The organism is Myroides sp. C6-3, from assembly GCF_050522425.1.
In the GTDB taxonomy this organism is placed as follows: domain Bacteria; phylum Bacteroidota; class Bacteroidia; order Flavobacteriales; family Flavobacteriaceae; genus Flavobacterium.
Genome location: NZ_JBMVQP010000008.1, coordinates 1 through 57,671, shown reverse-complemented (window position 1 = coordinate 57,671; position 57,671 = coordinate 1). Strand labels below are relative to the sequence as shown.

Below are 57,671 nucleotides of genomic sequence, written 5' to 3'. Positions count from 1 at the left end.
GAGTAGTATTCTGACCATAGAAAGATATTGATATAAAAAACAATAATAAGTAATAGTGTTTTCTTTTGAAATAAGAAATTTTCATCTTTATATTATAATTTAAAATTGCCAATTATTACTATTAACTTTGTTAAGATGATTTAAATAAACGGGATTTGATTCTATATAAATATCTCCCAAACTCATCTGCAATTGATACGCTTTCACCTCAGACATATGCACCACATGATTCAGCCCACTAACAATCAACCCTTGTCGCATGCCATACCAAAAGTCACCACCGGCAATGGTAGAAGAAATACCTCCGGATAATCCACCACCTGCAATCATGGCTGCTTGGGATGAAGTGCTAAGTTACTCCAAATAGATGGTTAGACTTGTATCCAGAAGAGTTATTCAACAAAATTACGAGAAGAAAAAGAACTAATCTCCAAATCCTACTGCTGTTTTAAAATAGCTTAAACGAGAAAAGCAGTAGGGAATGCTCTCTACTGCTTTTGTTATAAATATCATTTTTCAAATGAATTCTATCAGCTACTCCCTTCAAAAGTCTATTGTTTTGAAACCACTAATCTAACGTTCTAACAAACCACTGCTAAATACTTCACTTTGAATAATTTTAAGATTAAATTTTCTTTTCTTTATTTGATAATTAAATATCTCATAAGGATATGAATGATAATAATAGACAATATAATCAGCATAAAAATTCTCTTCTACTTTTATATCTTTAATGTTACATAAATCATTTACTAACAGAATTAATTCACTGTTTTCTCCAGCTTCATCTGTGAATTTTTCTAAAAAATAAATCGTTTTTCTTTTAAAGACACTTGCCTGATTCAACATAACATCTTCGCTATAAAACAAATTTTCTTTATTCTGTTTACTTATACTGTCCAAACCATCCAAATAGTTATAGTAATCAACTATCAAGTGATCAATAACCTTGTGTTTCTCATTTAAAGATAAACTAGGATTAGTCTTTTTTTTAGTTATTACAGTATTTAATGTAGCAATATTATTATCCAATTCTTCTCCTAACACAAGATATGCGTATGCTATATTTAAATCATACTTATCCTTACAAGATATAAAGAGTAAGGACAGAACAATAATTATTTTACTAAAGTATTTCATGTTTTTTTATTTTATTCTTCTTTTTTCATTACAACATAAACTGGATAGCTTCTTGAAGAATTAGCTTCTCTGTATTTATAAAAAATCGTATCATTGCTTTGTCGAGTCATTGTCATCTTAGCTTTGTCATTCGCGAAAACTGGAGGTATAGCGTTTAGATACTGAAACAACTTTAACCAACCTTTGACAATTGCTCCACCACCTCCCATATTAGACATATCCTTAGCCTCAATTATCTTATGTACTCCTTTTATATCATTTCCGCTTGAAGCAAGTCCACCTCCTGATCCTAGTATAATATATCCTCCTAGTTTATTAATTTGGTTATATAATTTCTTACCTTCTCTTTTAAAATGATTGTAACCTGACTTTTCTTTATTTTTTTTCCCAATCAGAAGCTAATTTATCCAACGAAAAATCTTTATTTTCCCTTTCATTATTTTTCTCTTTCGGTTTATCTTGTTCTAAACCATCCAACCCCATATGCATCGCATGATTCAGTCCACTAACAATCAATCCTTGTCGCATGCCATGCCAAAAATCACCACCGGCAATGGTAGAAGAAATACCTCCGGATAATCCTCCGCCAGCAATCATGGTTGCTTGGGTTGAAACGCTAAGTTACTCCAAATAGATGGTTTAGACTTGTATCCAGAAGAGTTATTAAACAAAATTACGAGAAGAAAAAGAACTAATCTCCAAATCCTACTGCTGTTTTAAAATAGCTTAAACGAGAAAAGCAGTAGAAACCTATTTCTATTGCTTTTTTAGTATTTTAATTCACTCAATCTATCCTCGTCAATATGCAAAAGCACTTGATTCGATTCTATTTTCTTCAAATAGGGAATATATCCTTTTTTCTTGAGTTGTTTTAAAACCTTTTTATCTATAAACTTATTCATCCATTCACGATTCAATTGATAGCTCAAATTCAAATTATAGGCATTATCACTAACATTATACTGATAAAAATTATCCGCATCTTCAATCCATCGCAATTTGAATGGGATTTTAATTTCTCTTTCTTCTCCTTTCTTGAGTAGAATAAAATCCTCTTCCTTTTTATTTACTAACCACGTCTTCCATGCATCAAGCTTACCAAAACCTCCTCCACATATTGAAGTTCCTTCACCTATAAAAGGAATTTGTTCATTTGTATTTAAATCTCTTACTATAATTTTGGGAACAAATACAGTTACTCGTTCAAAATCTTCCATCAACATTTCATAAGACAATAGGGATACATCCCAAGGGAGAAAAATTGATTGGTCAGTTTGATTGCTAATTCTTACATCAAGCACATCTCCATCTTCAACTTTTGAATTTAATACCTCTACTCTAACTCCATTTTGTCCATATGCAAACTGAAAAAATAAAGAAAAAAAAACTAATTGAATTGCTTTTTTCACTACACCGCTTATTAATAGTTCCATTTGTTTTCTTTTGCTATGTTTATATTTTTAGTGTGTTCTTGTACATTATAAAGAAATCCTCCCTTATTAAAATCATATGCAAAGATTTCACTAATTGTTTTTGCTCCATCGAGCCCATACTTATTTGCCCATATTTGATACATTCCAGAAAAATAATGAGTCATATGTACTAATTCATGTCCCATAGTACTTGCAAGTGAATAGTAAGATAAGAAAACATTTTTAGATAATGAGATTACATTTTTTGAAGTAATAGTATACTTACCATTCATTTCTTTATAACTATAATGCGATTTTCCATTAACTGGCCTTCCTTTATCATCTATCAATTGATCTTGTATTGAATAATTAGGATTTCTTGCTTCTATAGATAGGTTTGAAAAACTTTTTCAGCGAATTCTTTAGTCCATTCATCTGAAGGTAATTTTTCAAAATCAGTAAATGGATCTAAGCCTGCTTCTTTTAATGCTTTTTCCACTTTATCTACTTCTAAAACCATATGCATCACATGATTCAGCCCACTAACAATCAATCCTTGTCGCATGCCATGCCAAAAGTCACCACCAGCAATGGTAGAAGAAATACCTCCGGATAATCCGCCACCTGCAATCATGGTTGCTTGGGATGAAGTGCTAAGTTACTCCAAATAGATGGTTAGACTTGTATCCAGAAGAGTTATTCAACAAAATTACGAGAAGAAAAAGAACTAATCTCCAAATCCTACTACTGTTTTAAAATAGCTTAAACGAGAAAAGCAGTAGGGAATGCTCTCTACTGCTTTTTATATCATATTAATTTTTAATCGTAACTCATACTAATGATATTCCTCATATGATTAGGCACTTTTGTATATACGGCTTTTGTTTTATTTGTTACTTCTAATTCAACCATTTCATCTCTAATACGAACAACCAATTTCATTTGAGGTAACTCTTTTTTTAATTTTTCAATTCTTTCCTTGGTATTATACGCATCGAAATTTTGTAAAAACAAAAAGAGCTCACTCTTTTCATCCATCAATTCAGTAGTGCATTCCACGGTAAAAACTTGTCCATCATACATATCGTGTATCGACAAAAATTGCTGAGAAGTTTTATACTTTTCATTTCTATAGGCCAACTGTATATCAATATCCAATTGCTCCTCTAAATTTATCTTTTGATTTCCTCTTACAATTGAGTCTAAAGGTTTCAGAGTAAAAACAACCGTATTAAAAATAGTATTTCCCTTTTCAAGGTATCTAAAATCAACCTCGTCTATATATTCCAATTTATTTGAATCTATAAAATCTAGAGCAATAGGATATACCTTAAAGTCTTCCTTACAACTGATCAAAGTAAATAATACTAGGATCAATATAATAGATTTATCAAAATGTATTAATACTTTCATATCCCTGTATGTTTAATTTATATTCTTTAGTAGTATTTTGCCATGATGGTAATGACCGTTGATATTGAATTGCTCTTAATTCGGTTTAGCCACCAGAAAATCCCTGTATATTTCTAAATCCGCTATTATGTAATGACTTATACTGAAGATTATCTAGATAATGCTTATATTCATGTCCTATAGAATTAATCATATTAAATTTGTTGTTCAATAAAGGACTAAATTTACCCGCAACTAAATAAAATCTTCCTATAGATTCTAATTGTCTTCCTAAGAAACCAGTGCTTTTCAATCTTACACTCATAAGTGCTTTCCCTAATTTGGCATGAGCCGCAGATTCATAACTTGAAAAATCCCCCCCCTTTTAATTCAAAATTTCCTCCCTCATAATATGATGATAAGGCATAATCTTTTGAGTAATACTGGACAATACTTTCTGCAGCAGCCATATTATTGGTAAAATCATATTCTGAAAGATTAAAGATAGAACCGTTTGATTCAATGTAAATACCATCACTACTTTCGTCTATCAAAGTTGCTCTATTATTTTCAATTTTCCACAAATCATCAACCATATGCATCACATGATTCAGCCCACTAACAATCAACCCTTGTCGCATGCCTTGCCAAAAGTCCCCACCAGCAATGGTAGAAGAAATACCTCCAAAAAACCACCCCCTGCAATCATGGCTGCTTGGGATGAAGTGCTAAGTTACTCCAAATAGATGGTTTAGACTTGATTCCAAATGCGTTATTAAACGCAAGTAAGAGAAAAAACTATTTTTTTGAATCCTTCCTCTATTTATTATGTACTAAAGTAGTTCTGTTGCACAGTACACATTTCGATTGTACCTTTGTGCAAATTTTTTTAAAGATGCGTATAGATATTATTTCCGTAATTCCCGAATTAATCGAAAGTCCTTTCCAAGCTTCAATCTTAAAACGAGCGATTAGCAAAGGGTTAGTTGAAGTGCATTTTCACAATTTACGCGATTACAGTACCAACAAGCACAAGAATGTCGATGACTACCAATTTGGAGGTGGTGCGGGTATGGTGATGAGTATCGAACCTATCGATCGATGCATCAGCGCATTGAAGGAAGAACGCGAATACGATGAGATCATCTATATGTCACCCGATGGGGAAACGCTGAATCAAACGATGGCGAACGCTATGTCGCTCTTAAAAAACATCATTATTTTGTGTGGCCATTATAAAGGAGTGGATCAACGTGTACGGGATCACTTTATTACCAAAGAAATTTCTATTGGCGATTACGTATTGTCAGGGGGAGAATTAGGAGCTGCGATCTTATGTGATGCGCTTATTCGCTTAATTCCTGGTGTATTAAACGATGAAACCTCTGCCTTAACGGATAGTTTCCAAGATAATTTGCTTGCGCCGCCTATTTACACGAGACCTTCTGAATACAAAGGATGGAAAGTTCCCGATGTTTTGTTGAGTGGTAACTTTGCCGCTATTGACAAATGGAGAGAAGATATGGCGTTTGAGCACACCAAGAACAGAAGACCCGATCTTTTAGAAGAGAAAAAATAAAAAAAGTCAACACAGTAATCTTTTCAGATTATGTGTTGACTTTTACTATAAACAACAATTTATTCTTTTTAATACACGCCAATGTAATATTGATCTACACCAGAAGTAATAATTGCTCCTTGTGTTCCTTTTGAGGATGTAGATGCTATATCATAAATATAAATATTACCTTTTCCTGAAACCGGCGCTAAAGCAATATAAAATTTACCATCACGTACAGCAGCAGTTTGGTATTGTGTCAACCATAAATTTTCAGGTACCTCCAAATCCACAGCTGTATTAGCGTTTAAATCGATACGGGCTAATCCCCATGCATGAGTAGTCGTTGGTTTTCCATCTTTATCAACCCCCATTTCAATTTCTGCCTCGTCCATTTTCTCATACGGCATATAACCAATTCCATTTCCTACGTAAAACCATCCATTACTCGATACCTTTTTACCTCCTAGCGCTTGACCTAAATCAAAAGTATTGGCTTTGTTATACTGTCCATTTACAATTCTTGCAATATACGTTTTGTCCTTGCCATTGACTAATTGCAACACCTCATTGCGTTCATTAGCATAAGCCGCAGGTGTACGATAACCGTTAGTTGAACCTACCACGTGATCTGTAGCAATCACTTCTGCTTTACTTAAGTCATTTCTATCCACCACTAATGTAAAGGTTTGGTCTACTGGTTTTGTTTTTCCAGTAGATGGATCAAATAAAGCGATTCTAGTTCCGTAATACAACTTGTTATCTACTAAAACTGGCGCATCAATTCTATTAATAAAATACCCCATTCTGGTCAACTCGGCATCCAACTGTACGTTAATTTCCTTTTTAGATCCAGGTAGAAAAGACCATTGTTCTAAATCAATTAACGCAATACTAGCCGTAATTCTATGACCTAAATATTCTCCTGATCCATCAGCTCCAGCAAATTGAGGTTTTGCTTCCGCATGGTGAATAGAACCCAATTTCTCATTGATTTTTGTAAATCTTCCTCTTGATGTTCCGATTACAGGTGATGAATCAATATTGCCAATTTCCTTATAATCCTGTCCTCCAAGGTGCTCATACTTACGCAAATCACCGACTGTATAATTCAAATTATACACATACTTTCCATCTTTAGAAACGAAGATACGCGAGGTTCTAGAAGAAGGCATTTGGAATCCTGAATTACTAAAACTCACCTCACCTTCATTTAAATCAGCTACTCCTTGTAAATAGGTGGCAGATTGCGAACCAGAACCACTAGCATAAGCCAATTGAAATTGTTTTTTTGAATCATTATCACCTCCTGAAGGATTCGGACTTACAGAATCATCAGAAGAACAACCTACAGCAAACAAGGTGAATGATGCTACTAAAAAAGAGGTTTTAAAAAATTGAATTTTCATTTTACTTTATAAATTAAAAAATTGAATATGTTACTTTACCATAAAACGCACGACCTGGCTTTTGTAATCCAAAATTGTCGTAAATGCGCTGATTAAAAATATTTTTCGCATCTAAACTAATGCTCATCTTACCACCTGGTACTTGATAGGATAATCCAATATCATGTGGGGATTGAGTAGGGATTTCATCTAGATTTTTCCCTCCCACATTAGACCAGTTACGCAAAAATTTCTCAACGTAATACACATTGTAATTCACGCCTAACTTATCTCCTTTAGCTAGCACATGTTGAAAAGCATAACTTACATTAACATTATACTTAAAAGAGGGTTCATTTCGTATTTGAGTCTTATAATAATTATACACTGCACCGTCTTTATTGTATTTTTTGTTAAACAACACATCAAACTTGGAGACGGACAGACTTAGATTAAGTCTTTCTTGATAGGAATAGTTTACTTCTACGTCAACACCTCTACTCAATACATCATCTAGGTTTTCATATTGTGTAAACACCCCTCTCGAATCCAATGCTTCTCGAATCATTCCTTTCACATCGCGGTGGAAAAAAGTAGCGTTTAAACTGATTCCATGGTCACGGAAGTAAAAGACTCCAGAATTAAATCCAAGATTAAAATTCGTACTTTCCTCAGGGTTCAATCCAAAAGAAGGTAAAAGATTGTCCGAATTACTCCCAAATAATTCCGTCTCCGCTGGAAGTCGAATTGCTTTTTCTGCAGATCCTAAAAGATAAAATTGTTCAAATAAACGATAAGACATACTCACCCCATATCCATTAAAACTCGTGTTCTTTGTTATTCGATTTACTTTATACAAATCTCCAACCAAAGGTTTTTGTTCGTCTTTATACGGTTCATTAGAAGTTGCCTTTTGATGATACATTTTATAGAACAAGGTAGTACGCAGTTTTTGATTAAAGGCTCGATTCTCATAGCTAAAAGACACAATATCTTTTTCTAGATCACGTGTATTAACCAATTTTTGAAGTGATATGGGTTGTAACTCATCACTAATATCACGTTTGAAATTATTGTAAAAATAATTGACACTTACGGTATTGTTTTCTATGAATTCATAAGCGACGTTTGCGCGTAAAGCCAGTATTTTATCTCTATTTTTTTCCAGCGTTTTTTGAGAAGCTACCTCTGCCCCTGTATTATATTGAGCTATATTACCTTCAGCATCTCTAATTGGCTTTCCACTCCAGTCATACATTGTTCCGACTGTATCGATTACTTGTCGAGTCAAATCACTGTACGAAGCATCTATTTTTACTTCTAACCCATTAATACCCAAATCTTTTTTGGCATACGTAAGAGTGGAGATATAGGAATCTCTTTTAGCATGACGATTTCCATATACTTTCTCCATTGTACTTCCATGTTGAATTTCTTTTGTATATCCTGAGATTACTCCGCCAATTAGAAATTTATCAGCCCATTTAACCTCCGTAAAACCAAAGTCTACCTTACCTCCATATGATTTATAAGCATCATGAAAGCGCTTTGCACCATTCTTCGGATTCGTGACTTTAGCATTTTCGTCTACAATTCGAACATGTTTACCATAAACACGATAATCGTTATCACTATAATTAAAAAACCCATTGGCATTCATGGTGAAACCATTATCCTTACGAAAACTTCCATTAACATTATATTGATGCGTATTAAAAGAACCGTACGATCCACTTAGATTTAAAGAATTTTTTACTTTTTGTTTTAGGACTACGTTAATAGCACCACCTAGCGCATCTTGAGATAAATAAATAGGTACAACTCCTTTATAGACCTCAATTCTATCAATCAATGCGGGAGGAATACTATTCAATGAAAAGGAGCTTCCGTAATTTTCTGCGGGAATCCCATCAATAAATACTTTAACTGAGCGTCCTGAAAGTCCATTGATATTGTAATTCACCCGAGATCCTAACCCTCCATCTTGCCGAATTTTTACTCCAGCCGTTCGATCTAATATTTCATTAGTCTGTATAGATTGAATAGCTAAATGTGCTGGATCAATTACATTAACGGCGTATCCACTGGTTTCTATCCTTCTTTTTTCATTTTGAACTGTAATTACCATCTCGTCTAAATTAGTTCCTGCCGAAGATTCAGCAGTTAAAATAAAATAGTCTTGACGGGATCTATAGTGAATGTCAACCCCCATGCTTTTAATTTCCATTGAACTTACTTCCAATTGATACTTACCAAAAGCAATTTCAGAGAATTTAAATTCCCCATATTCATTCGTTAGAACTTGTCTATTGAGTTCTTTTAACAACACAATTGCATACGAAATGGGCTGTTTTTTTTCATTTATAATTACACCCGTCAATGTATTCTCGTTTGCCAACACATTACCTAGTCCAAAATGAAGGAAAAAAAACAAACAGTAGAAAATAATGGATTTTGATTTTTTTTTATTTTCATCTCTATGCACTAGCAGAAAAGAAAAATTTTTGAGTTTCATACTTTTTTTTTGTGGAAAGCTTAGCTAAAGTTCAAGACTAAGCCTCTGTTTATAAATTTTACTCAAAGGTAACTGTCCCCTTTTGGAGAATACCTTTCAAATGGGGATTATCATATTCAAAAAAAGGATTATTTTTACTTTGTCTAAATAACAATTACTATGCGCTTAACCACAACGATTAAGAATGTGAACTTTATATTAACCGATGTTGAATTCTCCAATGCCGATAAAAAACAGACAAGAGAAGAGGAAAAAACTTTAGTATTTTCAGATGATCGTTATGGCACGATTCAAAATATATGTTCTATTGTAGCTACATTCTTTGTAAACTACTATATAAGCTGCACGAAAGAAATGCTCGATCTTGAATTTACAACTAACCAAGATGGTGTACAGCTTTTATTCATTCTAGATGATACTTTCACCTACAATCATCACTTGTTGCGCTTGGTTCCAAAAGGCACTAGAAACTATCAGCTACCTCCATCCAGTTTTCCTATTCGTTATTTATCCATTTATATCCCCATACAGCATTACAATAAGATTTTGAAAGGATTGGCTATAGAATACAACTCTCCACCCTTAAAATCTATTGATACACTGGATAATCTTTTAACAACCAGTCAATATATTCGACCTGAGATGTTGGATATTATACACATCATTACCCAATGTAAAAGAAAGGGATGCTTTCGAAAGTTTTACTTGCAAAACAAAATTGAAGAATTACTTTTTTTACAACTTGAGCAATCAACAGATGATATCCGAGTAGAAAATAGGGTACCAGATGAAGACAAAGCGAAGATGCACCAGGCAAAAAAAATAATAACACAAAACTTGTGTAAACCTTATACTCTAAGGGAATTAGCCAAACAAATAGGCACCAACGAGTTTAAGTTAAAAAAATACTTCAAGCAACTATATGGTTTTACCGTTTATGCATATATAACTCAATTAAAAATGACACAGGCAAAACAACTCCTCTTAGAGGGTGAACTCTCCATTACTTCAATCGCCGAAAAACTAGGCTATAAAACACAGAATCATTTTAGTACAGCATTTAAAAAACACTTTGGTTATTCCCCGAGCGAGGTAAAAAACAAAAATAACTCAACAATTATGAGTACGATAATCACTTTATTATCAGTACTTTCATCTTATATAAATACGATAAAAGACGATACAATATTAGGTTCAGATGTTGGTTTATTTCTATAGTAACAAACATTACTCCAATTATTTAGCCTAAAAAATTAGGTTTATTTTATTGAAAATACATATATTTGCACTCGCTTTAAACTAACCTCTGGCGAGGTCCGTGTATGTTGGTTTAAATTAATTAATTATTTTTTTCAGAAATGGCAGATTTAATGAAATTCGTTCAAGACGAATTAGTTGCAAAAAAAGACTTCCCAGCATTTAAAGCTGGAGACACTATTACAGTGTACTACGAAATTAAAGAGGGTGACAAAAAAAGAACTCAGTTCTTTAAAGGAGTAGTGATCCAAAGAAGAGGTACAGGTGCTACTGAGACTTTTACTATCCGTAAAATGTCTGGTAACGTTGGTGTAGAGCGTATCTTCCCAATCAACATGCCTGCTTTAGAAAAAATTGAATTAAATCAAAGAGGTAAAGTTCGTAGAGCTCGTATTTTCTACTTCAGAGAACTTACTGGTAAAAAAGCAAAAATCAAAGAAAGAAGAGGATAATCTTAATTCTGAGACGAATAAAAAAAGGAAAGCAAATTGCTTTCCTTTTTTTTATTGCTGTCATCCACACCTTATCTTATACAAAACAAAAAAAGGATCCTTTCGGATCCTTTTCTTATATTGTTTTTCTATTGTCATACGAACGGGTGTCAATTAACTTGTTGTATGGATCAATCCCTACTTCTGTTGGTTTTTCATCTACAATAATAGTAAACTCATTTTCAATAGCAGTAACCTTTACTTTTTGTAAATACAATACTTTTTCTTTGCTCTTTGCCTCTTTCGCTTTAGCAAAAACACCTACCTCAACGTAATCCGCCAAAGGAAGTGATTCTATTTTTAGCTTTTTATCCCCTGTAAAGACCAATGGTGTTTCTCCGTGGTCCGCATAGCTCTTCTCGCCTTTATCTCCTGCTCTATACTTGCTTACATACGCTTTTATCTTCACCTCATACGTTCCATCTGGCAATTCTTTTATGGTTGCTTGATCTACATAATTATCATAGAGCGTAATGGTTTCAAACATATCTTTCACCATATACTGTAGTGAATCTGGTGTTGCACGTTTGATATCTTGTACAAGTTCTGTTGATATCGTATAAGGAGCTTCTTGAAAAGCTACTTTCTTAACGTAATCCTTCAACACGCCATTTAAAACAGTATCCCCCAAGTAATCACTCATCGTATAGAATACTAGAGATCCTTTGTTGTAGTGGATGTACTGTTGATTTTCATTGTACATCAATGGTTTCTCTTTCTTGCTCTCTCTTGATCGTCCGCTTAAATAACCATCTAAGGCTTCTTTCAAGAAACGCTGCATCTGCCCTTTGCCATATTCTTTTTCCAATACTTTCAATGAACTGTACTCGGATAAACTTTCGGATAACATCGTCGCTCCTTGTACGTTTGCACCGATCACTTGATGCGCCCACCACTGATGGGCTACTTCATGTGCTGTTACGGAAAAAGGATAATCTACAGCATGCTCATCGGTATCATCTACTTTAGCGACAAATCCAATCGTTTCTGAAAACGGAATGGTGTTGGCAAAAGACTGAGCAAAGGTTCCCATCGTTAAGGGAAACTCAATGATACGCACTTGTTTGTGTTGGTACGGACTAAAAGCATTGGAATAATAATCCAACGATTTTTTAACTCCGCTCACCATGCGATCAATGTTGTATTCATGTCCTTTGTGGTAGTAAATCTCAATATTGATATCGTTCCACTTATCGCGTTTTACTTCATAGCGCGCTGAATTAAACGCATAGAAGTTCAACATCTTCTGATCCATTTTATAGTGGAAATAACGGCGATTGCCTTCTGTCCATTCTTTTTGTAGATACCCCGGTGCGATGGCCATTTGATCTGCTGTTGTACTTACTGTGGTTTCAAAGTGAATCCAATCTGCATCACTGCTGATATACGTATTCTGTAAAGCACGTTGATCTGTTTGTGCTGCCATGCGCTCTTTCGGAGCTAGATCGTATTTTTTTCGAATCTCATCGTCGTTGATTTCTCCGCGATCGGTATAGCCTAATCCTGGAAAGAAACTGTTGTTTAAGAACGTTCCATTGTTTAACACTGGTGATTCTGAACGAATCCACGTATTGCGCTTGTTTTCTACGACAAACTCCAACGTTCTTGTTTCACCAGCTTGCATCGGTGTATCAAAACGATAGAAGCTAACCCCTTGGATGGAATCTGTAGCTAAAAATGTTCCTCCTTCAAGGACAATTGTATTCTTTAAACTCGGGTAATACGAAACATATAAGCTATCTAAGGCTTGATGGGTTTTATTTTCAAGTACATACGTTCCCCTTGCTTGGAAGTTATTCTGTTCTGGGTATAAATCGACATCTACCTTTACATCAACAATGCGGGGTTGTGCCATTCCTTCGTATTTTTTGTATGTCTTTTCATAAGCTACTTGTAAAAGTTCCGAGTCTTTTGACGAGTGAAATACGTTCAATACTGTATTCTCGTAATACAAATAACCTCCTACACTTACAAAAGCAGCAAAACAAAGAATAGTTGGCACAACAACAATCGCTTTAGCTCGTTTCTTCGCATGGTAAAAGCGCTCTTTGAATCCACTAAACACACCTCTTCTCCAAAATAACAAGGTCAATCCGCTAATTCCAGCAACAAACAACAACCAGTATAAAGAGAAGATGATAAATTTACCGAATTGTGCATTCGATCCAAAACTGTTCATATCAGAATACGATGGAGCAGGAATCGAATTGAAGAAGAAAATCGGTTGTTCGATTCCAATTTTACCAATTGCGGGCCATCCGATTTGAAGGACAAGCAAAGCAAAAAAACCGATGATATAATTCTTAAAAAAGGTTTGTACGGCAAGTGCCATCAACGCCCAAATAATAAACTCAATCCAACCATATCCCAATAAACTTTGCAGGTACAATCCCAATTCAAAGTCATAGTAACCGTTGTACACTTGAATCGCAATACTCGTCGCAATAATAACAAGGAACAACACCAGTTGTAAACTTAATAAAGCAAAAAACTTAGAGGTAAACAGTACCCAATTTGGCACCGGTGTAGAATCTACGAGTAAATTCATTCGCGTATTTTCTCCGCGATGCACCAAAAGTCCCGCTGCTAAGAAGGTAATCATCAGGATAAAGAAAGAGAACGTAGCACCAGGAATCATCAGCATTTGTCTGGTCAATGGATAAGTCGATGTTCCGTACATTTGCATAGCGAAACTGGCTACTAAAATCATAAACAGTACACCTACTCCTACTAAAATCCAAAACACACGATTGCGCGCTAAGAATTTAAAGTCGACTTTTGCAAAGGCAAATACATTGCTCCAATTGGTTTTGATTGAGTAATTATACTGAACTTTAGGCAATTCAATTTTAAAGATTCCCCCAAAGTTATTTTTCACCAAGCGTTCACCATCTCTTTTTCTCTTCCAAGAGAACGTAGCAGGTTGTTGTGAAAACTTAAACACACAACCCAAGATCACTAAAAACAAGGCTGAAATCCCCAACCACAACAAGCGATTGATGATGTAAAACTTTTCTAGAGGGAGATTGTTGACATTTGTTTCTTCAATACTCCAATACTGCATATAGTAATGTAAGGCTTGTCCACCAGAAGGATCTAATAACGCAGCAATTTCTCTATAGTCCACATTAGCTGCCACACTATTGATCATGCCCTGTAAGATCATAATAATGATAATGGTAATAAATCCAGCATAAATACTACGGGTAAGTGTTACCACAGTAAAGATGATCGCTCCCATAAACAACATATTGGGAATCAAATTAAAGAGGTACACTTGGATATAATTCCACCATAAATTAGGACCTAGTAATTCAGGATTGGCCCAAGGCACTAAAGTGGCCAAATACGCACCAATTCCCATCATAATGCTGATTAACAAGGTAATCAAAAAGGAGCTCGTAAATTTACCTAGTAGGTATTGCCATTTTGAAAAGGGATAGGAATATAAAATATGGTGTACATTATACTGATAATCTCTGTAAATTGCCATTCCTATAATAGAAGGAAACAGAAAATACAACAGGGTATTGAACGCATCTAATAGCGTATTGATTACCGCAGCAGAATTCATTTGCAACAGCGAAGCAGACGTATTCTTAACGGAGTCAAATACTCCAATAGTAGACATCATCGAAAGCAAACTGATCGCGAAAAAAATGGCTAAGTACAAGTAAAACACCCAGCTCTTAAACCAGCGTTTAAGTTCAAAAGAAAAAATGGTTTTAAACATGATTTAGTTGTTTTTTAGTGCTACAAAATAAACATCCTCCAAGGTTGGCTTCGACAACTCAAAACCTTCACCCGCTAGGGAGTCTTCTGCATATACGCGAAGTTTCAATCGATTTTCTTGGTTGTATTTTCCAGAAAGTATATTCAATTGGCTGTATTGATCAACCTCTTCTCTATTGATTTCTTTCATCCAAACACGTCCTGTTAGTTTTTGTTCTGCTTCTTTTGGCGTACTGCGTTCTAACAAATGACCTCCGTTTAAAATAGCCATTTCATGGCATAATTCATTGACATCATCCACGATATGCGTAGAGAAAATCACAATATTATTAGTTCCTATTTCGCGTAGTACATTCAAGAATCGATGGCGTTCAGCAGGATCTAATCCCGCTGTTGGTTCATCGACAATAATTAACTTCGGGTCGTTTAACAACAATTGCGCAATACCAAAGCGCTGTTTCATCCCTCCAGAATATCCACTCACACTTTTTTGTCTTACCTCATATAAATTAGTTACTTCCAAAACGCGATTTACAATTTCGCGTCGTTCCGTAGCTTTAGAAATCCCCTTTAAACGAGCGAAATAATCCAATAAATCTACAGCAGACATATTGGGATATACCCCAAAGTCTTGCGGCAAATACCCCAAAACTTTTCTAAACTCATTTTGTTGCTCTAAAATATTGATATCCCCAAAATGGATACGACCAGTATCTGGCTTCTGCAATGTAGCTATTGTTCGCATTAAAGTAGATTTCCCTGCTCCATTTGGTCCTAATAAACCAAACATCCCCGGTCCAATTTCTATCGATAAATCATCCAATGCCTTTACCCCATTTTTATAGGTCTTACTTAAATTTTCAATAACTAGTTTCATACTTCTACTTTTTTGGTTTACTCTATAAGTATCCCCTTTCTCCTTTTTGTTACATAAAGAGCTATAATTATCAACTACAGTATTAAAACATTCAACTTTTCGCTTACACTTCTTCACTTTTATTCATAATCTGCTTTCAGATTTCGCACTTACATCATTTAAAACTTTACTTTTGCTTCGAATTAACGCGTATTATGTCACAGTCTTATTTTTCGTTTAAAATACCGAAGGAAGTCAACCTGAAAAATGAAATCCTCGCGGGGTTAACCGTTGCGATGACCATGATTCCCGAGTCTTTATCATTTGCTATTCTGGCTGGATTAACTCCCTTAACAGGCTTATATGCTGCTTTTTTAATGGGAATTATCACCGCTATTTTCGGAGGTAGACCCGGTATGGTTTCTGGAGGAGCTGGAGCAACGGTTGTTGTTCTCATCGCTTTGGCAGCATTACATGGTGTCGAATACTTATTTGCAGCGGTTGTACTAGCGGGAATTATTCAGTTTATTGTAGGGGTTTGTAAGCTGGGACGTTTCGTTCGACTCATTCCTCAGCCTGTGATGTACGGTTTTCTAAACGGCTTAGCGGTCATTATCTTCATGGCACAAGTTGCGCAATTCAAAACCTCAACGGCAGCTTCAGCTCCTTGGTTAACAGGCAAACCACTGTATCTCATGCTAGGTTTAACTGCTGTTACGGTTGGCATTGTGTGGCTTTTCCCTAAATGGACCAAAAAAGTACCCGCCTCCTTGGTAGCCATTATTGCAATTACGCTAGTTGTATTTACACTTCAAATAGACACCAAAAAAGTACTTGATATCGCTGAAGTAAGTGGAACTTTTCCTCGCTTCCACCTTCCTGTTGTTCCCTTCACTTGGGAAACACTCCAAATTATTTTCCCCTTTTCTCTCGTTATGGCAGGTGTAGGATTAATTGAATCTCTACTCACATTAAATATCGTAGATGAAATTACCGATACCAAAGGCAATAGCAACAGAGAAGCTATGGCACAAGGAGGTGCTAATATTGTCAATGGTTTCTTTGGTGGCATGGGAGGATGTGCCATGATTGCACAAACATTAGTCAATCTAAACGCAGGAGCTAGAACGAGAATTGCAGCAAGCATTGGCGCGTTGACTGTTCTTTTGATTATTCTTGTCGGTGGTCCCATTATCGAACAAATTCCCATGGCTGCTCTTGTGGGTGTTATGATGGTGGTGGCTATCACTACCTTTGAATGGGTATCTTTCCGGTTGATTACCAAAATGCCCAAAGCAGATATTTTTACCTTATTCCTCGTTACGGCAATTATTATTTTTAGCCACAACTTAGCCCTAGCGGTTTTAGTGGGGGTGATTGTATCCGCTCTAATTTTTGCTTGGGACAACGCCAAGCGCATACGAGCAAGAAAATCCTGGGATGAGCAAGGAAATAAAATATATAATATTTATGGTCCTCTCTTCTTTGGAAGTACTACTTCCTTTGCAGAAAAATTTTTCCCTTTAGAAGATCCTGACAAAATAATTATCGATTTTAAAGAATCACACCTTGCAGATATGTCTGCACTTGAAATACTTCGAAAGGTAATCACAAAGTACCAAGAACAGAATAAAAAAGTGGCATTGCGCAATCTTCGAGCCGATAGCCTTCGCTTAATTCACAACAGCACTTTTTTTCAAGACATTGAAATTGAGCAAACTACAGAAGAAGCTATGGCTTAAAATTCCCTTTCCCGTCTTTTATTTTGAATAAACGTGAGTTTTAATAAATGTAAAAAGAATAATTCCCCATAAAGAGAACAAACAAAAGAATAACATACCTATTTAACGATAAATTGTAATGAAAACTCAATTTGTTTCTATTTTTTACCTACATTTGTTGATCTCTTATCATAAAAGATAGCATTAATAATAAGTACTATTCATTCATTGAAAAATAAAAAAGGAGTCCAAACACAGTTTAGACGAATACTTCTTCTTTCTGATAACCCCTTAATCTGAAAGCGAAAAAGGCTGTTTATTTAGACAGCCTTTTTTATTTTTCTTTATTTAATGTAGTTAATTTCATTTTTAGGTTCACTTTCATCGAGAAAACCTTGCTGACGCATCCAATCATCACTATATATTTTACTCATATAACGCGATCCATGATCTGGAAACAACATCACGACTACGCTATTTTCATCAAACACACCCTGTGCGGCATATAATCGAGTTGCCTGCAAGACCGCTCCAGAGGTATAGCCTAAGAATAGGCCTTCCGTACGGGCTAATTCTCTTGCAACTAAAGCTGCATCTTTATCTGTTACTTTGACGAATTGATCAATCACTGTGAAATCAGTTGCGGAAGGAATTAAGTTTTTCCCTAAACCTTCTATTTTATAAGGAGCGATTTCGTTTGGGTCTAATTCGCCTGTTTCGTGGTATTTTTTCAATACAGATCCGTAAGCGTCCACCCCTAAGATTTGGATATTCGGATTTTTCTCTTTGAGATAACGAGCCGTACCGGAGATTGTTCCACCTGTACCTGAACAACAAACGAAATGTGTAATTTGTCCTTTTGTCTGTTCCCAAATTTCGGGTCCTGTTGACAAATAATGCGCTTCTGTATTCAGTTCATTAAAATACTGATTGATGTAGATTGACCCAGGTGTTTCTTTTTGTACGCGTTTTGCCACTTCGTAATAAGATCTCGGATCATCAGCAGCCACATTAGCCGGACAAACATATACTTTTGCCCCCATTGCTCTCAACATATCAATTTTATCTGGCGATGATTTATCACTAACCGAAAGGATACACTTGTACCCTTTGATTGCGCTAATCATAGCAATACTAAATCCCGTATTTCCTGAGGTTGTTTCAACAATTGTTCCTCCTGGTTTTAGGATTCCCTTTTTCTCTGCTGTTTCAATAATGTGTAAAGCAATTCTATCTTTAGCAGAATGCCCTGCATTAAAGGCTTCAACCTTTCCGTAAAAATGCCCTGCCAAAGAAGCAGTAACTTTATCTAATTTCACTAAGGGTGTCTGACCTACTAAAGAAATTACATTGTCAAACGCTTGGATTTCTTCTTTCATTTTTCAATTTATTTTTACTGTGTTTAGAACAGCAAGCCTACTAAACAAAGGTATTAATTAATCTGTTTATTACTGAGAAATGCCTTGTAAATCTAACATAAAAGCAAACTCTTTCGCTACTTCTTTCAACGATTCAAAACGACCAGAAGCACCTCCGTGTCCGGTATCCATATTGATATCAAAATACAACTGTTTGTTGTTGGTTTTCATTTCTCTTAATTTGGCTACCCATTTTGCAGGTTCCCAATACTGTACTTGCGAATCGTGTAATCCTGTTGAGATATACATATTGGGATACGCTTGTGCGCGGACGTTGTCATAGGGGGAATACGACAACATATAGTCGTAATATTCTTTTTCATTTGGATTCCCCCATTCGTCATATTCTCCTGTTGTAAGTGGGATACTGTCATCTAGCATTGTTGTTACTACATCGACAAAAGGCACTTGTGCAATCACACCTTGGTATAGGTCTGGACGCTCATTGGCAATCACTCCCATCAACATCCCTCCTGCGGACCCACCTTCTGCAAAAAGATGTTCTTTAGAGGTATATGCTTGTTCAATGACGTGTTCTGAACAAGCGATAAAATCATTGAATGTATTTTTCTTTACTAATAGCTTTCCATCTTCATACCAATCACGTCCCATATCTTCACCTCCACGAACATGTGCAATGGCATAGACAAAACCGCGATCTAACAAACTCAAACGCGTTGTTGAAAAGTAAGGTTCCATCGTTATACCGTAAGATCCGTAAGCGTACAACAAAAATGGATTTTTACCATTGCGCTCCATCCCTTTTCTATAAATCATAGAAATAGGCACTTTCACACCGTCTTTTGCGGTAGCCCAAATACGCTCCTCTACATAGTTATTCTTGTCAAAATCACCCAATACTTCTTGTTCTTTTAAGATCTCTTTTTCTTGGGTACGCATATTGAAGTCAATTACAGAAGAAGGTGTAGTCAACGATTGATAGACAAATCTAAACTTCTCTGTTTCGAAATCGGCGTTAATCTGCGCTTGTGCATTATAGGTTTCACTTTCAAAGGGCAAATAATACGCTGCTTCTCCTGCTTTCCAAGGTTGAATTTTGATCTGAGGTAATCCATTTGATCGCTCAGAAATTACTAAGTAATCTTTAAAAATATCCACTCCTTCTAACAATACATCCTCTCGATGCGGAATCAGTTCTTCCCAATCTTTACTTGCGGTTTGAGTTTCTGAACAAGACATCAATTTAAAATTGTCTGCCTCATCCTTATTGGTCAAAATGTAAAAGCGATCTCCATAATGTGAAATGCCATATTCTACTCCTCTTGTTCTCTTTTGAAAGATTCGAAACTCCCCTGTTGGATTGTTTGCTTCTAGGATGCGATATTCACTAGTCAAGGTACTCTCGCTTCCAATAACTAAGTATTTTCTCGATTTTTCTTTATAAATAAACGTATCAAACGTATCATCTTCTTCGTGGTAAATCAATACATCATCCGCTACAGAAGTTCCAATAACGTGTTTATAGATTTTATCCGAACGCAAGGTAACAGTATCTTTACGCGAATAGAATAACGTTTTATTGTCACTTGCCCAAGTTGAAGCCCCCGTCGTGTTGCGAATCGCTAAATCTAAAATTTCTCCTGTTTGAAGGTTTTTTACGTAAAGTGTATATTCTCTGCGCGAAACGGTATCTACCCCATACGCCACCCATTGATTGTCTTCCGAAACTGTAATCCCCCTCAAGTGAAAATAAGCATAAGAAGCAGCCATCTCGTTGCAATCGAACATAATTTCTTCTGTAGCTTCTAAACTGTCTTTTTTACGGGAGTGAATAGGATAATCCTTTCCTTGCTCAAACCGTGTGATATAATAATATCCATTGTAAAAATAAGGAACAGAAGCGTCGTCTTCTTTGATTCTGCTTTTCATTTCTACAAATAAGTGATCCTGTAATTCACGTGTATGTTGCGTAGAGGCTTGGTAATATGTTTTTTCTGCTTCTAAATAGGCTAGCACCTCTTTATCTTCTCTGTCATTTAACCAAAAATAATGATCTAGGCGGGTGTGGTTGTGCGCGGTTAATTCATGCGCTATCTTTTTTGCTCTTGGAGCTTGAATAGATTCGTTCATCTTTTTAATTTAAAATACAAAAATACAAGTTTTTAATGGGCTTACCCAAGTTTTAGGAAGTCGTTCACATAGAATTCCCTGCCTTACTTTACAAGTTTCGCCTGCAGGTTTTCTTTGGCTGATTGGAACCATTCTTCTCTCAACAGCCCAAAAAAAGCACTATCTCTTCGCGTGCCATCTGTTCTAATTTTATTCTTTCTCAACACCCCTTCCAACGTACATCCCAAACTTTTAATCGCAGCTAAACTCCTTTTATTTTCATTGTCTGCTTCAAATTCTACTCGTTCAAATTGAGCCTTTTCAAATAAGAATTCAAACAGCAAATACTTGCAGTTTTTATTTATCCCACTGCCTTGCGCTTGTTTTCCATACCAAGTATAACCTATAGAACACACCTTATTTCTTAGATCCATCCGATAAAAACGAGTGGAGCCAACTATTTTTCGTTCCAACTTATCCCATACAACAAAAGCATATCCCTGCTTTTCTTTTCTCATCGTTAAAGCGGTCTTGACATATAACATCATATTGGCATTATCCGTTGGTTTATCAGAGGAGAAATGCCAAATATCCGATTCGTTTAACGCATAGTACAACAGATCAGGAAGGTGCTTTTCACTCAAGGGAATCAGTTGTACGCGATTATTGGCTAAGGTATATTCTTGTAAAAAATCAAATAATGGAGCCGTAGGTATTGGGTTCATCTGTATATGGGTTTAGTCGATTACCCAAATATATTCATACTTTCTGAGCCGTGAATATGTATTTAACAGCTTACTAACAAAAAAAGAGCACGGTAGTCCAGTGCTCTTCTTTGTTTACTAGACGTTTTGAACTTCTTTTTTAAATCGTTCCACCGTCTGTTCAAACGTTTCGTGTAAATCTTCGGGTATAATTCCCTTTGCTGAATCGAAGTTTTCGTGAAGTTTAGGCAACGCAAAAGTCTCCACTATATTCCCTCCAAAGGAAGGAAATATCGTTTTAGCAATATTCAACGAGTTTTGTGCTCCATATCCTCCTGGAGAAGTTGATAACAACAACATCGGTTTCTCTTGGAATAGTTTTAATTCTAAACGCGAACACCAATCGAATAAGTTTTTAAAACCAACCGTCCAATTTCGGTTGTGTTCTGCCATGGAACAAACAAGAACATCTGCTTCTTTCAATTTAGCTAAAAATGCTTTTGCTTCCATTGGACAATTTTCTCTTTCACAATCAACGGAAAAAACGGGAACTGTAAAATCATTTAAATCCAATAATTCTACCTCAGCCTCAGGAAAAAAGCTCAAGGCATAAGAAGCTAAGGTTTTATTAATCGAGGTGGTAGATGTACTTGCACCAAATCCTATTACTTTCATACTCTTTTAAAATTACAATTTATCATACGAAGGAAAACTAGAATCAACGATTCTTTTCCATTCGGGGTGTTTCTTAATAAAGGCAAAAACCAAAGGACAATAAGGTAGTACCGTTTTGTGATGTGCCTCGATAAACGCTAACGTTTTTTCAATTAATGCAGTTGCTGCACCACGTCCTGCTAATGCTTCGGGGCTTTCCGTGTGAATCAAATGAATGCGCGTTCCCACTTCTTTGTAATCTATAAAAGCTAGGTGTCCGTCAACGTTTAATTCAAACCTTTTCGTTTCAGCATTCTGCTGTACAATTAGGGGCAAAAACTCTTCTTTCATATTTTTTGTATTAACGAATCTTAAGGTATCAAAAATACGGATTATAAATGCGTTACTTCTTAATGTAAATTAATTTCTACCGAAATAGATCCTAAATTAGTTCAGGTCTTCCTCTATTTTACACCTAAAACTTGAAAAGATTATACTATTTTTGTAGCATAAAATTTTTAATGTATATATTATGTTTGGCGATTTAATGGGAATGATGGGTAAATTACAAGAGACCCAAGCTAAAATTGAAGAAACAAAAAAGCGATTAGATACGATTCTAATTGATGAAAAAAGTAATGATGGATTACTAAACGTGACTTTAACGGCAAACAGAACCATTCGTTCACTATCCATTGCTGATGAATTAATAGAAGACAAAGAGCAATTGGAAGATTATCTCGTTATGGTCCTAAATAGAGCTATTGAGAAAGCAACTGCTATTAACGAAGCAGAATTAGCAGCAGCAGCTAAAGATGGTATGCCTAATATTCCTGGTTTAGACTTATTTAAATAGTATATGATAAAAAAATATATGGGTGTAGCTTTCCTTGTTGGAGCTTCACTATTTGCTTCTTGTAGCAAAGATTCGAAAGGAACTGAAAACCTAACGATTTCAGGGAAAGTAGAGGGCTTAAAACAGGGAAAAGTATATCTTTTTCATGTCCAAGACACTGCTTTTGTTGTGCTTGATTCTTTGGTTGTGGATGGTCAATCTTCAGATTTCACCTTCAAACACCACCTTGAATCGCCAGAAATGTTGTTTCTTTCTTTAGACCGAGGTCACAGTAATTCAATTGACAACCAGTTGTCTTTCTTTGCAGAGCCTGGTACAATGACCATCGAAACAACGTTAAAGAACTTTTATAGAGACGCTAAAGTAAAGGGATCTCAAAGCAATGATTTGTACAAAGAGTACCTCAAATCAAGAACGATGATCACCGATCGCCAAAACGATTTGTATGTAGCTTTATTTGAAGCTCAAAAAACAAATAACACCGCTCAACTAGATAGCTTACAAGAGGTAAACAAAAAACTAACAGGCCGTTTGTTTTTAAATGCCATTAATTTTGCGCTGAATAACAAACACTCTGATGTAGCTCCTTATATTGCTTTGACAGAGCTTTACGATCGCAATATCAAGTATCTAGATACGATTTACAATTCATTAACGCCTGAAGTATCCAATCACAAATACGGCAAAAGCTTAAATGAATTTATCCAAGAAAGAAAAAAAGAAGAAGCGAAAGCTACCGAATAATTGTAAATTGTCCTTTTAATCAAAAGGACAATTTTTTTATGTCATTACACCAATCTTTACAAGCACTCCTCCACTTATCTGACGTAGAAGCACAAAAAATAGCTCCTTACTTTGTTGTGCAATCACATGATAAAAACACCTGCTTACTAGAAACAGGAAAAAAAGCAGGCCAACTATTTTTTCTCTCTGAAGGTTTTATTCGGATACACGCTGACTTTGATGGAAAAGAGATTACCCAGTGGATCAGCTTTCCGGGATATTTTCTTACTGATCTTGCCTCTTGGTTTTTTGATCAACCTGCAAAGTGGTCGTTAACTACCTTATCTCCCGTTACTGTATGGAGCATCTCGAAGTCAAATTACGATTTAGTACAACGTGAAATTACTCATTGGCATACCAAAGAAAAACGTTTCATCGGACACTGTTTTGACTTAATGGAAAATCGAATTTTTCAATTGCTCTCGCAAAGTAGTGAAGAACGATACTTAGCTTTCTGTAAACAATTCGATTTTTTGTTCAACTGTGTTCCCCATCAATACATCGCATCTCTTTTGGGAATGACACCTGAAACTCTAAGTCGATTAAGGCGTAAAAATGCCAAATAGTTTTTCTTGATTTAAATCAAGAGAGTTCTTATTCAAAGCCTTGATATTTGTGTAAAAATAAATCAGATGAAACTCGTTACACAAATAGAAATTAAAGCTAGTGCTGAAACCATTTGGAATGCTTTACTCGATTTTGATCACTACTACAAATGGAATCCTTTTATTTCCAAAATTGAAGGAGAGGCTAAACCCGGTCAGCGATTAAAAGTCAAAATTCAAGACATGAAATTTTCTCCTATTGTGCAGGTTTGCACACCACATCAAAAATTCACTTGGCAAGGAAAATTGGGAATAAAAGGGCTTTTTGATGGCTATCACTATTTTGAAATTCTCCCTATTACCGAAAACAAATGCTTATTTATTCACGGCGAAAACTTTAGTGGTTTTCTTCTTCCTCTTCTGAAAAAGAAATTAAAAAAAGAAACCTTACCAGGCTTTATTCTGATGAATTGCTCTTTAAAAGACTATGTAGAATAGTTTACAGTGGACGGCTTACAGTAAACCGTTCACTGTAAACCGTAAACAATCCACTACATCCAAGGTTTATTTTCGCTTTCGATGGTAAACAACCATTGATCTCTTACTTCTTTTAGCTGTGCATAATTGGATGTACTAAACTGAACAATTCCTCCCGCTGTATATAACAGCATGCTTCCCACATTCGCTGATTTTTGCCAAGCCAATTGCGAAAGTACGATTTTTTGAATTTTGTGCGGCTCGAGAATCGTGTGGCTAATATCCCATACTCCGGATTTTACAACAATAAAATTAGGGGTTATGATTAATCTGCCGATGCGATAATAACGCCAAAGCAATAGAGTTACCACAACAAAATAAGTTGCTCCACTACTAAATCTCCAGGTTTCTTCTATGGTATCTTGCGTAAACCCGATAAATAAACTTACTGGTATGAGGACCAAAAAGAAAAAGCGAAATCCAAAGAAACGGTAGTTGTGTTTTAATTCACGGCCTTCCTGTTCCAGCGGTTTTTTAAATATCATATCAAAAAACTCTTGGGTTCCTTCCGTAGAACAACCTGGAATTTCTAACGCTGTTTTTTTATTAAAAGATTCATTACCAAAAACTTGATGAATTTTAAAACTAGATATCCCCCATAATTTCTGAAAGTAATTGCGCACAATTTTAATTAATTGCACTCGAGTAGGTTTAATGATCGTGCTTTTGGTATGCAATAATCCGTAAGACATAAACAAACTATCATGCTGAACCACAACCTTATAGTTATAGAATTTAAGTACAGTACGGATAATATTGAACACAAAAATAGCCGCTAGAAAAAAGAGTACGATCACTACCCCCACGTAAAGGGTTACTTTTTCTTCTAAAAAGGTATCGATTGCCTCATCATCAATAGAATCGTTAAACAAGCGTGATCCTTCGTACACAATTGAATTAGCAAACAACAATACAATTCCCATCGTGTAGAGATAGTTTGTTGTCGCTCCAACTTTTAGTAGTGTTCCCACTCCAATATGACGCGTATCTTGTTGGTTGTTTATTTCTTCGCTTCTTGCCTCTGTTTTTACTACAGCATCCTCCACTTCGATCAAGTGTTCTCGGTAGGCTAACAATGTTTCTTTTAACGCTTGCGCTACTTCGTGAGAAACAGACTTAATGACTCCTTCTTTTGTTGTACTTCCTGCGGAATCAACCTCAATCGAATAAATTCCCAGCAACTTATTGATAAACGACTGGTTAATATTTACTTGTTGAATTTTACCTAACTGAATAGTTGTTTTCGTTTTATTAAAAATCCCTTTTTGAACGACAAATGCTTCCGTTTGCTTCTCAATATGAAACGTAAAATTGCGATAGCTGAGATATGCTCCAAGTAATACGAGGATTAGAAATAAGCCGATACTCAAAAAAATCCATTGTACGCCTGTTTGCCATTCTCCTTTATTTATTCGAACCATTATTAAAATTAGAACAGGGAAAAAAGCGCGAACGAACTTTTGCAATCCATACACAAAGTTCACTATAATGCCAATGGGGGCTTGTCTATTGGGAATATAGAAATTCATTATTCTACTGTGTTAGGATTACTTTCAAGATTGTTTAGTTGCGTTTCACTTGTTGAAGGTGAAATTTGTTCTACCACAAAGGCCTTAATTCGATCTGCTTCTTTTACTGTCAAGCCTGGAATCTTCAAATCGCCAAAATTTCCTCCTGCGGTAAAAAACTCAATTCGACATAGTCCAAAAAGACGCAATAAAAATCCTTCATAAATTTCTACATGTTGCACGCGATTAAACGGAATAGCGATTTGCTTTTGATTGATTAATCCCGTTTTATAATTAATGTCATGTGCTCTAACAGCATACCCTTTTTTAGCCACTCCCGCAATGCGCAAAACAGCCATTGCTATAGCCAAAACAATACTGAGCCCTAGTACGGCATTCTTGTATTCAAAAAGCAAAGCTTCTTGTTCTATGGGCAAATAAAATCCACAGGCTCCAATGCCAACAAGCACCACAACCATACTAAGTGTAGCCAGTAAAACAACACTTTTATACTTAGCCTGCAAAGGTTGATATACAACTTCATCGAGTTGTGGTAGTGTTTTGGTATTTATTTGTTGATTAAAAAAGGATGTTTCCATAAAAGAGATCGTTTAAAAAACAAATATATTCTTTTCCTTTGATCTTATTCAATCCCTCCAAACAAAAATAGCCACCATAAGTATGGTGGCTATTCTTCAAAACATTGATATAGATATAGAATTAAAACTGTCTTACAACGCCTAAGTAATAAGGGGTTTGAGCATTATGAGAACCCGTTAAAATAAAAGAATAATAGCTTCCTTTCTCTAGCGTAATTTGCTCTCGTTTTGTAATACTTTTACCTTCCTTATCTTCGATGGTTAGGGTATAGGTATTGCTTGACTGAATTATAAACCTTTCATTTTCTTTTGCTGATACTTCGGTTTCAGAATTTCGATTCTCAAAAATCAGCTGCTCATTTAATCGAACTTGGACTGGTAAATCCTCTCCTGTCAAATTAAAAAATCGGATTCCTGTTTGTCCTTCTGCCAACTGTAAGGGTTGATCTTCCGTAATAAAGTGAATCACATTGGCTTTCGATCCCCCACCGATAAAAGACGTATAATATTGATTGTCCTTCACCTGTAGTTTGATACGGGCATCAAGTGATTCCTGCTGATTGGTCAACACTTCTAGCGTTCTATCACCTGTATATAAACGAACAAAATCATAGCGTTTATACCCTAATCCTTGATAAGGCGGTTGAATGAGTCGTCCGTCCGCAGCATACCAAACCGCATTAGCCCCAGAAAAACCATTGACCATGGTTAATCCCCCGACGCGATCATTCACATCACTGCTATTGTCATCTAAACTACACCCTTGTATAAAAAGAACACTTAGCAGTAAACCAAATAGTACGATTATTCTTCTCATCTGTCTTTTGTTTTGTAAATAAGCATCAAAATTCATACCATAAGAAGGTTTTTACCGCTGTTTTTTTTGTACTTGAGCACAACTTGTGATGTTCTTTTTTAGCTATCCTTCCTCGGAAAAAAAATCTATTCAAAAAAATTGCATTTAATTTTGAAATATTCTATGTTTGTCTCTACATGAAAACAAGCACATTGCATCGCATTAAACAAAAATCGTACAAAGCACTAGCTTTGTTAGGTGCGTTGTGGCTTATTTTCTCTACCTGTTCTATGCAAACGAGTTTAGCGCATTTACTTCAAAATGACAGCGTTGCCTTAGAACAATCTTCAAAAACCAATAAGGCGAAAAAACAAACAACAGTTACAGAACGCAGTTGCCATCAAAATCTTATACAAGATGACAGCACGGTCCTACAACAAGCTGATTGGGATCTTTCCAACCCTTTTGTAGCCCTTCTTGTCTCTACATTTTTACTTTTCGTTTTTGGTTTTCGCTTATCAACTGATTCAACGGGACATCCTTTGTATCAGAATACGTCCCAACTACAGGGTAAACTACCCTTATTTATCGAGTTTCAGAATCTGAGAATTTGATTTTCAACGATTGAATCACTTCAACTATTGCAGGCAGTGGTAGTACACCGCTAAACAATAGCTATTATTTATCGTGAAAATAATTCAACAACTTGAGGTCTATTTATCCTAGATCTCCTCAAATTTTCTTTCTCATGAAAACGATTTTTCGTTCGGCTACTTTATTGTGGTTGATCTGTGGAAGCTTATCCTTATATGCACAAGAACACTCCTCCCCATCGCTGGATGGTTTATGGAAAAAAGTAGAACAAAACTACCCTGGCTTACAAGCACAGGAAGCTTTAATTTCATCCAAATTAAGTCAGAGACAAGCGATAAAAAGCCAAGCTTTACCTCAATTAAAATTTCAAGCCCAAAATTCTTACGGTACTTTTGAAGGAAGTAATGGGGCATTTTTTCCACAATCTGGCTTTTTTAACGTCAGTGGAACCCCAGCTGCCTTAGACGGAAGCGATCAAACGTTCAACACCTTTGGTTCAGCCGTAATTGAATGGGAGATTTTTGCCTTTGGAAAACAAGCACAAGAAAACAAAGCAGCGACAGCACAATACAAGCAATCCATTGCCCAAAAAGACGCCTATCTCATTCAACTGAAACGAGAACTTGCGCTCCGTTATATCCAAAATTTATATGCAACTGCTAATTTTGATTGGATGCAAAAAAATGCGGCTCGTTTACAAAATATAGAACGCCTTACCAAGGGGCTAACCCTCTCGGGTTTAAAACCTGAAGCGGATAATTTACTTGCTCACTCTTCATACTTACAAGCAGCAGGACAGCAAAATTACTGGACGGGTGTTAAACAAGCAACACACATTACATTAGCAGAATTAGTTGGCGAATCCTTAGAGGCGACAACCACTGCTCAAATAGAGCATTTTCTAACCCATGCTTTAAGTCAATCGCTAACTTTCGAATCGACAACTGACTTTACCCATCCTGTCTTGCAACAGTATAAACAAGAAGCCTCTTACTTTGAACACAGCAGTAAATCCATGACAAGAGCTTCTTTACCAAGTGTTAAACTACTTGGAGGCTATGCCCTTAGAGGAAGTGGTATTCAAGCGCAAACTGTGTCAAACCAATGGAAAGAGGGTTTTTCCAATTCGGTTGACAACTATTTGGTTGGCCTGGGCATTACTTGGAATTTTTCTTCTTTATTTACAAATCAGCACAAAAAACAAGCCTTAAGTAAACAAGCAGAAAGTGCAGATAAAAAGTATGCAACCTACGAACAAGCCCTTCAATCGAATATAGAAGCAAGTGAGATTCAACTCCAAGAACAAACAGCCCAACTCAAGCAAACCCATCAGGCTGTTGAAGAGGCAACTCAGGCTTATACTATGTATATGGCCCGTTATCAAAGTGGTCTAATTACGTTGACCGAACTATTACAGATACAGCAATTATTAGAACAAGCCGAAAAAACACATATTGAAGCTGCACAACACTATTGGTTACAGCTCGTATCAACCGCCACATTAAAGGCCAATTTCGACTTTTTATTTACTAACTTATAATATAGACTACCTATGAATCTTATCAGATTTGCCTTAAGAAAGCCTATTGTCATTTTAATCCTTGTGATGGCACTGGGTTTCTTATCGATTAACTCTATTAAGAAAATCAATGTCGATATCTTCCCTGAAATAGAGCTTCCATCAATCTATATAGCCATGCCATATGGCGGTTTATCTCCTGCTTATATGGATGGATTTATGGCCAATGAATTTCAGAAAGTACTCCTCTTTGTTGGAGGTGTACAAAACATTGATTTTAAAAGTGTTCAAGGACTGACCTTGATGAAACTTTCTTTTTATCCCGGTACCGATATGGCACAAGCGGCGGGAGAGGTATCCACTCAAGTATCTCGTGCGATGGGCTTTTTACCTACCGGAGCTGTTCCCCCGATGGTGGTTCGCTTTGATGGAAGTTCACTTCCTGTGGGTCAATTGGTTTTTGAAAGTCCCCAGCGTTCAATTACTGAACTACAAACCATGGTTCAAACGAGAATTAGACCTATGTTCGTGGAAATTCCAGGTGTAACAGCACCCGCTCCTTTTGGAGGGAATGTGCGTTCTATTATTGTCAATATTGATCCACATGCCATGCAGGCGCATGGGCTAAGTCCAGAGGAAATTACGCTAGCTATTACCAAAAACAGCCACCCTTCTCCCGCTGGAAATATTCGTATTGGAGAACAAAACCTCATGGCTCCTATCAATTCAATCGCAACGAATCCAGAAGTTTTCCTTCATACTCCTGTACGCACTACAGCGGACCGAACTATTTACGTGAAAGACGTTGCTCAAGTAATTGATGCCGCTGATCAAACTACAGGATACGCCCTAATTAATGGAACGCGTTCCGTGTACTTACCCATCATTAAAAAAGCGGACGCTTCTACCATTGATGTCGTGAAAAATTTAAAAGCCTCTCTTCCTCTCTTAGAAAATACCCTACCTGAGGATGTTTCTATTCGCTATGAATTTGATCAATCCAAATATATTGAGCGTTCCTTGACGAATTTGATTCACGAAGGAATCTTAGGTGCGCTATTCACTGGATTAATGATTTTCCTTTTCTTGGGAGATACACGTGGAGCTATTATTGTAATTCTAACCATTCCTGTTGCTATTTTATCTGCCGTTGCCGCTTTATATTTCATGGGACAGACCATCAATATTATGACGTTGAGTGGGCTTGCTCTTTCCATTGGTATTCTCGTCGACGAAGCCACAGTAACCATAGAAAACATCCATCAACATTTTGAAATGGGCAAATCCAAAGCGCAAGCTATTTTAGATGCCTTATTGGAAATCTCTATTCCCAAGTTGTTAATTTTACTGTGTATTCTCGCTGTATTAACACCTGCTTTTATTATGACGGGGATACCTCGAGACATGTTTATGCCGCTGTCGTTAGCGGTGGCTTTTGCGATGATTTTTTCTTTTTTAGCTTCTCAAACGTTTGTTCCGATCTTAGCCAATTGGTTAATGAAAAACAAACACTTGGCTATCTATGATAAAAAAACCAAGAGACAACGCAAGTTTTTCGAGAAATTCCGTTTGCGTTACTCCCAAGTAGTGCGCAACTGGCACAAGCGATCACGTGCTCTTTTCGTTGGTTATATTTTCATTGCTGTAGGTTGTATTGCTGTATTGCTTCAGTTTATTGGAACCGATATTATGCCGACTTCAAATAGCGGTGATTTTCAAATTCGAATTGAAGCCCCTAAAGGAAGTCGCATTGAAAAAACAGAAGAAGTAGTCAAAGATATCATCAGCGACATCGCGTCAATAGTACCCGAAAACGCTATTTCTATCACCTCTTCCTTTGTGGGAATGCACCCTTCTGGGACACCGATTAACCCTATATTTTTATTTACCAATGCTTCACACGAAGCTGTTTTACAAGTGGCCATTGATCAAAATATTTACACGGGATCCATTATGGATCTCAAAGAGCAAATTAGAGCTAAGGTCAGTGCAAATAGACCTGAAGTCTTGATCAATTTTGAGCCGATGGAATTGGTTGAAAAAATCATGGGACAAGGAGCGATGACCCCTATTGAAGTCAAAGTAGGAGCACGACAAATCAAAATGGCGGAAAATCACGCGAAAAAAATTGAACAAGAATTAAAAGAAATCCCGTATTTACGCGATATACGCATTGCAGAACCCCTTGATTATCCCACCCTTCAAATTGAGGTTAACAGAGATCTTTTAGGGCAATTTGGTCTAACTATGAGCGATGTGACTCGAAGTTTAGCAACTGCTACCTCATCCACGCGTTATACGGACAAAAACTTATGGGTTGACCCTAATTCTGGATTAGTGTTCCAGGTACAAGTACAAATTCCTGAAGGAACCATCGACAGTGCTGAAAAATTAAAAGCGTTACCCTTGAAAAAAGGCCACTTACGTCCTATATTAGAAGATGTAGCAACAGTAAACAGAGTTAACGAGGCGGCACAAGTCAACCGAAAAGGACCCAATCGCTATGTAACGGTTATTGCTAACATCCACGATAAAGATCTAGGATCAGCGTCCAAAGCGGTTAAGAAAGCCATTGCTAATGTAGGAGAACCACCAAGAGGAACCATTGTTTGGACTGAAGGAACACTCAATCTATTAGATGAAACTCTTGGCAACTTATTGATTGGATTAGGTGTAGCTGTCATTACGATTTACTTAATGCTCTCTGCGTACTATCAATCTTTCCGACTGCCTTTGGTTATATTATCGGTTTTACCTGCTGTAATAGCGGGAAGTTTAGTGCTGTTATCTCTCAGTGGAAGTACCTTAAACTTACAGTCTTATATGGGAATTATCATGTCCATTGGGGTATCGGTTTCCAATGCAGTATTGTTGATCAATCAGGCAGAATACTATCGAAAGGAGATGAGACTGCGTACCGTGAATGCCGCTCGTTTAGCAGCCTCTTCTCGATTGCGTCCTGTATTAATGACAGCAGCTGCTATGGTGGCAGGGATGTTACCTATGTCATTAGGACTAGGAGATGGTGGTGAACAAGTAGCTCCGCTGGGGCAAGCTGTTATTGGAGGATTAATTGCCTCAACGATAACGATCTTATTGTTACTTCCACACTTCTTTACCTCAACGATGAGCAAGGCAACCTTAGTTGATCCTTCTTTAGATCCTGATGATCCAAAAAGTAAATTTCACTCCATTGAAACCCTTTAATTTTGATTTTTAATACCTTCATTATGAAACGATATTTTATTTTATCTATCGCTCTATTCGGAACTGCTCTTTTTGCAACGGCATGTAAAGAGCAAGTTACTGCAGAACCAACGGATTCAAAACCTCTTGCGTCCATCGATTTAAGCACTACAGCTTTGCAAGCGTTAAATCCAATCTATACCCTAACTGTACCCGGAGAAATAAAACCATACGAACAGGTAGCTTTGTATGCCAAAGTGAGTGGTTTTATAAAACACTTATATGTGGAACGCGGGGACTATGTCAAAAAAGGACAATTACTCGCTCTTTTAGAAGCGCCAGAAATGAATCAACGCGCGTTATCTGATCGATCCATTCAAGACAAAGCTCACAGCGACTACCTCTTAGCTAAGCAAATATACGATCGCTTAGTAGAAGCCGCTAAAACAACAGGTGCAGTAGCTCAAGTAGAATTAGATCGCGCACAAAGTAGCATGCAAAGTGCTAAATCAGCTTTTGAATCCGCTAAAGCGAGTACAGCACAATCACATCAATTACAGGATTATTTGCGTATTGTAGCTCCTTTTGACGGAATTATCACCCGACGCAATTTGTCCGCAGGTTCACTTGTGGGAGGAGCAGCAAATACCCCAATTTTTGAAATGGCACAAAACGACAAATTGCGTTTGACTTTGTCTATTCCAGAAAAACACGCAGGTGCAATCCCAGAAGCGACTACAGCAACTTTTAGCCTTAGTGCTTATCCAGGTGAATCTTTTACGGCTCAACTCTCTAGAACATCCGGCGTTTTAAATCAACAAGACCGCTCCTTAACGCTAGAATTTGACATCGCTAACAAAGACAAAAAATTGCAAGGAGGAGACTATGCCCAAGTACAGCTAAACCTTCAACGCAAACAACCCACGCTTTGGGTAGCGACAAAAAGTATCCTCAATACGCAATCAGGCAATTTTGTCATTACCAAAAAAGCAGATAATAGCCTCCTGCGTGTACCGGTAGAACTCGGTGTTCAACAGGATACACTCACTGAAATATTTGGAGCACTTCAGCCAACTGATTTAGTGATCAACAAGCCTTCTGAAGAAATGAAAAACACAAAAAAATAATTTTAAAACTATGCAATTCTATCAAAACATCAGACAACGTCTTGTTGGGATAGCTTTAGCTATCACTTTGGGTATAGGTACTTCAACTGCTGTATCTGCCCAACAAAAACAAGCAGCAACCGTCAATACTCAAACAACAGATGCCGTATTTTTCGATGCTAATGGAACTAAAGTTTCTTTGAGTTCTCTACAGGGAAAGGTCGTATTTGTCAACTTTTGGGCTACTTGGTGCCCACCTTGTATCAAAGAAATGCCATCTATTCAGACATTAAAAAACAAAATGAAGGGCAAAGATGTTGTCTTTCTCCTCGTCGATATCGATGGTAAATATGATAAAGCGAAAGCCTTTATGGATAAACGAAATTTAGATCTACCGATCTATACCCCTGCTCAAACCATATCAAGTACCTATTTAGGTTCTTCTATACCAACAACTGTAATTTTTGATAAAAAAGGCAATATGATTCAACGTATCGTAGGTGGCGTTGACTTCGCTTCTGAGGAAGTAGAAAAATTCATGAACCAAGTTCTGAACCTGTAAATTAATTGTTTTCAAATAGTTATAATAAAGCTCACTTTTTAAGAAGTGGGCTTTTTTTATGGAGTAATAATTCCTTTTTTTACAACAGACAAAAATAATTTCAATACAAAATACTCGATTTTATTGAAATAACAATAATAAAACCAACACTAAACTTAAAGCAAAAGAAAATAAACCTTCTTATTCCTTAAAATAGTAAAAAACAAATAATTCTTTCTTTTCACATTCAAATATTAAGTTTAAGTTAATTTTTTGTTTATTTTAGCAAATACCAAACAACACAAAAACTACTACACATGACTATTCTATATTTATTCCCTGTCCTATTAGGTATAATAGGCTTACTAAATTTGCTTTTTCATACAAAACAAATACATCTTATTGGATATAGAAGTCACAATGCAATCAAAGACGATAAGCATTGGCGCGTTGCACAGCGAACGAGTAGCTCATCGTTGTTAGCTGCAAGTTCATTCTTAATCTGTTTGAATTATACCTTGACTCAGCTTGAGTACGCTATACAAACACAACAAGCAATCATGATCACAGCGAATATCTTCTGTGTACTTTATACAATTGTGCATACGGAATCTGTATTAGAGAAATTAAATCAGAAAATCAATCAAAACTATATTCAAAAATAATTTCAATTATTATTATTTCTTCCTCTTTCTTGTGCTAACGATTACAACAGCCAAAAAAACATTTACTTTGCTTTAAATCACTACTACTATATTAGGCAAGAAAGAGGTTTTTTATAAATAATATTATTTTACTTATGTAAAAAAGGTATGGATTACTTGTAATTCATACCTTTTTTTGTAAAAAGGACGGTTGTTGTTCGTTGAGAGACGTTATTTCAGATCAGCTGCAAAAGTTAGGGAGAGTAACAATATTTTATTACAGTTAAGTCTTCGGTTCGTATGTCACCTCGACGTAGGAGAAATCGAAGCGTAGTGCAAATCGGAGCGAAGCGTAGATTCATCGAACTCAATAAACGAAAACTGATTTAGGGGATGCGACCTATCTCATTAGGTTTATATTTTATTTTGGAGTTCGATAAATCTTCACTACGTTTCAATTTTCGCTGAACTCCAATTTCCTCTTTCTTCTCTCTTTTAAATAAAAAATATTGATATTAAAATAAATTTTATTAAATTTGACTTATATAAAATTAAACAATTTGAAAACAAAACACAAATTACCTACCCATTGTCCGAGTTGTGCAAACAAATTACACGTTACCCAACTTGCCTGTGAAAATTGTGAGACAAGCGTAGGCGGGCAATTTAATTTGCCTTTACTTTCTCAACTAACACAAGAGGAACAGGATTTTATTTTGCAGTTTTTTCTATACAGTGGAAGTTTAAAACAAATGGCTCAACAGATGAATATTAGTTATCCGACTGTACGAAACAAACTAGATGATATGATCGAACACATCAAAAAACTACAAAACCTATAACCAAGTCAACCAACCTTTAACACAACACCAACCTTTATGAAAAATACTTTTACTCGACCATTCGAAACGATTCAAGAAAGACAACTCTTTATCATTGGTATAGTAATCCTTCTAGTTGCTTCGACTATTGCTTATTTTACTAACACTCGATTCGATGGGGTATTAGACGTACACTTCACCAGTACCATCAAGTGGTATCAACCGTTTATAGACAATGGAATCAATACACTATGTTTAGCCGTATTTTTATTTCTACTTTCGCGTTTTTTACCAACTAAAGCACGCTTTATCGATATTCTAAACGTAGCACTTATTTGTAGAATTCCCCTTTATTTTGCACCGTTAACAAACATTGGAAACATCAATCAAGAAACATCAGAGTTCCTCATCGATAATATACACAATCCGTCAGTGCTAAATGAACTGCCTGTATTCAATATTGCTATACTTGTACTAGGGGGATTAGTTACTTTATTAGCCTTAGTTCTCATGGGATTCTTACTTTATAGGGGTTACAAAAATGCAACCAACGCCAAACAAGCTTCTCATCATGTTTTACTTCTTGTTGTGGTTATACTAGCTGAGATGGGATCTAAACTGCTTGTATATTTATACTAACCATTAGAAAATGAAAAAACTCATACTGCAACCTTTTGTATATGCGCAGGAAAAGCGACTACTACTTATTGGACTAAGTATGGCCTTTCTTGGCTGTTTACTGCAACTGACAAGGAATCTCCGTCTATTTTCCTCCTTACAGGTAAAGAGTGTAACTGTACCTCCTACGTTGTTACAGTCCATTTCCGATTTTGGAATTAGTGCGTTTGCCTTGACTTTAGCACTCTTTTTACTAGGCTATTACATCAATGAGAAAACGAGATTCATTGACATATTCAATACCGTACTCATCGCCAAAATAGCCTTATCTCCTTTACTGATTATTCCCCTTGATTATGTTATGGATCTTCTAATTAACCTAGAAGAACAAGTGAAAGAAGATCAGAAAATGGGCGGTGATTTTCTATTGATGTTTTTGCATATTACGTTAGGTGCTTTTATTGTTTTACTGTGTATCCTCTTTAGTCGTTATTTATATCAAGGGTTCAAGACAGCTACCCATCTAAAGAAAAAAGCACATCTCATTTTGTTTGCACTCTCAGTTTTACTGGTCGAATTATGTATTCCTTCTTTAACTAACTTATACTAATATGAAAGCCTTATTACACTTCTTTATCTATGTATTAACTACGTTAGGTGCTATACTAGGTTTTGCTCAAACTTCTCAAATAACAGAGGTTGCAATTGACACTCATTTACTTGGTGATTTATATACTTCTGCAGCTCAAAGCGACAACCTCGTAATCATCGTTCCTGGGTCTGGGCCAACGAATCGAAATGGAAATAGCTTTGCAGGATTAAAAATAAAAAGCAATTCTTATCAATTGCTAGCGAAAGCTTTGGTTGTGCAAGGTCTTGATGTATTTACTTATGACAAGCGTTTTATTACACAATTAAAATTAAATATTCCCATAAAAGAAGAAGAGGAACGATTTGAAGATGGGGTGAATGATTTAGCCTTACTTGTCGATCATTTTTCTACCACATATCCTAAAATTACGCTAGTAGGTCATAGTGAAGGTGCTTTAGTTGCCAATATCTTAGCCAATACATCAAACAAAGTAACCCAATACGTTGCCTTGCAAAGTCCTGGCGTAGCTGCAGATCAAATCATTTATGAACAAGTAGTCAAGCAACTACCGGCGTTAGGTGATCAGGTCAAACGAATCAATGCTTCTCTAAAAAAGGGACAACAAGTAGATGATGTTTTACCGATGCTATTGTCATTGTATCGCCCAAGTGTTCAACCATACTTAATTTCTTGGATGCAATATGATCCGTGTGTGGAGATACAAAAAATAAAACAACCGGTCTTGATTATTGATGGAGATAAAGATCTACAGGTTTCTTTAAGACAAGGAGATTTGTTGAGTCAAGCGAATCCAAAGGCTAAACGCGTGACCTTGCAAAACATGAATCACGTACTAAAACAACTAGATAAAGACGAAGATAACATGAAGAGTTATGGAGATCCTTCCTTTCCTTTACACCCTGAACTTGCGTCGACGATCGCAACTTTTATACAAACCGATAAGTAACTATTTATGTCAGATAACACACTTTTACCTTACTTTCTATTACCTGCCATTTACCTTATTATAGGTATAGTTATGCCATATTGTAAGCATATTGGACCAGTAGGCTACCGTACACCGCGAAGTATGAAGAACCAAGAAAATTGGGATTTCGCTCAAAAACTAAGTGGTCGATTGATGCTCAGTTTAGGTATGTTGATGCTCGCTAGCAATTTGCTATTCTACTTTGCGATCTTCCCCCATACGTATTACCAACCAACAGAAATGATTTTTGTTGCTGGAGGTTCCATCCTCGTTATTCTGTATACGGAAATTCGCTTATATCTATTCGAAAAGAAATAACCCTCAAACTAAAAGTTACTTTACTTACACCACAAGTAAAGCCATTTCACGCAATTGTTGTACTGGCTTTGAGTACCAAAACAGTTCAAAGTCAGTAGAACAAGTTGCTTCAAAACTCGTTTTCATCTCTTGGTACGTTTTAGTTTGCGTCGTGCCTCCTTTTAGCTCTTCAATAAAAGAGGCAAACCAATCTCCTTCTTCTCGATCCAAACTGATGGTAATTGTATCATTCTTCGTATAAAAAATCAAGTTAACCATTTCAAAAACGTTTCCTTTTTTCTTTTTCTCGAAGTATTCTTTATAGGGATAGGTACCCAACCAAATGATTTTTTGATTTCCTCTATACGTTGGGAACAACTCGTTTTCTAGACAAGATACAATATAATCTGGGCGAATAGAGGTACGAGGTACTTTGAAGTCGAACCATTCATTGAGTGGCCAATCCAAACACATGCCATGCATAAAATTAAACAACGACTTCTTTAATCCGAAGGAAAACTTGTCGTGAATCGCTCCGTTCATTTCAACATGGGGTACATCGTTATTAGCAAAAGCACTTGTTTCTTGTTTCTGTGCAATAACCTTATACTCCTCTGGGTTCATTCCCACGGGAGAATGTGCAGTCATTGCAAATTGATGCCAAAAACCAGATTGCATAATACCTGCTTCAAACAATTGGCGTACCATTTCCAAACTGTCAATTGTTTCTTGAGCCGTTTGTGTCGGAAAACCATACATTAAATACGCATGTACTAAGATGCCCGCTTCCGTAAAATTTCGGTTAACACGAGCCACTTGCTCTACTGTAACTCCTTTTTCAATCAGTTTGAGTAAACGATCAGAAGCTACTTCTAATCCACCTGATACAGCAATACAGCCAGAAGCCTTTAACAACAAGCACAAATCGCGGGTAAAACTTTTCTCAAAGCGGATATTCGTCCACCAAGAAACTGTGATTTTTCGGCGAATAATTTCCAACGCCACCTCTCGCATTAAGGCTGGTGGAGCAGCTTCATCGACAAAGTGAAATCCCGTTTCACCTGTTTGTTCAATCAGCGTTTCCATGCGATCGACAATTAATTTGGCTGCAACAGGTTCATACACTTTAATATAATCTAAACTGATATCACAAAACGTACATTTCCCCCAATAACAACCATGTGCCATGGTTAATTTATTCCAACGTCCGTCACTCCACATACGATGCATAGGATTGACTACTTCAATCACTGAAATATAATCATTGAGTTTAAGATCTGTATAATCTGGTGTACCTACCTCTGCTTGTTTATAATCGCGCTTTAATGGATTATTGATATAAACCACTTCACCATTTGCACACACAAAAGTTCGCTTTAACTCGGCTTGGGAGATTTTCCCTTCCACATGTAGAATTAAATTTTCTAGCGGCGCCTCACCGTCATCCAACGTAATAAAATCGAAAAACTCAAAAACTCTTGCATCACTTAAAGAACGCAATTCTGTGTTGGGGTATCCACCCCCCATAGTAATCTTTATTGCTGGATGATTTTTTCTGATCCATTGTGCACAGCGAAAAGCACTGTATAAGTTCCCTGGAAACGGTACGGAAAATCCTACAATTTTGGGATTTGAATGCGCTATAATTGGAGCTAAAAGCTCAAGAGTCAGTTCATCAATAAACGTCAACGGTTGTTGCAATGATTCATACAATTCGTCAAACGTATGAGCCGATCGCCCCAATCGCTCCGCATAACGACTAAAACCAAAATGAGGATCAATTGTATCGACAATTAAATCGGCAATATCCTCTAAATACAACGTTGCTAAATGCTTGGCTTGATCTTGAATTCCCATAGAGCCAAAGGCCCATTCCAATTCTTCCAGTTGATCAAATCGAGAGGCCCTTGGTAGGAAATCCTCCTTGATAATGGTATGAGCAAAAGTGGGATTTTTCCCTTGCAAAAACTTAATTACAGCATCAATCGTTGCAATATACTCTGTTTCTAAAGCTAACATACGATGTGTATTGCCATTCACTTCTTGTACAACCGCATGAATGTGATCGAACAAACGCGTTAATCCCTCTTTGCTAAACAAGCGCAAAATAACTTCAATCCCCAAATCACTGTGGTAGCTGGAGATATTTAGCGTATTCAAAAAACCCTTAATATAAGCAGTTGCAGGATAAGGTGTATTCAACTGGGTAAAGGGCGGAGTAAATAAAGTAATGGTCGTTTGCACGGTACAGAATTTGAAAAAACAAAATTACCTACAATTTATCAGTATAAATAATAATTTAAAAAAATTTGATTCAAATGCTAATTTTAAGTTAAAATTAAATTATATTTACTATTCGATCGTTTAAAATAAAATTTATATGAGAAATTTTTATCTGCTTATATTATTAATTTGCTCTAATTTAATATATTCTCAAAGAATAAATCCAGAAGATGTTATTCTCATTTGTTCAAATCAACAAATTGTAGGAGAAACACCACAGAATACGAGCTATAACGATTTACTAACACCGTGTAGTGGTCCTTTTAGTCCATTGACTAGCTCCCTTGCTCTCTTTTTTGTAGAGATTGAATCTGGTAGTACCTTTACATTTACAATCAGTCCTGAAGGACCGGTGGACTATGATTTTGCATCTTGGCAAAATCCCGATTTTGAAAACCTTGGTCCTGGTGATCGCGGATCTCAAAATGATGGAGTAAACACCCAATTATACGATATCGGTTTATCCCTAACGGAGACCCTTTTATGCGAGGCCCCAGGGGTTCGACCAGGCACAGGAGCAGCAACGGTACCGGGCTTTGTTCGCTACTATGACGTTCAACCTGGAGATGGAATCCTGATTGCGATCAATCGATGGTCACCTGAAGACTCAGGATTCACTTTATCCTTTGGTGGTGATGCCGTATTAAACTGTGATATTTTAGGAAAAACCTATGAAAAATGTGATATAAACTACGATAAAAAGGAACTTTTTGATCTTGAGTCAATCAAACGTGAAATCAACAATATCAACAATACATTTGTCATTGATTTTTTTGAATCTATTGATGATGCACGAGATAGACTCGCAACAAATATATTGCCTTCTCCTTTTGAAGTAACTGTTGAAGATAGTCCCAAGAAAATTTATGCGCGTTTTAAAAGAGACAATGGTTTATATGTAAAAACGATAGAAATTACTTTAATTGCTAATGAAGAGCCAAAAGTACCTGAAGAAGAATTGAAATATGCTTTGTGTTTTACCGAAATTAAAAACAACAAAAAGGTAGCTACATTTGATTTAACCAAATTTGAATCTCGACTACAAGAAGGGCATATTAATCCTATTTCATTTACCTACTTCGAGGCCGTTGAAGGAGTACCCACAGTCATAAATACACCTAAAAATTACACCACAGATGGCAAAAAAATAACCCTTCATATGAACATTAATGGCAAATGCCCCGTGGAAATACCGATTCATTTAGTTGTAAATGACTTAGGTATCACTTCAACTGCATTTACCTATTCAGAATTTTGCGGAATAGAATCTAATACGGGGATTGTATATAATTTAGAACAAACGATTTCTACTTTATTACAGCAAAAAGACAAAGAGAAATACAAAGTACAATTTTTTACAAGTCTTGTTGATGCAGAACAAAATAGCAATGAAATTGAAGATCCTTCAGCCTACTTAGTTGACTATAATGAGGATCGGGTAATCACAGTAAAAATCAGTGATGTAAATGAATGTTTTGTTTTTTCCGAAATTCGCTTACACTCAATTCCCCGATTTAGAATAGAAAATCAGCTCAACACTGAATGCGAACCTTATAGATTACCAGATTTACCAGAAGGTTATGCCTATTATTTAGAAGCAAATGGTCAAGGAAAAACACTCGAAGCAAATACGGCTGAAAGTACTTTCTATGGACCAAAAACAATTTACATTCACGCTACAAAGCCCTACGATGCACCGGAGTTAAACACTTGTGCTTTTGAAAATAGTTTTACCATCACCACCGAAGGTTGTTTCATTCCGAAGGGAATTTCGCCTAATGGAGATCAAATCAATGATGTATGGGATTTAACTCCCTATGGCGTAGTGAACCTAAAGATCTTTAATCGATATGGTATTGAAGTATACAAGAAAACCGGAGGATATACCAAAGAATGGCAAGGACAGTCCAATGGAAATAAAAAGCTACCAAGTGGAACGTACTGGTATTACTTTGAAGGACTTACCGGAGTTTATACCGGTTGGATTGAATTAATATATTAATATTTGAAATAAAACCGTATTTTTACTATACTTAAAAAGTTTTACTATCCTTTTAGTAAAACTTTTTTTTTAAAACAAACTTTATAATTGACCTAGTGTCTTATGACTATACCTACTATTACATTTCAAAATTCCGGTTATTTTTCTAAATTAATGGTTGATTACCTCAACCAAGAAGAAGATTTAAAACCGCTATATCACCTTTTTCCAACTTTGGAAAATTTTAAACCGCAGATACAAGCCAAACAACATCATTTTTCAAAAGAAAAACGCCGCGTGTTACACGATGCTTTGTTAGAGCAGTACACCAACCTTCAACCTTCACCAGCAACACAACAAAACATTGCGTTATTGCAAGACGATAATACCTTTACCATTACAACGGGGCATCAGCTCAATTTATTTACAGGTCCGCTGTATTTTCTCTACAAAATTGTTTCGACCATTAATCTTACTGTTACCTTAAAACAACATTATCCCGATTACAATTTTGTACCTGTGTATTGGATGGCAACAGAAGATCATGATTTTGAAGAAATCAATCACTTCTACTTTCAAGATAAGAAGATTTGTTGGGATAGAGAAAGTACTGGTCCTGTCGGTCGATTGACTACCGCTGGATTAGAGCAAATTTTCGATGTATTCAAAGGTCAACTCAATGCTGGATTACACGCTAAAAAACTCAAAGTACTCTTTGAAACAAGTTATTTGAAACACGATAATTTAGCTGATGCAACGCGATACTTAGCAAATGCGTTATTCGAATCGCACGGACTCGTTATTGTAGACGGTGATCATCCACAATTAAAAAAAGTATTTGCTCCCTCGATCCAACAAGAATTGTTGCAACAAAATGCCATTCGTGAGGTTGAAAAATCATATGACATTTTACAGCGTTATTTTATACAAGTAACTCCTCGAGACATCAACTTGTTTTACATTCAGGATAAGCTGCGCGAGCGAATTATTTGGGAAGACAATTGTTATAAAATAAACAACACCTCTATCTCCTTTACAAAAGAAGAGATCTTAGCTGAACTAGAAAATCATCCCGAGAACTTTAGTCCAAATGTAATCTTACGTCCGTTATATCAAGAGACGATTTTACCCAACTTATGCTATATTGGAGGAGGAGGAGAACTGGCGTATTGGCTACAATTAAAATCTGTTTTCGATTTACATCAAGTGGACTTCCCAATGCTATTATTGCGAAATTCCGTTTTACTTGCCACCGAAAAACAGGTTAAAAAAATGGAAAAACTACAGCTTTCATGGTCAGATATGTTCACTTCGGCCGAGGAATTACTGCACCGTAAATCCATCGAGTTTTCTGATGTTTCTTTTGATTTCAAAGTGCAACGCCAGGTATTACAAGAACAATTCGATACATTAAGGGACATCGCCAAACAAACCGACGCATCCTTTATTGGAGCTGTTAATGCACAAGAGAAAAAGCAAATCAAGGGACTTGATCATTTAGAAAAGCGCTTGCTAAAAGCAGAAAAGAAAAAAAACAAAGCTATACTAGACCGCATTATGGCGATTCAACTAGAGCTCTTTCCTCAGCATAGCTTACAAGAGCGCTATTTCAATTTTGCTCAATTTTATCAAGAAGCAGGAGATGATTTATTGCACAAACTGTTTCAACAGCTACAACCTTTAGAACAAAATTTCGACATTATCGAGTTATAACACAAAAGGAGCGAATATAACTCGCTCCTTTTCTATTTTTTACTGCTTCTTTGTGTAGCCCATTCCCCGTGAAGCAGGCCAAACTTCTTTAAATCCATATTGTTCATACAAACGATAAGCTTCTCCATCGGCAATCAGATTAATATAACATGACACGGGAATATTCGCTTGAATAAATTCGTCTAATTTACGCATGATGAGTTTACCTAATCCTTGCTTTTGGTGTTCTGGCAACACGCAAATATCCACAATTTGACAGTGACAAGCGCCATCTCCTACTAAGCGTCCCATCCCAATTACTTCACTGCTCTTTTCCGTATCAACAATAACCACACAACAAAGGGAATTGCGCAATCCGATCGTTGCCGCCTCGATTGTTTTGGGAGATAATCCTGATGCTACACGCAACTTACAATAGGTTTGCACATCGATCATTTGATAAAGGGCTTGGTATTTCATCTTACTATATGATTCTATTAAAGCCTGTAAGTACCGTCTTTTTTTTATTTCGACCAACTCCAATCCTCCTTTTTATTTGTTAATTCCTCTTTGTGAAATTTGTCAAATAAAAAAAACTGATCCTACTCAAAGTGAATTTCATTCGTCCTTATCTTTTTTTCAATAAAAAAGGCAACCACTTGGTTGCCTCTATATAGGTTATGTCATCTTAGGTTTGTGCTATATCCTCTAAATGCTCTTCTTTCAACGTCAATTGAACCTTTTCTACTGAGTTTCGATACATATTAACTACTTCTCCAGTATAGTGTTCTAAATCGATGATATCGCCTTCTTTTAACTCTTGATCTGGGCAGACTTCGCTGATTAATCCCGCTAACGTATCATAATGTTCACTTTCTTCAAATTTGAAAGGCAACCAACGATTGATATCAGAAATATTCGAGTGCGCATCTACCATGTACACCCCTTCTCCTGTAGAAACTACAATAGGTTCTTCATTGTCATACTCATCTTGGATTTCACCTACTAACTCTTCCAAAATATCTTCCATCGTCACAATACCTGTAAACTCACCAACCTCGTTGGTTGCTATTGCCATTTGCAAGTGCTTCGCTTGAAACTGTTTCAATACATTTTTAATCAATGCATTTTCTGAAATATAAATTGGCTCACGCATTAAAGAAGCAAGAGATACATCCTCTTTGTCCTTAATTATGGCTTTCATTAAATCTTTCGTATAAATCACACCTTTGATATCATCTAGGGAATCATCATATACTGGAAAACGAGAATAGCCTTCTGTAATAGCATAGTCGATGGCTTCTTTTACACTCGTATTGATTTCAATTGCTGAAACATTTTTACGCAGTGTTTGAATATTGTTTACACGTCTATCGTCAAAATCGAAAACATTTTGAATCAACAGGCGTTCTGTTTCTTCAATTGCACCACCTACTTGACTTTCGGTAATGATCATTTTCAATTCTTCTTCTGTATGTATATCAGAACCGTGGACGGGTGTGATACCGAACATGCGTAAAATACCATTCGCTAATCCATTCATCATCCAAATAATTGGTTTGAATACAAAATAAAATACGCGCAACGGCAAAGCGATAGAGAATGTTGTTTTTGTAGGGAAATGAATCGCGATTGATTTAGGTGCTAATTCACCAAATACAATATGCAAAATCGTAATAATAGCGAAGGCTATTGGAAATGAGATACTCTTAGCAACTGAATACCATTCTGGTCCAGTCATGCCGAATAAATCAAATACCTTCATAATAACAGGAGTCAATGAACTTTCTCCAACCCAACCTAATCCTAGTGAAGCTAAAGTGATCCCTAATTGCGTTGCCGCTAAATAAGCATCTAAATTTGTTACAATATTTTTTGCAACACCTGCTACCTTAGAGTTTAACTCCTGATGTACTTCAATCTGAGAAGATCTAACTTTTACGATTGCGAATTCCGCCGCAACGAAAAATCCATTTAGGAATACTAAGAATAACGTAAGCAATAACTTACCAATTGAAATTTCTTCGGATACAATAGTAGCGCTAGCTAATATTGTGATGATCTGGGGGTATGTGTCCATTTTATAAATTCAAAAGGTCCGCGTTCAATTTTTTAGGGACCTATAAGCGAAGTTTTAGTTTCATCGCCATTTCATATCAAAATTAATAATTTATTTGATATAATTTCAACGTTAACACTCGTTTTTTTTTCTACAAGCAATTAACTATGAATCAAGGAAGTAAATAGGCTCATTTTTGTAAATGATCACTTAGTACTTCCTCTTCTAACTTTGCTTTTATCACATTGATTTAGCATCAAAATGAAAGGGTAGCATATTCAGTAAAGAGGGAGAATAGCATACCATTCCTTCCGCTCCCATAAAAAACATCTCGATCGGTTGTTCTTGTTTCACTTCATATTCGAGAATACTCTGTCTACAAGCCCCACAAGGAGGAATCGGATGATTGGTTAATTTTAGATCAGAAGCAGCAGAAATAGCGATTTTCAAAATTCGCTTACCAGGGTGCAAAGCGCCGGCTTGAAAAATTGCGGTACGTTCTGCACATAATCCAGAAGGAAAGGCAGCATTTTCTTGATTAGAACCTAAGACAATCGTTCCGTCTTCTAAAAGCAACGCTGCACCTACTCGAAATTGAGAATAAGGAGCATAGGCGTTTTTTCTTATTTCAACCGCTTGGGCCATCAACGCTTGATCTTGTGTGTCTAAAGCAGACATCGATTCATATTCAATAAAGGTTGTTACAACTTCTACTTTCTTCATAACTCAAACAATTAGAGATAAAAAATCCAAACTCGTTTTTAGCTTCAACGGTTTGGATTTGTGTACAAATATACTACTTTTCTATTTATCCTTTGTGATACGTCTTTCTACCTAAGTCAAGACTCAATGAAAAACGCAAGGTATTTTCTAATGGATTATTAATTTTTGATGTCGAGAACAAGTAGGATAAATCTACTGTAATAGCACTGTATTTAAATCCAGCTCCAAGGGTAGCATATTGTCTAGCACCTTTGTTTTTATTCTCATTGAAATAACCCGCACGGAACGCGAATACATTGTCATACCAGTACTCTGCTCCAAATGACCAAGCGATTTCTTTCATTTCTTCGCTCATTCCTCCTGGTGCATCACCAAAGGATTTAAATACCCCTTTAAACCATCCTATATCATTGTATTTACGCATTTCTTCAGGATCTGTAATATTCTTTGGCGGCGTTGGCACCAATAGTTTATTAAATTCTGTTGTAATGGTCAACGTATTATAATCATCTAATATAAAATCAAAACCACCCCCTAATTTTAAATTTGCTGGTAAGAAATCTCCATTAGGTCGATCGCTATAACTAATTTTAGGTCCTAAGTTTTGCAAGTTAAAACCAAATCTCCAACGACCATCAAAATCCGTAAACGAAAGACGTTCAGACTGATATAACCCAGAGATATCTACAGCAAATGTACTTGCACTCCCCGTATCTCCATCCCCTGTTTCTGGTAATTTTAAGTTTGAGTTAATAAAACGCCCTGTAACGGCCATACCAAATTGTTCACTCAACTTCAAAGCGTAAGAAGCGTCAATAGCAAATTCACTAGGTTTATACGTCGATCCGATACTATTAAAATCTTGCCTATATGTTACCTCACCCATTCCAAAATAACGGAAGCCAATACCAAAGGCACTTCTTTCATTATACTTGTTGTAGTAATTTAACTGAGCAAGTGACATATCACTTGATATCTTAGACATATAAGGGGTATAACTCAGCGCTACACCTTGGTCTTTTTTTGCAAAAGCGTATTTTGAAGCGTTATGTTGTTGTGAAAAAACATCTGTTGTAGTAGCAACTCCCATATCTCCCATACCTGCTGATCTCGCGTCAGCTGCGATTGTAAGAAACGGGACTCCTGTAGTAATCGGATGCATATCGGTCTGCGCATACAAGGCAGATCCACCAAGTATAGATAAAACTAATGCTGTAATATTTTTCATCCAGTTGTGTTTATAAAATTATACAAATATAATTGTTTCCTAAAGTATAACTAATTTTTCTATTTTTTCGACTTTTTTTCCAGTCTGGGTAGCACGCACAGTCATGCGATAAATATAAACCCCTTTTCCTATTCGATCGCCAAAATCATCGCGCCCATCCCATTGGATTTCTCGGCTTAAATTCCCTTCTGTGACAACCTGTTGATTGATTGTCTTTACAATTCGACCTGCAATTGTCATAATTTGAACTTGAACATCTAACGGTTCAAAAGGTCGGTTATGTGTAAACCAAAATTCTGTATAATTAACAAATGGGTTAGGGTAATTGAGTACATGCTCTATCTTTAGCGCTTCATCTTGTTGAACTAAAAACTGTAGTTCCGTAGTAGATAAATTATTGTACACATCCCATACCTTAAATTGAATCGTATGCAGTCCTGGTTCTACATCTTTTAATTGATAGGTTACCTTTCCCTTTCTAAAATTATCTACTTCTGTTTCGTAGTAGTCATTGAGTATAACAACCTGATCCTCTTTATCATCTATCGTTATTGAAATATCATGCCCAATACCACTTGCTGTATTAATTCCGCTCTCATCTTCTACAAACGCAAGAAAGATTGGATTATTGTTTGTCAATCCACCCGAAACAAAAGATTCACTATCCATGTATAGTCTAGCTAATGGTGGAGTTGTATCTTTAGGTGCATTTTCATTTAATCCTCCAATCACCAACTCCTCGTCACTTCCTGTATATTCAATTTCTTTGTTCGATGAGTAAAAACTCACTTTTCCTTTTCCTTCATTTAAACGAATATCTTTAGGCATGATAAAGTCAAAGGAGAATGCTCCATTCTTAACACTGGCATTTCCTCTAAAAACGACCTCTCCTAAAGTTTGAAAATCCAGGGTCATTACCCCTTCATTACTGGTTACATTATCATTTCCTAGTGTCTTCTTATCTAGGTATTTATCAAATATTTCAATCGCTAAATTTCCAGTAAATGACGGTACGAGGTTATTTTGCTCATCTTGTATTTCGCCTTTCATCTGCACATAATCGAGCGCTTTTACTGGTTGTTGTTGCGTCTGAACAACCGCTTCATCATTCACTGTAGTCAATACTACCTTTAATTGAGGTAGTGCAATTTTCAAGGCTGGATCTCCAATAAAAGAAACGACATTCTTATCTCTATTGGTATAGCGATTCTTAGTATGTCGAAGTGCATCAGCCATTGAATAAGTCGTAGGTTGCTCAAAAAACAAATCGGTAAACGTGCGATTCAAAAGTCGCCCTATCTCAATACCTATTTCGCGGGTTGTTCCAATTAAAGCGATGGCTCCACCTTTACTATTTAAATAGAGTACTTCTCCTCCACTGGTATAATTAGGATCGTCAAATCGACTAAACTCACACGTAATAATAGAAAAAACAGGGTACTTATTTTCATTGCTTAATCTCTTAGCATCTTCAATGGTAAACACGCGTTCTTGAGATAAGCCATCCTCTCCACCATGTCCTAAATAATTAACGAATAAAGCTCCTTTATCTATCGCGTCTAAGAAATCCCTTCTCGCTTGTGGATATCGATTTCCTCCTGCGGTTGTTTCTTGTACATAAGAATCTAAATAGATTTTATTCGCATTAAAAAACGGATTTCGAGCCGTAATTCGATTGACAATCGTATCTGTTTCTACCTGTAGTACATAATCAGACGCTTTATCCACATCATCAGCCATGGCAACAATATTGTTTTTCCATCTTCCTTTAGATTCATCCCCATAGTAGGCCTTGATTTTTTGCACGGCTTGATTGGCTTCGTCTATATTCTTTACCAACATACGCCCTACCGTTACGTCAATACCAAAAACCAAATTATACATATCCCCTTCTCCTTCATCCAATAGACCGTAGTAATCGTCAGACATAAAAGTCGTATACATCGAGAAGTTAGAATTGCTATTTTGTGCTTTTTTATTTTTACTCATCCCATAGTGCAACGGGACGACATTTGCATTTTGTTCCACGCGTTGTTTATAGTCATACGAACCTGTTCCCATGATATTTACATAGCGTAGTTCCTTTCCCTTCTGCTGCATATTTTCTGATACATATCGAACAAAATTTCGAATCGCCGCCCCATCTTGTTGACCAGAAGAAAACTCATTATACAACTGTTCTACCGATACAACCAAAGGATTTAATTTACTGTATTGACGGTGAAACTGTGCGAGTTGTTGAGCTGCGGGTACTAGGTCTTCACTAGTAAGGATAAGATAATCTACCGCAGCTTGGGCATGAACTATTCCTTTTAGATCTTGATTGCGCACTCGACTATTGCTTACCATCCTTGGCGTATAGTAATCTGCGGGTACCTCAACTTGATAGTACTGTGCCCTTCCACCTTGTGATTTAAAGCTAAAATTGGGGTGATTATTTACTGAAATAGCGCGGATCGCCGTAACATCTGTAACATCCCAAATGCGATTCACTTCAGTGGTACCCCTAAAATCCCAACGAACTACCCCCTCTATTGTTTTCGTCTTTGCGTTGGAAAAGCGATATTGCTTAGTTCCACCTTGTAGAGATCCTGTATATAGAAACTCAATATAATCTAAATAGCCAGTTGAATTGGGTACTCCCCCATTTTGGTAGGTCAATTGTACTTCTGCCAATGGCGAACTCAAATACTCCTCCTTCTCTAAAAAACTCTCATATCCTTTCGTTGTAGCGCTTCGAATTGGAAAAAAAGAAACGCCGCCAACATGTCTATTGTTTAGAGTAAAAGAAAAAGACGTATTCCCATACGAACTCGAAGCTGTATTCACCCCAAAAGTAACTGGTAGATTCGTTTTTAAATGCAGTAATTCAAGCGTAAAATTCCGTTGATTAACCAAACCGAATTCTTCTCCAAACCACTTTCTTCCAAGTTTACCAATATTCACTAAATCTTGTTCATGAAAAACACGACCATCGAATTCTGTTAAGATTTCTACTTCTCTTGCTGTTGGTTGAACAAAATTTGAGATACGCAATCCTTGCTGTTGCCCATAAGTCAAAAAGTAGGTTGCTTCTTCTGCATATACATTTAGATTCGTCAAACTGTCATCACTCCATTGATCAACTCCTATTCCATAGAATAAAACATAATCGTCTGCTTGTAATCTTCCCTGTTCTTCTCCGTGTACATATATACTATTTTCTTGAAGATCTACTGGATAATCCGATTGATTAACCACAGGAAGCATTTGTCCACCAGCACCGTAAATCTGTATTGTGCGGGGATCAACCGTTTGAGGAACACCTAATTGGGTAAGAAAATTCCGATCTAACTTATAAATTCCCGTTTTTTGAATACCGAACTTGAACCAATTCCCTTGTTTGAGAACCGATTGGGTTGTTGTATTGCGCCCATTAGTAAAAGAACGCGACTGAACTGCTCCTGTAGTTGAGCGATTATCTATGTGATAAGCCAAACTTTTGACGCGTTTTAATCGACCATTTTCATAGACAATAGGCGAAAAATAAATAAAAGTTTGGGGCTGATTTGCACTATAGGCCGTTTTGATGTGAATCTTTACTTCCCCTTCATATATCTTTTTCTGGTCATTTGACAGCAAATTTCCATCTAAATCTTCGTAAGAAACATGTTCAATTCGTACATTATTAGTAAAAGCAATTGGAATATTTACTTCTTGAAAGGAATAAATTAACTTATTATTAACATTTTCAAATGTTAAATTTTTATCTATTCGGGTCACATCAAAATCAGAAGAGAACAACGCCTGCTCTACTAATTTATTATCCCATTGAAACGTTAATCGTTTAGATTGAGAAAAAAGAGTAAAGCAAGTAAGAATCAGTAGTGTATTAATAATTAATTTCATATATATTTGCATGAGGAGGATTTGATCCTAGGCAAAAATAATTATTTTTTCCATACACAATACGCTTAAAAAAAAAGCGTTATTTAGGTAATCATAATCATTTTGAAACACAAAAATTAAGTTTTTTTTAAAATATTCACAGCAAGCATATTGCTAATTAATCGTTAATTCTTATATTGCGTCAAATTATTTACCCGTTTTTAACATGAAGATTAATAGACTTATGACTTTACAACTGGTTGCTGGCCTACTAGCTACAGTTGGTTTAACGAGTTGCAGTAACACAAATAATGGAGTTTCTTCTGCTACTGGTTGGAAAATAAATGATAAAAAAGGAGGCTTTCAGTACAACACGAATTTTGAACAGCAGAATCCTAAGGGTATGGTATCCATTGAAGGGGGTGCTTTTACAATGGGAAGAGTACAAGATGACATCATGGCTGATTGGAATAACAATCCTAAACAACAGTATGTCCAATCTTTTTATTTAGATGAAGCTGAAACAACTAACATTGCGTATAACGAATACTTATACTGGTTGAAAAGTGTTTTCCCTCCAACAAATCAAGTGTATGCAGAGATTTACAAAAGTGCATTACCTGACACGACAGTTTGGAGAAGTGGTTCTGGTTTCAATGAGACACTTATTTCTAGCTACTTAAGACACCCTGCTTATGCTAACTACCCTGTAGTTGGAGTAACATGGCTTCAAGCGAATGATTACGCTAAGTGGAGAACAGACCGTGTAAACGAGTTAACGTTAGAGCGAGCTGGATATCTTAAGAAAGATGCTAAAATTATGGAAGCTTATGCTGACGCACATTTTAGTACAGAAACGTATTTAGCAAATCCAGAAGCTGTATACGGAGGAAATAGCGATATCGTATACCGTGGAGTAAAGAATAAAGCTAAAGATGGTGAAAAAAATCTTTACGCTACAATGAACTACGGTCTTTTCACAGCTGAATACCGTCTACCAACTGAGGCAGAATGGGAATATGCAGCTATCGGAATGGCAGGAACAAGAGAATACAACAACTATCAAGGTAGAAAAACATATCCTTGGGAAAATCCTACAAAGAAAAAAGGAGCAAAAGGACGTAACAATACATTAAAATCTCAGTATGCTAACTTCAAACAAGGTCGTGGAGATTACGGAGGAATTGCAGGTTGGGCTACAGATAACGCTGACATTACTAATGCAGTGAAATCCTATGCTCCGAACGATTTCGGTCTTTATGATATGGCTGGTAACGTTGCAGAATGGGTAGCGGATGTTTATGATCCTCAAATCGATCAAATCGATACTGATTTCAACTTTTTCAAAGGTAACATCTATTACAAAAATCAAATTGGTCCTGATGGAAAACCGCAAATCGTAACAGACCAAACGGTACAATTTGACACTTTATCTAATGGACGTTTGAGACTTCGTAATTTACCTGGACAAGTAGCTCAAGTTTCTTATGATGCTGACACAAACGCAGTAATTGGAGAAGACGGAGAAGAAATGGTTCAAACTTCAGCTAAAAATAACAAAAACAACAAAGTTGCTAATATTTACAACGAGAAAAGTCGTGTAATTAAAGGTGGTTCTTGGAAAGACAGAGCATATTGGTTAGATCCAGCTACACGAAGATTCTATCCAGAAGATCAAGCAACAGACTATATCGGATTCCGTTTAGCTATGACTAAAGTGGGTCAAAAACAAGTAATCCGCAAAACGAAAAACTAATAGAGTATAACTTTATATTTCTTTTAAAAGTCCTAATTTTTATTAGGACTTTTTTTTTACTTTTGATTTATGAATATACAAGAATTATACAGCTGTTTCTTAGAAGCTAACGGCCTATCAATCGATACGAGAAATATTACACCTGATTGCCTTTTCTTCGCTTTAAAAGGCGAAAATTTTGACGCCAATGAATTTGCTCAAGAAGCCTTGAATAAAGGTGCGCGTTTTGTGATAATGGACAACCCTAAACTCCTAACAGATCGCGATAAGATGTTTCTTGTACCTAATACCCTACTTGCCCTGCAACAATTAGCCAATTACCACAGACAGCAGCTAGGACTTCCCATCATTGCCCTAACAGGTAGCAATGGAAAAACAACAACGAAAGAACTAATCAAATCTGTACTAGGTCAAAAATACAACGTCAAAGCAACACAAGGAAACTACAACAATCACATTGGAGTTCCGCTAACCTTACTCCAATTTGACGATGAAACAGATATCGGCATCGTTGAAATGGGGGCTAACCACCTCAACGAAATCGCTTTATTATGCACCATTGCACAACCCGATTATGGCTATATTACCAATTTTGGCAAAGCACACCTTGAAGGTTTTGGTGGATTTGAAGGAGTGATAAAAGGCAAAAGTGAACTATACGACTACTTAGAAGACAACCACAAAATGGCTTTTGTCAACGCTGATGACCCAAGACAAGACGCAAAAACCATGACCTTTTCTAGGTTTACCTTTGGCTCAAAAGAAACAGAGGCTAACGCAACAATAGAGGTCATCGAAAATACTGAGCTTGCAACAATACAAGCTGGAGACCAACGCATTACCTCTCATTTAACAGGAGCCTACAACGCAACAAACATGGCAGCTGCAGTAGCCATTGGGCAGTATTTTGGCGTGAGTGTAGCAGAAGCTAATCAAGCGATTCAAAATTACATACCGACGAACAATCGCTCCCAATGGATTAAACAAGCACCTTATACCATCTTACTAGATGCGTATAATGCCAATCCTTCAAGCATGGAGCTTTCGGTTGCTAATTTTAATCAATTAGCTGCTTCAACACCTAAAATTTACATTTTAGGCGATATGTTTGAGTTAGGTACAGCAAGTGAAAAAGAACACCTTAACATAGTCAAACAAGTAGAAGAAACACAACACGATCAAGCGTTCTTCATCGGAAGAGAATTTGGCAAGATCAAAGCATCATCCGCTTCAACCACAAGTGTATTCTATGACACACTTAATGATTTCTTTGCACAACATCCTGCAATGGAAGAATTTTTAGCCCATAAAACCGTTTTAATCAAAGGCTCAAGAGGAATGGCTTTAGAAAAAATCATTTCTTTTATATACTAATAGAAAGGCTGAACGATCATTCAGCCTTTTTTTTGTAATCCCCTAACAACAAAAAAATGCAAGAAAAAGTTTACCACAATGCAATACCTACCGTAGATATTGCTGTAATCCGAATCAACCCAGACCAAACCTATTTCCTTCTTTTAGGTAAAAAAGAACATGAACCCAAATGGCGTTTCGTTGGCGGATTTGTAGACGCTGATGACTCTAGCTATGAAACAGCGGCTGTAAGAGAGTTATTTGAAGAAACGAATATCTCAGCCGCTCCAGAAGAGATCGTGTATACAGGCTCCGCTAAAATAGACGATCCCCGCTACCGCAACCACAAGGACAAAATTATTACGCATCTCTATCTATTGGAAATCCCCTTCGCTACAAGTAATATCCAACCTAAAGACGACATCAAAGCACTACAATGGTTACCCTTAGCACAATTTTCAAAGGAAGATATCATGGAAGTACATCATCCAATTGTCGATTTGTTTGTTAGATTCATGGAAAGTAAATATGGAATCAAGCTGTAAAATTTGTATTTTGTGATGTTGTAAAATTGTCATGTTTATTTTTTGCTTCGTTCACCCAGCAAAAAAAGCAACGATCAAAACAAATAATTATACGCTTGTATCCATGAAAAAGTACACTTTATTACTATTATCCATTTCTCTACTTGCATGTAATCCAAAAACAGACATTGGCCAATACACAACATCAGAGAAATTAGAAATAAGTCAAGAACAGGACTCTATTATAAAAGATTATCTAATTGAAATTTCAAAAGAAAACGATTTAACAGTTAAGAAAATAGACTTACTTGAAAAGCTCCCCATAACTAGACATAATGTTGATTCGATAAGATTCAACTTAGGTCTTGCACAGGTGTTTTTTGGGGATGTTAAACACACCAAACACCAACCTACAGATTCTATAATAAAACAATTCAATGATCTGTTTAATATAAAGTTTCTTACTCAACAAGACACAGCATTACTGGGTAACATTTTCCTATTAAAAGTACAGCTTGACTTCAACGAAGAGACACAGGAAGAATATTTCCCGATTATTCTAGATGCTAATAATAGGATTCCAACCAACTTAAAAGATTTTCTAAAAGCAAAGGATTAACACCTTTAAGTAATGCGTCAAAAGCTACCAATCAACACAAAAAACTAAGCTACATGTCAAAAATCATCATTGAGCGCAGCTCATAATTTTCTAACAAAACTCGAAAATAGCGCTTTATCTAGGTGAAGAAAAAATTGGAACAATAAAAGATGGAGAAACAAAAGTACTCGAAATTCAACCGGGTCAGCATATGCTTACAGCAAAAATCGACTGGTGTAGATCCAATCATCTTCCGATAACCATAAATCAAGGCGAAATGTTGTTTTTCAACTTAAAAGGCACAAGCCCCTTTTTTGCGATTTATTACACAACGTTTGGAAAAAACAAGTATCTAAAATTAGAACCGAAACAATAAAGAAGAATAAAAACGCACTTAACATATAAACATGCATTGAAGAGGTTGAGTTGGTGAGAGGTTGAGACGAAATAACAATAACTCATAGCTGATCACTCATAACTAAAAAAAGCACAAATAACAGGTTGTTATTTGTGCTTTTTTGTGACCGGAATGGGACTCGAACCCATACGTCTTGCGACACCACCCCCTCAAGATGGCGAGTCTACCAATTCCTCCACCCGGCCTTGTGAATGGGTAAATATAATTCTTTTTCTACTTTCTTTCATCAAGAAATCGCTAAAGAATTAAAAAAAGCCATTCGATTAGGAATAGCTTTTGTGACCCGACTGGGGCTCGAACCCAGGACCCCAACATTAAAAGTGTTGTGCTCTACCAACTGAGCTATCGAGT

Annotated in this window: 53 protein-coding genes and 2 tRNA genes (1 of these 55 running past the window's edge); 25 read left to right on the top strand and 30 right to left on the bottom strand. The window is 36.3% G+C overall.

Translation table 11 applies throughout. The annotated features are described in order from the left end of the window. The 10 genes from ACPDG9_RS05185 to ACPDG9_RS05140 form a co-directional block, all read right to left on the bottom strand. Window positions 1-85, bottom strand: partial view of a hypothetical protein gene (locus ACPDG9_RS05185; RefSeq protein WP_430526697.1) — the beginning only. It extends 641 nt beyond the left edge of the window; the window shows 85 of its 726 coding nt (coding positions 1-85); it begins with the start codon at window positions 83-85; its stop codon lies beyond the left edge, outside the window. 14 nt (window positions 86-99) lie between these two features. Further along, window positions 100-330 (bottom strand): hypothetical protein, encoded by a 231-nt coding sequence (locus ACPDG9_RS05180; protein WP_430526696.1) that lies wholly within the window; start codon window positions 328-330, stop codon window positions 100-102. Between the two features lie 243 nt (window positions 331-573). After that, window positions 574-1,140, bottom strand: a complete 567-nt coding sequence (locus tag ACPDG9_RS05175) for a hypothetical protein (protein ID WP_430526695.1) — start codon at window positions 1,138-1,140, stop codon at window positions 574-576. A gap of 11 nt (window positions 1,141-1,151) precedes the next feature. Further along, on the bottom strand, window positions 1,152-1,358 hold the full coding sequence (locus ACPDG9_RS05170) for a hypothetical protein (protein WP_430526694.1): 207 nt from the start codon (window positions 1,356-1,358) through the stop codon (window positions 1,152-1,154). Window positions 1,359-1,515: 157 nt separating this feature from the next. Then, window positions 1,516-1,737 (bottom strand): hypothetical protein, encoded by a 222-nt coding sequence (locus tag ACPDG9_RS05165; RefSeq protein ID WP_430526693.1) that lies wholly within the window; start codon window positions 1,735-1,737, stop codon window positions 1,516-1,518. Window positions 1,738-1,907: 170 nt separating this feature from the next. Continuing rightward, window positions 1,908-2,573 (bottom strand): hypothetical protein, encoded by a 666-nt coding sequence (locus ACPDG9_RS05160; protein WP_430526692.1) that lies wholly within the window; start codon window positions 2,571-2,573, stop codon window positions 1,908-1,910. After that, window positions 2,561-2,902, bottom strand: coding sequence for a hypothetical protein (locus ACPDG9_RS05155; RefSeq protein WP_430526691.1), 342 nt, complete (start codon window positions 2,900-2,902; stop codon window positions 2,561-2,563). Before ACPDG9_RS05155 ends, ACPDG9_RS05160 begins: the two co-directional genes overlap by 13 nt. Before the next feature lie 35 nt (window positions 2,903-2,937). Next, window positions 2,938-3,186 (bottom strand): hypothetical protein, encoded by a 249-nt coding sequence (locus ACPDG9_RS05150; RefSeq protein ID WP_430526690.1) that lies wholly within the window; start codon window positions 3,184-3,186, stop codon window positions 2,938-2,940. Between the two features lie 185 nt (window positions 3,187-3,371). Continuing rightward, window positions 3,372-3,965, bottom strand: coding sequence for a hypothetical protein (locus ACPDG9_RS05145; RefSeq protein WP_430526689.1), 594 nt, complete (start codon window positions 3,963-3,965; stop codon window positions 3,372-3,374). Window positions 3,966-4,303: 338 nt separating this feature from the next. After that, window positions 4,304-4,585: a hypothetical protein gene (locus ACPDG9_RS05140; RefSeq protein ID WP_430526688.1), complete on the bottom strand. Its 282-nt coding sequence runs from the start codon at window positions 4,583-4,585 to the stop codon at window positions 4,304-4,306. A gap of 254 nt (window positions 4,586-4,839) precedes the next feature. Here ACPDG9_RS05140 and trmD point away from each other — a divergent pair, with 254 nt between their 5' ends. Next, complete coding sequence (gene trmD, locus ACPDG9_RS05135) at window positions 4,840-5,523, top strand: tRNA (guanosine(37)-N1)-methyltransferase TrmD (protein ID WP_430526687.1); 684 nt, start codon at window positions 4,840-4,842, stop codon at window positions 5,521-5,523. A gap of 68 nt (window positions 5,524-5,591) precedes the next feature. Here trmD and ACPDG9_RS05130 read toward each other — a convergent pair whose 3' ends face one another. Together ACPDG9_RS05130 and ACPDG9_RS05125 are read right to left on the bottom strand one after the other, a co-directional pair. Further along, complete coding sequence (locus ACPDG9_RS05130; protein WP_430526686.1) at window positions 5,592-6,911, bottom strand: hypothetical protein; 1,320 nt, start codon at window positions 6,909-6,911, stop codon at window positions 5,592-5,594. A 13-nt stretch (window positions 6,912-6,924) separates the two neighbouring features. Beyond that, window positions 6,925-9,405, bottom strand: coding sequence for a TonB-dependent receptor (locus tag ACPDG9_RS05125; RefSeq protein WP_430526685.1), 2,481 nt, complete (start codon window positions 9,403-9,405; stop codon window positions 6,925-6,927). A 159-nt stretch (window positions 9,406-9,564) separates the two neighbouring features. On the opposite strand from ACPDG9_RS05125, the gene ACPDG9_RS05120 reads away from it, so the two are divergent. Then, a complete protein-coding gene (locus ACPDG9_RS05120; RefSeq protein WP_430526684.1) occupies window positions 9,565-10,623 on the top strand; it encodes a helix-turn-helix domain-containing protein in 1,059 nt (352 codons plus the stop codon). 140 nt (window positions 10,624-10,763) lie between these two features. Next, on the top strand, window positions 10,764-11,114 hold the full coding sequence (rplS, locus tag ACPDG9_RS05115; protein WP_182627285.1) for a 50S ribosomal protein L19: 351 nt from the start codon (window positions 10,764-10,766) through the stop codon (window positions 11,112-11,114). 115 nt (window positions 11,115-11,229) lie between these two features. Here rplS and ACPDG9_RS05110 read toward each other — a convergent pair whose 3' ends face one another. Together ACPDG9_RS05110 and ACPDG9_RS05105 are read right to left on the bottom strand one after the other, a co-directional pair. Further along, entirely contained in the window at window positions 11,230-14,886 is a 3,657-nt protein-coding gene (locus tag ACPDG9_RS05110; protein WP_430526683.1) for a M1 family aminopeptidase, read from the bottom strand. Between the two features lie 3 nt (window positions 14,887-14,889). After that, window positions 14,890-15,762: an ABC transporter ATP-binding protein gene (locus ACPDG9_RS05105; protein ID WP_430526682.1), complete on the bottom strand. Its 873-nt coding sequence runs from the start codon at window positions 15,760-15,762 to the stop codon at window positions 14,890-14,892. A 194-nt stretch (window positions 15,763-15,956) separates the two neighbouring features. Here ACPDG9_RS05105 and ACPDG9_RS05100 point away from each other — a divergent pair, with 194 nt between their 5' ends. After that, a complete protein-coding gene (locus ACPDG9_RS05100; protein WP_430526681.1) occupies window positions 15,957-17,483 on the top strand; it encodes a SulP family inorganic anion transporter in 1,527 nt (508 codons plus the stop codon). Window positions 17,484-17,806: 323 nt separating this feature from the next. On the opposite strand, the gene ACPDG9_RS05095 is transcribed toward ACPDG9_RS05100, so the two are convergent. The 5 genes from ACPDG9_RS05095 to ACPDG9_RS05075 all read right to left on the bottom strand — a co-directional run bounded on the left by ACPDG9_RS05095 (window position 17,807) and on the right by ACPDG9_RS05075 (window position 22,659). Next, window positions 17,807-18,841: a PLP-dependent cysteine synthase family protein gene (locus ACPDG9_RS05095; protein ID WP_430526680.1), complete on the bottom strand. Its 1,035-nt coding sequence runs from the start codon at window positions 18,839-18,841 to the stop codon at window positions 17,807-17,809. 69 nt (window positions 18,842-18,910) lie between these two features. After that, on the bottom strand, window positions 18,911-20,971 hold the full coding sequence (locus ACPDG9_RS05090) for a S9 family peptidase (RefSeq protein ID WP_430526679.1): 2,061 nt from the start codon (window positions 20,969-20,971) through the stop codon (window positions 18,911-18,913). Between the two features lie 83 nt (window positions 20,972-21,054). Continuing rightward, window positions 21,055-21,675: a GNAT family N-acetyltransferase gene (locus ACPDG9_RS05085; protein WP_430526678.1), complete on the bottom strand. Its 621-nt coding sequence runs from the start codon at window positions 21,673-21,675 to the stop codon at window positions 21,055-21,057. A 117-nt stretch (window positions 21,676-21,792) separates the two neighbouring features. After that, the gene (locus ACPDG9_RS05080) at window positions 21,793-22,329 is read right to left on the bottom strand and encodes an NADPH-dependent FMN reductase (RefSeq protein WP_430526677.1); all 537 of its coding nucleotides are present in this window, start codon (window positions 22,327-22,329) and stop codon (window positions 21,793-21,795) included. A 12-nt stretch (window positions 22,330-22,341) separates the two neighbouring features. Next, a complete protein-coding gene (locus ACPDG9_RS05075; protein WP_430526676.1) occupies window positions 22,342-22,659 on the bottom strand; it encodes a GNAT family N-acetyltransferase in 318 nt (105 codons plus the stop codon). Between the two features lie 181 nt (window positions 22,660-22,840). On the opposite strand from ACPDG9_RS05075, the gene ACPDG9_RS05070 reads away from it, so the two are divergent. The 4 genes from ACPDG9_RS05070 (at window position 22,841) to ACPDG9_RS05055 (ending at window position 24,990) form a co-directional block, all read left to right on the top strand. Then, on the top strand, window positions 22,841-23,164 hold the full coding sequence (locus ACPDG9_RS05070; protein WP_430526675.1) for a YbaB/EbfC family nucleoid-associated protein: 324 nt from the start codon (window positions 22,841-22,843) through the stop codon (window positions 23,162-23,164). Window positions 23,165-23,167: 3 nt separating this feature from the next. Next, entirely contained in the window at window positions 23,168-23,908 is a 741-nt protein-coding gene (locus ACPDG9_RS05065; protein WP_430526674.1) for a DUF4369 domain-containing protein, read from the top strand. A 38-nt stretch (window positions 23,909-23,946) separates the two neighbouring features. Then, a complete protein-coding gene (locus tag ACPDG9_RS05060; RefSeq protein WP_430526673.1) occupies window positions 23,947-24,513 on the top strand; it encodes a Crp/Fnr family transcriptional regulator in 567 nt (188 codons plus the stop codon). A gap of 66 nt (window positions 24,514-24,579) precedes the next feature. Then, window positions 24,580-24,990, top strand: a complete 411-nt coding sequence (locus ACPDG9_RS05055; RefSeq protein WP_430526672.1) for an SRPBCC family protein — start codon at window positions 24,580-24,582, stop codon at window positions 24,988-24,990. 53 nt (window positions 24,991-25,043) lie between these two features. Here the strand turns inward: ACPDG9_RS05055 and ACPDG9_RS05050 are convergent, their stop codons facing one another. The 3 genes from ACPDG9_RS05050 to ACPDG9_RS05040 form a co-directional block, all read right to left on the bottom strand. Further along, window positions 25,044-26,558: a PH domain-containing protein gene (locus tag ACPDG9_RS05050; protein WP_430526671.1), complete on the bottom strand. Its 1,515-nt coding sequence runs from the start codon at window positions 26,556-26,558 to the stop codon at window positions 25,044-25,046. Further along, on the bottom strand, window positions 26,558-27,136 hold the full coding sequence (locus tag ACPDG9_RS05045; protein WP_430526670.1) for a PH domain-containing protein: 579 nt from the start codon (window positions 27,134-27,136) through the stop codon (window positions 26,558-26,560). Before ACPDG9_RS05045 ends, ACPDG9_RS05050 begins: the two co-directional genes overlap by 1 nt. Before the next feature lie 121 nt (window positions 27,137-27,257). Continuing rightward, entirely contained in the window at window positions 27,258-27,953 is a 696-nt protein-coding gene (locus ACPDG9_RS05040; RefSeq protein WP_430526669.1) for a DUF4397 domain-containing protein, read from the bottom strand. Window positions 27,954-28,129: 176 nt separating this feature from the next. Between ACPDG9_RS05040 and ACPDG9_RS05035 the strand changes: the two genes are divergently transcribed. From ACPDG9_RS05035 to ACPDG9_RS04985, 11 genes are all read left to right on the top strand, one after another. Then, window positions 28,130-28,546: a hypothetical protein gene (locus ACPDG9_RS05035; RefSeq protein ID WP_430526668.1), complete on the top strand. Its 417-nt coding sequence runs from the start codon at window positions 28,130-28,132 to the stop codon at window positions 28,544-28,546. Window positions 28,547-28,680: 134 nt separating this feature from the next. Continuing rightward, a complete protein-coding gene (locus ACPDG9_RS05030) occupies window positions 28,681-30,066 on the top strand; it encodes a TolC family protein (RefSeq protein ID WP_430526667.1) in 1,386 nt (461 codons plus the stop codon). A 12-nt stretch (window positions 30,067-30,078) separates the two neighbouring features. Next, window positions 30,079-33,252: an efflux RND transporter permease subunit gene (locus ACPDG9_RS05025; protein WP_430526666.1), complete on the top strand. Its 3,174-nt coding sequence runs from the start codon at window positions 30,079-30,081 to the stop codon at window positions 33,250-33,252. A 23-nt stretch (window positions 33,253-33,275) separates the two neighbouring features. Continuing rightward, entirely contained in the window at window positions 33,276-34,358 is a 1,083-nt protein-coding gene (locus tag ACPDG9_RS05020; protein ID WP_430526665.1) for an efflux RND transporter periplasmic adaptor subunit, read from the top strand. Between the two features lie 10 nt (window positions 34,359-34,368). After that, window positions 34,369-34,899 (top strand): TlpA family protein disulfide reductase, encoded by a 531-nt coding sequence (locus ACPDG9_RS05015; protein WP_430526664.1) that lies wholly within the window; start codon window positions 34,369-34,371, stop codon window positions 34,897-34,899. Window positions 34,900-35,195: 296 nt separating this feature from the next. Beyond that, a complete protein-coding gene (locus ACPDG9_RS05010) occupies window positions 35,196-35,543 on the top strand; it encodes an SdpI family protein (RefSeq protein WP_430526663.1) in 348 nt (115 codons plus the stop codon). A 539-nt stretch (window positions 35,544-36,082) separates the two neighbouring features. Next, entirely contained in the window at window positions 36,083-36,364 is a 282-nt protein-coding gene (locus ACPDG9_RS05005; protein ID WP_430526662.1) for a DUF2089 family protein, read from the top strand. A gap of 36 nt (window positions 36,365-36,400) precedes the next feature. Beyond that, complete coding sequence (locus ACPDG9_RS05000) at window positions 36,401-36,982, top strand: hypothetical protein (RefSeq protein WP_430526661.1); 582 nt, start codon at window positions 36,401-36,403, stop codon at window positions 36,980-36,982. A gap of 10 nt (window positions 36,983-36,992) precedes the next feature. After that, window positions 36,993-37,571, top strand: a complete 579-nt coding sequence (locus tag ACPDG9_RS04995) for a hypothetical protein (RefSeq protein WP_430526660.1) — start codon at window positions 36,993-36,995, stop codon at window positions 37,569-37,571. Window position 37,572: 1 nt separating this feature from the next. After that, window positions 37,573-38,520, top strand: coding sequence for an alpha/beta hydrolase (locus ACPDG9_RS04990; protein ID WP_430526659.1), 948 nt, complete (start codon window positions 37,573-37,575; stop codon window positions 38,518-38,520). Window positions 38,521-38,526: 6 nt separating this feature from the next. Then, the gene (locus ACPDG9_RS04985; RefSeq protein WP_430526658.1) at window positions 38,527-38,859 is read left to right on the top strand and encodes an SdpI family protein; all 333 of its coding nucleotides are present in this window, start codon (window positions 38,527-38,529) and stop codon (window positions 38,857-38,859) included. Window positions 38,860-38,883: 24 nt separating this feature from the next. On the opposite strand, the gene ACPDG9_RS04980 is transcribed toward ACPDG9_RS04985, so the two are convergent. After that, the gene (locus ACPDG9_RS04980; RefSeq protein ID WP_430526657.1) at window positions 38,884-41,082 is read right to left on the bottom strand and encodes a B12-binding domain-containing radical SAM protein; all 2,199 of its coding nucleotides are present in this window, start codon (window positions 41,080-41,082) and stop codon (window positions 38,884-38,886) included. Window positions 41,083-41,218: 136 nt separating this feature from the next. Between ACPDG9_RS04980 and ACPDG9_RS04975 the strand changes: the two genes are divergently transcribed. After that, entirely contained in the window at window positions 41,219-43,123 is a 1,905-nt protein-coding gene (locus ACPDG9_RS04975; RefSeq protein WP_430526656.1) for a gliding motility-associated C-terminal domain-containing protein, read from the top strand. Between the two features lie 102 nt (window positions 43,124-43,225). Beyond that, window positions 43,226-44,815 (top strand): bacillithiol biosynthesis cysteine-adding enzyme BshC, encoded by a 1,590-nt coding sequence (gene bshC / locus ACPDG9_RS04970; protein WP_430526655.1) that lies wholly within the window; start codon window positions 43,226-43,228, stop codon window positions 44,813-44,815. 39 nt (window positions 44,816-44,854) lie between these two features. Here the strand turns inward: bshC and ACPDG9_RS04965 are convergent, their stop codons facing one another. The 5 genes from ACPDG9_RS04965 to porU form a co-directional block, all read right to left on the bottom strand. Further along, a complete protein-coding gene (locus ACPDG9_RS04965; RefSeq protein ID WP_430526654.1) occupies window positions 44,855-45,274 on the bottom strand; it encodes a GNAT family N-acetyltransferase in 420 nt (139 codons plus the stop codon). 208 nt (window positions 45,275-45,482) lie between these two features. Then, on the bottom strand, window positions 45,483-46,874 hold the full coding sequence (locus ACPDG9_RS04960; protein WP_430526653.1) for a hemolysin family protein: 1,392 nt from the start codon (window positions 46,872-46,874) through the stop codon (window positions 45,483-45,485). 219 nt (window positions 46,875-47,093) lie between these two features. Beyond that, on the bottom strand, window positions 47,094-47,576 hold the full coding sequence (locus ACPDG9_RS04955; RefSeq protein WP_430526652.1) for a cytidine deaminase: 483 nt from the start codon (window positions 47,574-47,576) through the stop codon (window positions 47,094-47,096). An 85-nt stretch (window positions 47,577-47,661) separates the two neighbouring features. Further along, on the bottom strand, window positions 47,662-48,804 hold the full coding sequence (gene porV / locus ACPDG9_RS04950) for a type IX secretion system outer membrane channel protein PorV (RefSeq protein ID WP_430526651.1): 1,143 nt from the start codon (window positions 48,802-48,804) through the stop codon (window positions 47,662-47,664). A gap of 39 nt (window positions 48,805-48,843) precedes the next feature. Then, on the bottom strand, window positions 48,844-52,692 hold the full coding sequence (gene porU / locus ACPDG9_RS04945; protein WP_430526650.1) for a type IX secretion system sortase PorU: 3,849 nt from the start codon (window positions 52,690-52,692) through the stop codon (window positions 48,844-48,846). A gap of 205 nt (window positions 52,693-52,897) precedes the next feature. On the opposite strand from porU, the gene gldJ reads away from it, so the two are divergent. From gldJ to ACPDG9_RS04925, 4 genes are all read left to right on the top strand, one after another. After that, complete coding sequence (gldJ, locus tag ACPDG9_RS04940) at window positions 52,898-54,427, top strand: gliding motility lipoprotein GldJ (RefSeq protein ID WP_430526649.1); 1,530 nt, start codon at window positions 52,898-52,900, stop codon at window positions 54,425-54,427. Between the two features lie 69 nt (window positions 54,428-54,496). Then, entirely contained in the window at window positions 54,497-55,801 is a 1,305-nt protein-coding gene (locus ACPDG9_RS04935) for a UDP-N-acetylmuramoyl-tripeptide--D-alanyl-D-alanine ligase (RefSeq protein ID WP_430526648.1), read from the top strand. 56 nt (window positions 55,802-55,857) lie between these two features. Then, a complete protein-coding gene (locus ACPDG9_RS04930; protein ID WP_430526647.1) occupies window positions 55,858-56,325 on the top strand; it encodes an NUDIX domain-containing protein in 468 nt (155 codons plus the stop codon). A 103-nt stretch (window positions 56,326-56,428) separates the two neighbouring features. Next, entirely contained in the window at window positions 56,429-56,923 is a 495-nt protein-coding gene (locus ACPDG9_RS04925; RefSeq protein ID WP_430526646.1) for a hypothetical protein, read from the top strand. A 500-nt stretch (window positions 56,924-57,423) separates the two neighbouring features. Here ACPDG9_RS04925 and ACPDG9_RS04920 read toward each other — a convergent pair. Together ACPDG9_RS04920 and ACPDG9_RS04915 are read right to left on the bottom strand one after the other, a co-directional pair. After that, window positions 57,424-57,505, bottom strand: a tRNA-Leu gene (locus tag ACPDG9_RS04920). Between the two features lie 94 nt (window positions 57,506-57,599). Further along, window positions 57,600-57,671, bottom strand: a tRNA-Lys gene (locus ACPDG9_RS04915).

What these genes read in the sequence shown, in the direction of transcription:
- ACPDG9_RS05180 (WP_430526696.1), bottom strand. Translation starts at nt 330, where the DNA reads ATGATTGCAGGTGGTGGATTATCCGGAGGTATTTCTTCTACCATTGCC.
- ACPDG9_RS05175 (WP_430526695.1), bottom strand. Translation starts at nt 1,140, where the DNA reads ATGAAATACTTTAGTAAAATAATTATTGTTCTGTCCTTACTCTTTATA.
- ACPDG9_RS05170 (WP_430526694.1), bottom strand. Translation starts at nt 1,358, where the DNA reads ATGTCTAATATGGGAGGTGGTGGAGCAATTGTCAAAGGTTGGTTAAAG.
- ACPDG9_RS05165 (WP_430526693.1), bottom strand. Translation starts at nt 1,737, where the DNA reads ATGATTGCTGGCGGAGGATTATCCGGAGGTATTTCTTCTACCATTGCC.
- ACPDG9_RS05160 (WP_430526692.1), bottom strand. Translation starts at nt 2,573, where the DNA reads ATGGAACTATTAATAAGCGGTGTAGTGAAAAAAGCAATTCAATTAGTT.
- ACPDG9_RS05150 (WP_430526690.1), bottom strand. Translation starts at nt 3,186, where the DNA reads ATGATTGCAGGTGGCGGATTATCCGGAGGTATTTCTTCTACCATTGCT.
- ACPDG9_RS05145 (WP_430526689.1), bottom strand. Translation starts at nt 3,965, where the DNA reads ATGAAAGTATTAATACATTTTGATAAATCTATTATATTGATCCTAGTA.
- ACPDG9_RS05140 (WP_430526688.1), bottom strand. Translation starts at nt 4,585, where the DNA reads ATGCGACAAGGGTTGATTGTTAGTGGGCTGAATCATGTGATGCATATG.
- trmD (WP_430526687.1), top strand. Translation starts at nt 4,840, where the DNA reads ATGCGTATAGATATTATTTCCGTAATTCCCGAATTAATCGAAAGTCCT.
- ACPDG9_RS05130 (WP_430526686.1), bottom strand. Translation starts at nt 6,911, where the DNA reads ATGAAAATTCAATTTTTTAAAACCTCTTTTTTAGTAGCATCATTCACC.
- ACPDG9_RS05125 (WP_430526685.1), bottom strand. Translation starts at nt 9,405, where the DNA reads ATGAAACTCAAAAATTTTTCTTTTCTGCTAGTGCATAGAGATGAAAAT.
- ACPDG9_RS05120 (WP_430526684.1), top strand. Translation starts at nt 9,565, where the DNA reads ATGCGCTTAACCACAACGATTAAGAATGTGAACTTTATATTAACCGAT.
- rplS (WP_182627285.1), top strand. Translation starts at nt 10,764, where the DNA reads ATGGCAGATTTAATGAAATTCGTTCAAGACGAATTAGTTGCAAAAAAA.
- ACPDG9_RS05110 (WP_430526683.1), bottom strand. Translation starts at nt 14,886, where the DNA reads ATGTTTAAAACCATTTTTTCTTTTGAACTTAAACGCTGGTTTAAGAGC.
- ACPDG9_RS05105 (WP_430526682.1), bottom strand. Translation starts at nt 15,762, where the DNA reads ATGAAACTAGTTATTGAAAATTTAAGTAAGACCTATAAAAATGGGGTA.
- ACPDG9_RS05100 (WP_430526681.1), top strand. Translation starts at nt 15,957, where the DNA reads ATGTCACAGTCTTATTTTTCGTTTAAAATACCGAAGGAAGTCAACCTG.
- ACPDG9_RS05095 (WP_430526680.1), bottom strand. Translation starts at nt 18,841, where the DNA reads ATGAAAGAAGAAATCCAAGCGTTTGACAATGTAATTTCTTTAGTAGGT.
- ACPDG9_RS05090 (WP_430526679.1), bottom strand. Translation starts at nt 20,971, where the DNA reads ATGAACGAATCTATTCAAGCTCCAAGAGCAAAAAAGATAGCGCATGAA.
- ACPDG9_RS05085 (WP_430526678.1), bottom strand. Translation starts at nt 21,675, where the DNA reads ATGAACCCAATACCTACGGCTCCATTATTTGATTTTTTACAAGAATAT.
- ACPDG9_RS05080 (WP_430526677.1), bottom strand. Translation starts at nt 22,329, where the DNA reads ATGAAAGTAATAGGATTTGGTGCAAGTACATCTACCACCTCGATTAAT.
- ACPDG9_RS05075 (WP_430526676.1), bottom strand. Translation starts at nt 22,659, where the DNA reads ATGAAAGAAGAGTTTTTGCCCCTAATTGTACAGCAGAATGCTGAAACG.
- ACPDG9_RS05070 (WP_430526675.1), top strand. Translation starts at nt 22,841, where the DNA reads ATGTTTGGCGATTTAATGGGAATGATGGGTAAATTACAAGAGACCCAA.
- ACPDG9_RS05065 (WP_430526674.1), top strand. Translation starts at nt 23,168, where the DNA reads ATGATAAAAAAATATATGGGTGTAGCTTTCCTTGTTGGAGCTTCACTA.
- ACPDG9_RS05060 (WP_430526673.1), top strand. Translation starts at nt 23,947, where the DNA reads ATGTCATTACACCAATCTTTACAAGCACTCCTCCACTTATCTGACGTA.
- ACPDG9_RS05055 (WP_430526672.1), top strand. Translation starts at nt 24,580, where the DNA reads ATGAAACTCGTTACACAAATAGAAATTAAAGCTAGTGCTGAAACCATT.
- ACPDG9_RS05050 (WP_430526671.1), bottom strand. Translation starts at nt 26,558, where the DNA reads ATGAATTTCTATATTCCCAATAGACAAGCCCCCATTGGCATTATAGTG.
- ACPDG9_RS05045 (WP_430526670.1), bottom strand. Translation starts at nt 27,136, where the DNA reads ATGGAAACATCCTTTTTTAATCAACAAATAAATACCAAAACACTACCA.
- ACPDG9_RS05040 (WP_430526669.1), bottom strand. Translation starts at nt 27,953, where the DNA reads ATGAGAAGAATAATCGTACTATTTGGTTTACTGCTAAGTGTTCTTTTT.
- ACPDG9_RS05035 (WP_430526668.1), top strand. Translation starts at nt 28,130, where the DNA reads ATGAAAACAAGCACATTGCATCGCATTAAACAAAAATCGTACAAAGCA.
- ACPDG9_RS05030 (WP_430526667.1), top strand. Translation starts at nt 28,681, where the DNA reads ATGAAAACGATTTTTCGTTCGGCTACTTTATTGTGGTTGATCTGTGGA.
- ACPDG9_RS05025 (WP_430526666.1), top strand. Translation starts at nt 30,079, where the DNA reads ATGAATCTTATCAGATTTGCCTTAAGAAAGCCTATTGTCATTTTAATC.
- ACPDG9_RS05020 (WP_430526665.1), top strand. Translation starts at nt 33,276, where the DNA reads ATGAAACGATATTTTATTTTATCTATCGCTCTATTCGGAACTGCTCTT.
- ACPDG9_RS05015 (WP_430526664.1), top strand. Translation starts at nt 34,369, where the DNA reads ATGCAATTCTATCAAAACATCAGACAACGTCTTGTTGGGATAGCTTTA.
- ACPDG9_RS05010 (WP_430526663.1), top strand. Translation starts at nt 35,196, where the DNA reads ATGACTATTCTATATTTATTCCCTGTCCTATTAGGTATAATAGGCTTA.
- ACPDG9_RS05000 (WP_430526661.1), top strand. Translation starts at nt 36,401, where the DNA reads ATGAAAAATACTTTTACTCGACCATTCGAAACGATTCAAGAAAGACAA.
- ACPDG9_RS04995 (WP_430526660.1), top strand. Translation starts at nt 36,993, where the DNA reads ATGAAAAAACTCATACTGCAACCTTTTGTATATGCGCAGGAAAAGCGA.
- ACPDG9_RS04990 (WP_430526659.1), top strand. Translation starts at nt 37,573, where the DNA reads ATGAAAGCCTTATTACACTTCTTTATCTATGTATTAACTACGTTAGGT.
- ACPDG9_RS04985 (WP_430526658.1), top strand. Translation starts at nt 38,527, where the DNA reads ATGTCAGATAACACACTTTTACCTTACTTTCTATTACCTGCCATTTAC.
- ACPDG9_RS04975 (WP_430526656.1), top strand. Translation starts at nt 41,219, where the DNA reads ATGAGAAATTTTTATCTGCTTATATTATTAATTTGCTCTAATTTAATA.
- bshC (WP_430526655.1), top strand. Translation starts at nt 43,226, where the DNA reads ATGACTATACCTACTATTACATTTCAAAATTCCGGTTATTTTTCTAAA.
- ACPDG9_RS04965 (WP_430526654.1), bottom strand. Translation starts at nt 45,274, where the DNA reads ATGAAATACCAAGCCCTTTATCAAATGATCGATGTGCAAACCTATTGT.
- ACPDG9_RS04960 (WP_430526653.1), bottom strand. Translation starts at nt 46,874, where the DNA reads ATGGACACATACCCCCAGATCATCACAATATTAGCTAGCGCTACTATT.
- ACPDG9_RS04955 (WP_430526652.1), bottom strand. Translation starts at nt 47,576, where the DNA reads ATGAAGAAAGTAGAAGTTGTAACAACCTTTATTGAATATGAATCGATG.
- porV (WP_430526651.1), bottom strand. Translation starts at nt 48,804, where the DNA reads ATGAAAAATATTACAGCATTAGTTTTATCTATACTTGGTGGATCTGCC.
- porU (WP_430526650.1), bottom strand. Translation starts at nt 52,692, where the DNA reads ATGAAATTAATTATTAATACACTACTGATTCTTACTTGCTTTACTCTT.
- gldJ (WP_430526649.1), top strand. Translation starts at nt 52,898, where the DNA reads ATGAAGATTAATAGACTTATGACTTTACAACTGGTTGCTGGCCTACTA.
- ACPDG9_RS04935 (WP_430526648.1), top strand. Translation starts at nt 54,497, where the DNA reads ATGAATATACAAGAATTATACAGCTGTTTCTTAGAAGCTAACGGCCTA.
- ACPDG9_RS04930 (WP_430526647.1), top strand. Translation starts at nt 55,858, where the DNA reads ATGCAAGAAAAAGTTTACCACAATGCAATACCTACCGTAGATATTGCT.
- ACPDG9_RS04925 (WP_430526646.1), top strand. Translation starts at nt 56,429, where the DNA reads ATGAAAAAGTACACTTTATTACTATTATCCATTTCTCTACTTGCATGT.